Source organism: Kitasatospora sp. NPDC048298 (assembly GCF_043201465.1).
Classification (GTDB): Bacteria; Actinomycetota; Actinomycetes; order Streptomycetales; family Streptomycetaceae; genus Kitasatospora.
The window spans coordinates 55,679-103,669 of sequence record NZ_JBICYZ010000030.1 but is presented as its reverse complement, the minus strand read 5'-3'; the positions used below and the strand labels follow the sequence as shown (position 1 = coordinate 103,669).

General features: G+C 71.4%; 47 protein-coding genes and 2 pseudogenes (1 of these 49 running past the window's edge). 27 read left to right on the top strand and 22 right to left on the bottom strand.

Going from position 1 to position 47,991, the window contains the following annotated elements; genetic code table 11:
* Window positions 1-243: 243 nt before the first annotated feature.
* The 7 genes and pseudogenes from ACGF0D_RS22600 to ACGF0D_RS22570 all read right to left on the bottom strand — a co-directional run bounded on the left by ACGF0D_RS22600 (window position 244) and on the right by ACGF0D_RS22570 (window position 5,433).
* On the bottom strand, window positions 244-1,422 hold the full coding sequence (locus ACGF0D_RS22600) for a cytochrome P450 (protein WP_392918891.1): 1,179 nt from the start codon (window positions 1,420-1,422) through the stop codon (window positions 244-246).
* A gap of 120 nt (window positions 1,423-1,542) precedes the next feature.
* On the bottom strand, window positions 1,543-2,826 hold the full coding sequence (locus ACGF0D_RS22595) for a YcaO-like family protein (RefSeq protein ID WP_392918880.1): 1,284 nt from the start codon (window positions 2,824-2,826) through the stop codon (window positions 1,543-1,545).
* A gap of 110 nt (window positions 2,827-2,936) precedes the next feature.
* Entirely contained in the window at window positions 2,937-3,059 is a 123-nt protein-coding gene (locus tag ACGF0D_RS22590; RefSeq protein ID WP_392918877.1) for a hypothetical protein, read from the bottom strand.
* Window positions 3,060-3,185: 126 nt separating this feature from the next.
* On the bottom strand, window positions 3,186-3,569 hold the full coding sequence (locus ACGF0D_RS22585; protein WP_392918875.1) for a 3-hydroxyacyl-CoA dehydrogenase family protein: 384 nt from the start codon (window positions 3,567-3,569) through the stop codon (window positions 3,186-3,188).
* Between the two features lie 79 nt (window positions 3,570-3,648).
* Window positions 3,649-3,873: pseudogene (locus tag ACGF0D_RS22580) on the bottom strand (3-hydroxyacyl-CoA dehydrogenase NAD-binding domain-containing protein); the annotation flags it as partial.
* Between the two features lie 30 nt (window positions 3,874-3,903).
* Window positions 3,904-4,641, bottom strand: a complete 738-nt coding sequence (locus ACGF0D_RS22575; protein WP_392918872.1) for an acetoacetate decarboxylase — start codon at window positions 4,639-4,641, stop codon at window positions 3,904-3,906.
* 96 nt (window positions 4,642-4,737) lie between these two features.
* Entirely contained in the window at window positions 4,738-5,433 is a 696-nt protein-coding gene (locus ACGF0D_RS22570) for a crotonase/enoyl-CoA hydratase family protein (RefSeq protein WP_392918870.1), read from the bottom strand.
* Between the two features lie 199 nt (window positions 5,434-5,632).
* Here ACGF0D_RS22570 and ACGF0D_RS22565 point away from each other — a divergent pair, with 199 nt between their 5' ends.
* The 5 genes from ACGF0D_RS22565 (at window position 5,633) to ACGF0D_RS22545 (ending at window position 10,381) form a co-directional block, all read left to right on the top strand.
* Window positions 5,633-6,823, top strand: a complete 1,191-nt coding sequence (locus ACGF0D_RS22565; protein ID WP_392918868.1) for an NAD(P)/FAD-dependent oxidoreductase — start codon at window positions 5,633-5,635, stop codon at window positions 6,821-6,823.
* Window positions 6,824-6,889: 66 nt separating this feature from the next.
* Window positions 6,890-7,840 carry an RNA polymerase sigma-70 factor gene (locus ACGF0D_RS22560; protein ID WP_392918865.1) on the top strand — a complete coding sequence of 317 codons (951 nt, stop codon included), beginning with the start codon at window positions 6,890-6,892 and terminating at the stop codon, window positions 7,838-7,840.
* A gap of 94 nt (window positions 7,841-7,934) precedes the next feature.
* On the top strand, window positions 7,935-8,936 hold the full coding sequence (locus ACGF0D_RS22555; protein WP_392918862.1) for an ABC transporter permease: 1,002 nt from the start codon (window positions 7,935-7,937) through the stop codon (window positions 8,934-8,936).
* Window positions 8,933-10,111 carry an NAD(P)/FAD-dependent oxidoreductase gene (locus tag ACGF0D_RS22550; protein WP_392918859.1) on the top strand — a complete coding sequence of 393 codons (1,179 nt, stop codon included), beginning with the start codon at window positions 8,933-8,935 and terminating at the stop codon, window positions 10,109-10,111. Before ACGF0D_RS22555 ends, ACGF0D_RS22550 begins: the two co-directional genes overlap by 4 nt.
* A gap of 123 nt (window positions 10,112-10,234) precedes the next feature.
* The gene (locus ACGF0D_RS22545; protein WP_392918856.1) at window positions 10,235-10,381 is read left to right on the top strand and encodes a hypothetical protein; all 147 of its coding nucleotides are present in this window, start codon (window positions 10,235-10,237) and stop codon (window positions 10,379-10,381) included.
* A gap of 148 nt (window positions 10,382-10,529) precedes the next feature.
* On the opposite strand, the gene ACGF0D_RS22540 is transcribed toward ACGF0D_RS22545, so the two are convergent.
* The 3 genes from ACGF0D_RS22540 to ACGF0D_RS22530 form a co-directional block, all read right to left on the bottom strand.
* Complete coding sequence (locus tag ACGF0D_RS22540; RefSeq protein ID WP_392918853.1) at window positions 10,530-10,904, bottom strand: hypothetical protein; 375 nt, start codon at window positions 10,902-10,904, stop codon at window positions 10,530-10,532.
* A gap of 30 nt (window positions 10,905-10,934) precedes the next feature.
* Window positions 10,935-11,648: an SDR family NAD(P)-dependent oxidoreductase gene (locus ACGF0D_RS22535; protein WP_392918850.1), complete on the bottom strand. Its 714-nt coding sequence runs from the start codon at window positions 11,646-11,648 to the stop codon at window positions 10,935-10,937.
* A gap of 221 nt (window positions 11,649-11,869) precedes the next feature.
* Window positions 11,870-12,799, bottom strand: coding sequence for a LysR family transcriptional regulator (locus tag ACGF0D_RS22530; protein WP_392918848.1), 930 nt, complete (start codon window positions 12,797-12,799; stop codon window positions 11,870-11,872).
* 209 nt (window positions 12,800-13,008) lie between these two features.
* Between ACGF0D_RS22530 and ACGF0D_RS22525 the strand changes: the two are divergent.
* From ACGF0D_RS22525 to ACGF0D_RS22515, 3 genes and pseudogenes are all read left to right on the top strand, one after another.
* Window positions 13,009-13,206: pseudogene (locus ACGF0D_RS22525) on the top strand (muconolactone Delta-isomerase family protein); the annotation flags it as partial.
* A gap of 188 nt (window positions 13,207-13,394) precedes the next feature.
* Window positions 13,395-14,084, top strand: coding sequence for a type 1 glutamine amidotransferase domain-containing protein (locus ACGF0D_RS22520; RefSeq protein WP_392918845.1), 690 nt, complete (start codon window positions 13,395-13,397; stop codon window positions 14,082-14,084).
* A gap of 866 nt (window positions 14,085-14,950) precedes the next feature.
* Window positions 14,951-15,970 carry an NAD(P)H-dependent flavin oxidoreductase gene (locus ACGF0D_RS22515; protein ID WP_392918842.1) on the top strand — a complete coding sequence of 340 codons (1,020 nt, stop codon included), beginning with the start codon at window positions 14,951-14,953 and terminating at the stop codon, window positions 15,968-15,970.
* A gap of 107 nt (window positions 15,971-16,077) precedes the next feature.
* On the opposite strand, the gene ACGF0D_RS22510 is transcribed toward ACGF0D_RS22515, so the two are convergent.
* Complete coding sequence (locus ACGF0D_RS22510) at window positions 16,078-16,674, bottom strand: TetR/AcrR family transcriptional regulator (RefSeq protein WP_392918839.1); 597 nt, start codon at window positions 16,672-16,674, stop codon at window positions 16,078-16,080.
* A gap of 126 nt (window positions 16,675-16,800) precedes the next feature.
* On the opposite strand from ACGF0D_RS22510, the gene ACGF0D_RS22505 reads away from it, so the two are divergent.
* Window positions 16,801-17,319, top strand: a complete 519-nt coding sequence (locus ACGF0D_RS22505; protein ID WP_392918836.1) for a cupin domain-containing protein — start codon at window positions 16,801-16,803, stop codon at window positions 17,317-17,319.
* 630 nt (window positions 17,320-17,949) lie between these two features.
* Window positions 17,950-19,722 carry an RICIN domain-containing protein gene (locus ACGF0D_RS22500; RefSeq protein WP_392918833.1) on the top strand — a complete coding sequence of 591 codons (1,773 nt, stop codon included), beginning with the start codon at window positions 17,950-17,952 and terminating at the stop codon, window positions 19,720-19,722.
* A 27-nt stretch (window positions 19,723-19,749) separates the two neighbouring features.
* Here the strand turns inward: ACGF0D_RS22500 and ACGF0D_RS22495 are convergent, their stop codons facing one another.
* The gene (locus ACGF0D_RS22495; RefSeq protein ID WP_392918831.1) at window positions 19,750-20,160 is read right to left on the bottom strand and encodes a nuclear transport factor 2 family protein; all 411 of its coding nucleotides are present in this window, start codon (window positions 20,158-20,160) and stop codon (window positions 19,750-19,752) included.
* A 741-nt stretch (window positions 20,161-20,901) separates the two neighbouring features.
* Between ACGF0D_RS22495 and ACGF0D_RS22490 the strand changes: the two genes are divergently transcribed.
* The gene (locus ACGF0D_RS22490) at window positions 20,902-21,891 is read left to right on the top strand and encodes an alpha/beta fold hydrolase (protein WP_392918828.1); all 990 of its coding nucleotides are present in this window, start codon (window positions 20,902-20,904) and stop codon (window positions 21,889-21,891) included.
* Between the two features lie 33 nt (window positions 21,892-21,924).
* Here ACGF0D_RS22490 and ACGF0D_RS22485 read toward each other — a convergent pair whose 3' ends face one another.
* Window positions 21,925-22,617: an alpha/beta fold hydrolase gene (locus tag ACGF0D_RS22485; RefSeq protein WP_392918826.1), complete on the bottom strand. Its 693-nt coding sequence runs from the start codon at window positions 22,615-22,617 to the stop codon at window positions 21,925-21,927.
* Window positions 22,618-22,785: 168 nt separating this feature from the next.
* Here ACGF0D_RS22485 and ACGF0D_RS22480 point away from each other — a divergent pair, with 168 nt between their 5' ends.
* On the top strand, window positions 22,786-25,554 hold the full coding sequence (locus tag ACGF0D_RS22480) for an AAA family ATPase (protein WP_392918823.1): 2,769 nt from the start codon (window positions 22,786-22,788) through the stop codon (window positions 25,552-25,554).
* A gap of 22 nt (window positions 25,555-25,576) precedes the next feature.
* Here the strand turns inward: ACGF0D_RS22480 and ACGF0D_RS22475 are convergent, their stop codons facing one another.
* A complete protein-coding gene (locus ACGF0D_RS22475) occupies window positions 25,577-27,022 on the bottom strand; it encodes a carboxylesterase/lipase family protein (protein ID WP_392918820.1) in 1,446 nt (481 codons plus the stop codon).
* A 120-nt stretch (window positions 27,023-27,142) separates the two neighbouring features.
* On the opposite strand from ACGF0D_RS22475, the gene ACGF0D_RS22470 reads away from it, so the two are divergent.
* Window positions 27,143-28,120 (top strand): Lrp/AsnC family transcriptional regulator, encoded by a 978-nt coding sequence (locus ACGF0D_RS22470; protein WP_392918817.1) that lies wholly within the window; start codon window positions 27,143-27,145, stop codon window positions 28,118-28,120.
* A gap of 111 nt (window positions 28,121-28,231) precedes the next feature.
* Here ACGF0D_RS22470 and ACGF0D_RS22465 read toward each other — a convergent pair whose 3' ends face one another.
* From ACGF0D_RS22465 to ACGF0D_RS22455, 3 genes are all read right to left on the bottom strand, one after another.
* Window positions 28,232-28,528 carry a cytochrome P450 gene (locus ACGF0D_RS22465; RefSeq protein ID WP_392918814.1) on the bottom strand — a complete coding sequence of 99 codons (297 nt, stop codon included), beginning with the start codon at window positions 28,526-28,528 and terminating at the stop codon, window positions 28,232-28,234.
* Window positions 28,529-28,669: 141 nt separating this feature from the next.
* Window positions 28,670-29,176 (bottom strand): DUF302 domain-containing protein, encoded by a 507-nt coding sequence (locus ACGF0D_RS22460; RefSeq protein WP_392918811.1) that lies wholly within the window; start codon window positions 29,174-29,176, stop codon window positions 28,670-28,672.
* Window positions 29,173-29,931 carry a hypothetical protein gene (locus ACGF0D_RS22455; protein ID WP_392918809.1) on the bottom strand — a complete coding sequence of 253 codons (759 nt, stop codon included), beginning with the start codon at window positions 29,929-29,931 and terminating at the stop codon, window positions 29,173-29,175. The genes ACGF0D_RS22460 and ACGF0D_RS22455 overlap by 4 nt, the downstream gene beginning before the upstream one ends.
* A gap of 542 nt (window positions 29,932-30,473) precedes the next feature.
* Between ACGF0D_RS22455 and ACGF0D_RS22450 the strand changes: the two genes are divergently transcribed.
* Window positions 30,474-31,460 (top strand): LLM class flavin-dependent oxidoreductase, encoded by a 987-nt coding sequence (locus tag ACGF0D_RS22450; RefSeq protein WP_392918806.1) that lies wholly within the window; start codon window positions 30,474-30,476, stop codon window positions 31,458-31,460.
* A gap of 83 nt (window positions 31,461-31,543) precedes the next feature.
* On the top strand, window positions 31,544-31,951 hold the full coding sequence (locus tag ACGF0D_RS22445) for a nuclear transport factor 2 family protein (protein ID WP_392918803.1): 408 nt from the start codon (window positions 31,544-31,546) through the stop codon (window positions 31,949-31,951).
* A 106-nt stretch (window positions 31,952-32,057) separates the two neighbouring features.
* Here the strand turns inward: ACGF0D_RS22445 and ACGF0D_RS22440 are convergent, their stop codons facing one another.
* Window positions 32,058-32,633, bottom strand: coding sequence for an isochorismatase family protein (locus ACGF0D_RS22440; protein ID WP_392918800.1), 576 nt, complete (start codon window positions 32,631-32,633; stop codon window positions 32,058-32,060).
* 182 nt (window positions 32,634-32,815) lie between these two features.
* Complete coding sequence (locus tag ACGF0D_RS22435; protein WP_392918798.1) at window positions 32,816-33,583, bottom strand: SDR family NAD(P)-dependent oxidoreductase; 768 nt, start codon at window positions 33,581-33,583, stop codon at window positions 32,816-32,818.
* Between the two features lie 321 nt (window positions 33,584-33,904).
* Between ACGF0D_RS22435 and ACGF0D_RS22430 the strand changes: the two genes are divergently transcribed.
* Window positions 33,905-34,810: an NAD(P)H-binding protein gene (locus ACGF0D_RS22430; protein ID WP_392918795.1), complete on the top strand. Its 906-nt coding sequence runs from the start codon at window positions 33,905-33,907 to the stop codon at window positions 34,808-34,810.
* A gap of 162 nt (window positions 34,811-34,972) precedes the next feature.
* Here ACGF0D_RS22430 and ACGF0D_RS22425 read toward each other — a convergent pair whose 3' ends face one another.
* Window positions 34,973-36,049 (bottom strand): AAA family ATPase, encoded by a 1,077-nt coding sequence (locus ACGF0D_RS22425; RefSeq protein WP_392918792.1) that lies wholly within the window; start codon window positions 36,047-36,049, stop codon window positions 34,973-34,975.
* A 98-nt stretch (window positions 36,050-36,147) separates the two neighbouring features.
* Here ACGF0D_RS22425 and ACGF0D_RS22420 point away from each other — a divergent pair, with 98 nt between their 5' ends.
* The gene (locus tag ACGF0D_RS22420; RefSeq protein ID WP_392918889.1) at window positions 36,148-36,417 is read left to right on the top strand and encodes a PhzF family phenazine biosynthesis protein; all 270 of its coding nucleotides are present in this window, start codon (window positions 36,148-36,150) and stop codon (window positions 36,415-36,417) included.
* Window positions 36,418-36,468: 51 nt separating this feature from the next.
* Here the strand turns inward: ACGF0D_RS22420 and ACGF0D_RS22415 are convergent, their stop codons facing one another.
* The gene (locus ACGF0D_RS22415; protein ID WP_392918789.1) at window positions 36,469-36,906 is read right to left on the bottom strand and encodes an Lrp/AsnC family transcriptional regulator; all 438 of its coding nucleotides are present in this window, start codon (window positions 36,904-36,906) and stop codon (window positions 36,469-36,471) included.
* A gap of 156 nt (window positions 36,907-37,062) precedes the next feature.
* On the opposite strand from ACGF0D_RS22415, the gene ACGF0D_RS22410 reads away from it, so the two are divergent.
* Both ACGF0D_RS22410 and ACGF0D_RS22405 read left to right on the top strand, forming a co-directional pair.
* A complete protein-coding gene (locus ACGF0D_RS22410; protein ID WP_392918786.1) occupies window positions 37,063-38,241 on the top strand; it encodes a trans-sulfuration enzyme family protein in 1,179 nt (392 codons plus the stop codon).
* Between the two features lie 53 nt (window positions 38,242-38,294).
* Window positions 38,295-39,575, top strand: coding sequence for an amidohydrolase family protein (locus ACGF0D_RS22405; RefSeq protein WP_392918784.1), 1,281 nt, complete (start codon window positions 38,295-38,297; stop codon window positions 39,573-39,575).
* Window positions 39,576-39,698: 123 nt separating this feature from the next.
* Here the strand turns inward: ACGF0D_RS22405 and ACGF0D_RS22400 are convergent, their stop codons facing one another.
* Entirely contained in the window at window positions 39,699-39,911 is a 213-nt protein-coding gene (locus ACGF0D_RS22400) for a hypothetical protein (RefSeq protein ID WP_392918781.1), read from the bottom strand.
* Between ACGF0D_RS22400 and ACGF0D_RS22395 the strand changes: the two genes are divergently transcribed.
* The 8 genes from ACGF0D_RS22395 to ACGF0D_RS22360 form a co-directional block, all read left to right on the top strand.
* On the top strand, window positions 39,910-41,292 hold the full coding sequence (locus ACGF0D_RS22395) for a thiopeptide-type bacteriocin biosynthesis protein (protein WP_392918779.1): 1,383 nt from the start codon (window positions 39,910-39,912) through the stop codon (window positions 41,290-41,292). The two genes, ACGF0D_RS22400 and ACGF0D_RS22395, sit on opposite strands and share 2 nt — an antisense overlap.
* The gene (locus ACGF0D_RS22390) at window positions 41,289-42,551 is read left to right on the top strand and encodes a lanthionine synthetase LanC family protein (RefSeq protein ID WP_392918776.1); all 1,263 of its coding nucleotides are present in this window, start codon (window positions 41,289-41,291) and stop codon (window positions 42,549-42,551) included. The genes ACGF0D_RS22395 and ACGF0D_RS22390 overlap by 4 nt, the downstream gene beginning before the upstream one ends.
* 15 nt (window positions 42,552-42,566) lie before the next feature.
* Entirely contained in the window at window positions 42,567-44,645 is a 2,079-nt protein-coding gene (gene fxlM, locus ACGF0D_RS22385; RefSeq protein WP_392918773.1) for a methyltransferase, FxLD system, read from the top strand.
* Window positions 44,646-44,709: 64 nt separating this feature from the next.
* Window positions 44,710-45,702, top strand: a complete 993-nt coding sequence (locus ACGF0D_RS22380; RefSeq protein ID WP_392918770.1) for a hypothetical protein — start codon at window positions 44,710-44,712, stop codon at window positions 45,700-45,702.
* 158 nt (window positions 45,703-45,860) lie between these two features.
* On the top strand, window positions 45,861-46,427 hold the full coding sequence (locus ACGF0D_RS22375) for a hypothetical protein (RefSeq protein WP_392918768.1): 567 nt from the start codon (window positions 45,861-45,863) through the stop codon (window positions 46,425-46,427).
* Complete coding sequence (locus ACGF0D_RS22370) at window positions 46,382-47,029, top strand: hypothetical protein (protein ID WP_392918766.1); 648 nt, start codon at window positions 46,382-46,384, stop codon at window positions 47,027-47,029. Before ACGF0D_RS22375 ends, ACGF0D_RS22370 begins: the two co-directional genes overlap by 46 nt.
* Window positions 47,030-47,170: 141 nt before the next feature.
* Window positions 47,171-47,926, top strand: a complete 756-nt coding sequence (locus ACGF0D_RS22365) for a DUF5131 family protein (protein WP_392918763.1) — start codon at window positions 47,171-47,173, stop codon at window positions 47,924-47,926.
* 11 nt (window positions 47,927-47,937) lie between these two features.
* Window positions 47,938-47,991, top strand: the 5' end (the start) of a protein-coding gene (locus ACGF0D_RS22360) for a three-Cys-motif partner protein TcmP (RefSeq protein WP_392918760.1). Its footprint extends 1,116 nt past the window's final position; the window shows 54 of its 1,170 coding nt (coding positions 1-54); the start codon lies at window positions 47,938-47,940; its stop codon lies beyond the right edge, outside the window.

The following is a 47,991-nucleotide window of genomic DNA, read 5'->3' as shown; positions in this document are numbered from 1 at the left end:
CAACGGAAGCCTAACCGCCGCCTGGCGAACTACTGGCACAAGCAGGTCGATCAAACTTCGATGGCAAACGGTGAAACTTCGCTGTCACAGGACAGAAACGTCGGGGCCGCAGGCAAGATACCGGTCCGGCCGGCCGTCCTGAACGCCGCCGGATGACCCGCCTTCCCATGAACGACACGTCGGCCGGGGTCCTCGACGGGGTCATCACCGCCGGGCAACCTCCCGCCGCACGGGTCACGGTCGTCACCATGTGACGGGCAGTGCGAGCAGCCCTCCGGTCAGTTGGCTTTCGTGCCAGCGGAGTTCCTCCTCGGGTACGGCCAGGCGCAGTTCGGGGAAGCGGCGGAAGAGCAGGTCGAGGACGACCTGGAGTTCCAGCCGGGCGAGGGCGGCTCCGACGCACAAGTGGGGTCCGGCGCCGAAGGCGGTGTGCGGGAGCTGGGCGCGGTGGACGTCGAAGCGGTCGGGTTCGGGGTAGGCCGTGGGGTCGAGGCAGGCCGGACCGTTGGCGAACAGGACCAGGTCGCCTGCGTTGATCCGTGCGCGCCCGGTGTCGACGTCGGTGACGGCCCAGCGCCACACCAGGCCCAGGTCCGGCTGGCTGACCCTGAGGAGTTCCTCCACGGTCGCCGCGAGCAGCTGGGGGCTGCTCAGCATCGCCCGGCGCTGGTCGGGGTGGGTAAGCAGGTGGAGCGCGCCGGTGCCGATCCGGGTGACGGTGGTGACGTGCCCGGCGAACAGCAACGCGACGGACCACAGGACGGCGAGGTCCTCGGTGACGGTCCCCTCCGCCTGGGCGCGGACCAGGTCGGTGAGGGCGTCCTTGGCCGGCTCGGCGCGTTTGCGGTCCATCAGTGCGCGCATGTAGTCGTTCAGGTGGACCAGGGCCTCGCCGACGCGCTCGGGTTCGGAGAGGTAGACGACGTCCGCGGTCCAGCGCTGGAAGTCCTCGCGGTCGGCGAGCGGCACGCCGAGCAGTTCGCAGACCACTTCGACGGGGAGGGGCTCGGCGAGCAGGGCGTGCAGGTCCGCCGGCGCGCCGGTGGCGGCCAGGTGGTCGAGCCGCCGGTCGACGAGGGCCTCGACCCGGGGCTTGAGCTCACGGACCCTGCGTACGGACAGGGAGTTGGCGGTGACGTGCCGCAGCGTGCGGAACTCCGCTTCCAGACGTTCGTGGTCGGTCCCCTGCGGCCCGTAGAACTGCCCGGTCGCGGACAGCACCGGGGCGGAGAGCGGATCGGGGTGGACCCGGCCGAACCGGTCGTCCGACAGCATGCGGATGACGTCCTCGCGCCGGGTCACCAGCCAGGCGGGGTGTCCGGCGAAGGTGCGCATCCGCGCGATCTCGCCGGACGCCTGGAGCTCCTGGAACTCCGGTGCCACGGTCGTCGGGGTGGGTCGGTCGAACGGCAGCTGCATCATCAGGGTCACCGGCTCCAGTCGCGCGAGTGCTGTCCCCCGCAGCCGTACCCAGCGCAACGCGGTCCGATCCGCGGCGTGGGGGTGCACGGGTGGCGCAGCGGAACTCGCTGTGGCAGGTGGTTACTTCGGCGCCGTTGCGGTGCGCCGTTGCCGGTGGCGGTCCAGGCCGCGTCGTCCCGGCAGGACGATCTGGTCGTCGGTGACGAGCACGAAGCGTTCCAGGCCGGGGACGATCACGTTGACGACGGCCAGGTGTTCGCTGACGTGGCGGTGGCGGGCGTAGGCCGTGAAACCCCGGTGGGACAGTGTCCGGAGCAGCGCCTCCAGGTGGGCTTGTGGGGTTGCCGGGCTGGGGCGGTCGGTGAAGGGGACGGTGGTGGCGCGGGGCAGGACGGTGGAGAAGTCGGCCAGGTGGCAGCGGTGGAGCGCCGGATGGCGCCGGGTGTGCCCTTGCGAGGGTTGTGCGGCGAGGGGGAGCGTGGTGGCGGCGCTGTGGGTCTGGACGAGCTCGGTCAGGGCGCGCTCGGCGGCGTAGTGGGGTGAGAGGGAGGCGCCCGCGCCCCGGATGCGTGCCGGTGCTCCGGCGGGGGCTGGGGTGTAGGCCCAGTAGGCGGGAACGCCCAGGTCCGTGGTTGCCTCCAGGAGCGAGACCGGCTGTCCGACGCGGGTCTCGGCCGCGCGGTGGCAGGCGCGAAGGTCGGCGGGGAGGATGCGGGGGTCCACCACCCGCAGTGTCCCGGGAGTGCGGGTGATGAACTGGTCGACGAGCAGCAGGGACATGGCGTCCCGTTCGATGATCTCGTTGACGGCGTGGACCAGGGCTTCGGTGGGCGTGGTGCCCGCGGCCCAGCCGTTGTTCATCGAGTACCGGCACACCGAGTCGTAGGGGTAGGTGTCCCCGTAGCCGGCGCGTGCCCGGCCCTGGTCGGTGAGGTAGTCGGGGGTGTTCCAGAACAGCGGGACGGCGAGCTCGCCGTCGCCGTTCAGGCTCTGGTACGGCAGGCAGGCCATCGGCAGGTCCGGGCCCTCGGCGAGCAGTGTCGCCGCCGCCTCGCAGCCCAGCGGCCCGGCGGCGATCTCATGGGCACCGAGGAGGAACGCCTCACCCTCAGTCGGCAGTTCGGCGGTGAGGTGGTGCTCCAGAGCCTCGAACAGTGCCCCCACCCGGGCGGCTGGTTCAGCCCCCTTGCCGGAGCCGCGTCCGCCGGGCACCTCCCGGCCGTCCCGGTGCAGGGTGCAGCACCACGCCCCGGGGTCCTCGGCAGGCATGGGGGTGAGGGAGTAGGTCAGGCCCAGCTCGCGTGCGGCGGTCGTTCCGTGCCGCCAGGCGTCCTCCAGCAGGACGTCGCGCTCGCCGTACTGCGACGGCGCCGCCGGGGAGTACGGAGAAACGGACGGGGACATCGCGATCGATACCTTCCCGGGCGGATCGGCAACGGCAGGGAACGGTCGTCGCGCTCTGCTCGCCAGGACACGCGACGACCGTACTCACTCGGCGGAGCACCGAACCGGCGTCAGCCCGGCTGCTCGTCGTTCTCCTGCTGCTCGGCGAGTTCGGCGAGCACCTCCTGCTCGCCGCGGCCGAGCTTCGGGTCGGTCCGGGGCGGGGCGTTGTAGTAGTCCCAGAGGCTTCCCATGATCGTTGCCTTTCTCTCCTGGGTGTACGGATGCGGACGGTGTGGAGTCGATCCACTCCGTACCGTAGGCGGAATATCAGGGCGGTGTCCGAAGCGGTGCTTCCGACACTCGCTCCGCGAAGGGGCTCATTCGCCGAGGGCGCGCATGACCTTGATCTGTGCCCTGTCCCGCGCGGCCTGCAACTCCGCGAAGCTCGCGCCGAAGTCGGCCTGCTCGGAGAGCAACTTCACGGTGGGATCGTCGAGTCGGGGGGAGCCGAGGTCGCTCCACTGGGTCTCCAGGGCGGGGCCGAGGTGCCGCAGGAAGGCGGGCAGGCCGCCGGGGCCGCCGCCGAGGTGGAAGCTGCGGAACGGGCCGGCGACCGCCCACCGCAGGCCGATGGAGGACGTGACGATCTCGTCGAGTTCGTCCTCGGTCACCACGCCCTGGACGACGAGGTTGATCGCCTCGCGGAAGAGTGCGGCCTGCAGCCGGTTGGCGACGAATCCCGGTACCTCCTTGCGCAGCACGCGCGGCTTCTTGCCGATGGACGGCGTCCGTGTCGGCGACCGCCCGCTCCAGGTCGGACTCGAAGCGCAACCTGTGGTCGAGGTTGTCGGTCGGCAGACCGAGTGCGCGCAGGGTGGGGGCGGCCTCGTCCAGTTGGGCGCGCACCTGCTTCTCCACGTCGGGGGCCGGGTCACTGATGGTGACGGTCATCCCCTTGGCGAGGAAGAGAGCGGCCCACGAGGCGCCGATGACCCCTACCCCGACGACCGTGATGTTCTGCCAGGGCCCCTCAGCGCGGCTGGGGGCGGCGGACGTGTCGTTCACGATGGCTCCTTCAGTGGTGCGCCGCGGAGTTCACCGGGCGAGGTAGTCGTGCACGACCTCGGGGTGCGGAAGGGTGAGGTCGGTCAGGACGTGGTTGGCGGAGAGGACTTCGAGGACCGGAAGGTCCGCCATCGGCGCCAGGGCGTGCTGGAAGAGCCGCAGCCGGGCGGGACCGGTCCAGGAGCCCTTGACGGTGATGTTCTCGATCTGGAACCGGACCAGTTCGCAGATGCGCGGCTCGCCGGTGTATCCCGGAAGCTTCTTCAGCATGAAGGTGGGACCGCACAGCTCCTCGCGCGCCCGGTCCGGGTCGAGCGGGGCGTGCTTGTAGCCCATGGTGGCGGTGGCGACCCGCAGCGATCCGTAGTCGAGGGTGCCGACCAGGGTGTCGGAGTCGACGGTCAGTCGCGGAGCGCCGAGCTTCTTGGGGAAGGCGCTGATCTCACGGCCGCTGGCGATGGCCGGCAGGCTGTCCACGTACATCGCGAGGACGTACTCGCCGCGTTCGCCCTCGTACTCCACCGAGAGCACCTGGCCGGACTCGGCGTAGTCGCCCAGCCCCGTGGTGTCGGGCATCCGCATGACCTCGAAGCGCACGGTCGGCTCGGCGACCCGCAGGGGCTCCGGGACGAGGCGTTCCAGCACCTGCGGGTCGGTGCGGTAGGTGATGGTGAAGTACTCGCGATCGGTGAAGCGGTACGGGCCGTCGGGGTAGGCCGGAGCGTCCAGGGGCGTGGTGAGCCGTTGCGTCACATCCTGGGAGCGCACGTGACGGGGTCCTCTCGTGTCGGGACAGGAGCGCTGAGCCCGTACGCCGTCGGCGGATTCGCCGGGGATCCTTCGGGGCCGTGGGCCGGGGACCGGTCAGCGGCCCTGCCAGTGGGGTGGGCGCTTCTCGGCGAAGGCGCGGGCGCCCTCCTTCGCGTCCATGGAGGCGAGCACGGGGGTGACGAACCGGTCCTGGTCGCGCAGGGCGTCCGTGTCACGGAAGGCCGTGCACTCGTTGACGACGCGCTTCACGGCCGTGACGGCGAGCGGGGCGTTGCGAGCGACGCGTTGGGCGAGCTCCAGGGCCCGGGTGAGGGCCTCCCCGGGTTCGGTGAGGTGGTTGACGAGGCCGAGCCGCTCGGCGCGGTCGGCGGGCAGCGGGTCACCGGTGAGCAGGAGCTCCAGGGCGATGTTGCGGGGGATCCGCTCGGGCAGCCGCACCATGCCGCCCTCGGGGGGCACGATGCCGTAGTGGACCTCGGTCTGGCCGAAGGTGGCGTCCCGGGAGGCGACGATCATGTCGCAGGCGAGGGCCATCTCAGTGCCGCCGCCCAGCGCGTGGCCCTCGACGGCGGCGATGAGCGGGGTCTTGATGTCGGTGCGGGTGATGCCCCCGAAACCCCGTCCTTCGAGGACGGGTGTGTCGCCCTTCGCGAAGGCCTTGAGGTCCATGCCGGCGCTGAAGACGCCGTTCGAGCCGGTGAGGACGCCGACCAACAGGTCGTCTCGCGCCTCGAGTTCGTCGATGGCGGCGGCCAGCGCCCGAGCGGTACGCCGGCATCCGTCGGGCACGCAGGTTCTGGAGCGACGTCCGGGCCTACGGGGAGGACCCCGGCCCCGAGAAGCAGCTTCGACCTCCACCCTCAGGACCGGCTATGCGATCAAGCCATGAGGTGAAGGTCGCGCGGATCGAGTGATCTGCTTCACATCGTGTCAGGAATTCCGTCCATGCGGTGTCTTGTGCTCGACCCCTTGGAGCGAAGGAGACATCGTGAGCGAGAACACCGATGTGGTCGTGATCGGTGGCGGATACGCCGGAGTGATGGCGGCCAACCGTCTGACGCAGCGGGACGACGTGACGGTGACCGTGATCAACCCGCGCCCCGTCTTCGTCCCACGGCTGCGTCTGCACCAGCTGGTGGGCGGGACCCACGACGGGGTCGTCGAGTACCGGGAAGTCCTGGCCGAGGGCGTCCGGCTGGTCGTCGACAGCACGACCCGCATCGACGCGGCCGGGCGCAGCGTGACGCTGGCCGAGGGCGGCGAGATCGGCTGGGACTACCTGATATACGCGGTGGGTAGCGGCAGCCCCGGCCCGCGGGTGCCGGGCGCGGCCGAGTTCGCCTACCCGGTCGCGACCCTGGAGGCGGCGCAGCGGCTGCGGTCGGTGCTCGACGCCACACCGTCGATGGCCGCGGTGACGGTCGTGGGGGCCGGTCCGACCGGCATCGAGACCGCCGCGGAACTGGCGGAGCAGGGTCGCACCGTCACGTTGGTCTGTGGAGGTGTCCTGGGGCCGTACCTGCACCCCCGGGCTCGACGCACAGCCCGCACGTACCTCGCCAGGCTGGGGGTCGGCGTTCTCGAAGGCCCCGGCGCGTCGGTCACCGCGGTGGCACGTGAGGCCGTGGACCTCGCCGACGGCCGCACGGTGGCGAGTCGGGTCACCATCTGGACCGCTGGCTTCGGTGTGCCCGATCTGGCCGACCGCAGTGGGTTGCGCACCGACGCCGCGGGGCGTCTGCTCACCGACGAGACGCTGACCAGCGTCGACGACGAGCGCATCGTCGCGGCGGGTGACTCGTCGGCACCGTCCGACCTGCCGTTCCGGATGAGCGCCTACACCGCCGGATGCCTGGGCGCCCATGCGGCCGACACCGTGCTGCACCGGATCGCGGGTGACCGGCCGGGCCCGATCGACCTGTCGTTCCCCGCCATGTGCATCGGCTTCGGCCGCCGCACCGGAATCTTCCAGTTCGCCCACAAGGACGACACCGCGAGGCCGCTCTACCTCGCCGGGCGCGCCGGCAGGAAGCTCAAGGAGCTGTCCTGCGACTTCAGCGTCAAACACCTGGTGACCGAAGCACACAAGCCCGGCTCGCACTCCTGGCCCAAGGACGGCAAGCACCGGCCGGCCCTGCTGCTCGCCCAGCGCGGCGACGTGGCGGCACCGGCCGCGTAGGACACATCGTGGGCGACTCGGTGGGCCGGCTCGAACGGCCACCGACTGGAGACAGGAGAGGACTTGATGGACACAACACGTGAACCCGCCGGGCAGCGGCAGGCCGACGGCGACGCGGCGGAGCGCGACAGCGGCACCCTCGAGGCGACGGAAACGTTCGTCGCCCACCGCAGCCTGCTGTTCACCGTCGCCTACGAGATGCTCGGATCGGCGGCCGACGCCGACGACGTCCTGCAGGAGACCTGGTTGCGCTGGGTCAGGGTCGACGCGGCGCACGTCAACGACCCCCGCGCCTACCTGGTCCGGATCACCACCCGCCAGGCGCTCAACCGGCTGCGGTCGATGAAACGCCGCCGGGAGGCGTACCTGGGCCCGTGGTTGCCGGAGCCGCTGCTCACCACCCCGGACGTGGCCGCCGACGTCGAGCTCGCCGAAAGCGTGTCGATGGCGCTGATGCTCGTGCTCGAAACGCTGACCCCGGCCGAACGGGCGGTGTTCGTGCTGCGCGAAGCGTTCGCGATCGGCTACGACGAGATCGCGGCCGCGCTCGACAAGACCCCCGCCGCCGTGTACCAGATCGCCCACCGCGCCCGCCGCCACGTCGAAGCCCGACGTCCGCGCCGCTCGGTCACCGCCCGTCAGGCCGAGGCGGCCGCGGACGCATTTCGGCGCGCGCTCGAGACCCGGGACCTGCAGGGACTGCTCGACGTGCTCGCCCCCGACGTCGTGGCCATCAGCGACGGAGGCGGCATCAAGCAGGCCTCACCTCGGCCGATCATCGGCGCCGACAAGGTGGCCCGTTTCATCGTCGGCGGCCTCACCAGGAACGACGTCGCGCTCACGGTCGAGGCGACCATCGTCAACGGCAGTCCCGCGCTGGCCCTGCACGTGGACGGGGAACTCGACGGCGTCCTCGCGATGCGCGTCGAGGACACCCGCATCACCGGCCTCTACTTCGTCCGCAACCCGCAGAAGCTGACCCACCTCGGCTCCGAGACCCCACTCACCCTGCGATGAACACCGGTCATCACCCATCTGTTCGAGGAGAGGAGTGGACGTGACCACGCAGAGACCGCCCGCGATAGGCACGCCTGCGTCACGATGGTCGACCGTGGCCGGCGCAGTCGTCCTGCTGACGGTGATCACCGGCGTGCTGCTCACCGCCTTCGCCTGGCCGTCGGTGCGCTCGTCGGTGCACGGTGTGCCGATCGCCGTCGCCGGGCCGCACACCGCGATCACCGAGATCCGTACCGCGCTCGATCAACGTCTGCCCGGCGGCTTCGACATCACCGAGGTCGCCGACACCGCCGCGGCCGAGCACCTCATCCGCGACCGGCAGGTGTACGGGGCGATCGACCTCAGCTCCGGCACCCCCCAGGTCGTCGTCGCCTCCGCCGCCGGCACCGCGATCGACCAGACCCTGCGGACCATGGCAGCGAACCTTGCCCAGGCAGACAGGCCGGGCGGGTCGGTCGTCGTCCGCGACCTCGCCGCCCTGCCCGCCGACGACCCGCGCGGCGCCGGCCTGGCCGCGGGCGCCCTGCCCCTGGTCATGGGCGGCCTGCTGGCCGCAGTGCTGCTGACCAGGCTCGTTCACGGCACCGCCCGCCGGGTCACCGGTGCGCTCGCCTTCGCGGCCACCGGCAGCCTCGCCGTGGCGGCGGTCCTGCAGTTCTGGCTCGGTTCGCTGAGCGGGTCCTACCCCGCCAACGCCGGCGCCGTCGCGCTGACCATCGCGGCCACCGCCCTGACCGTGCTCGGGCTGGAGTCCCTGCTCGGGCCCGTCGGCATCGGCATCGGCGCAGCCGTCATGGTGCTCGTCGGCAACCCCCTGTCGGGTACCGCGACCGCACCCGAGATGCTGCCCGGCCGGTCCGGCACGCTCGGCCAGCTGCTGCCCCCCGGGGCCGGAGGCCGGCTGCTGCGATCGACCGCCTTCTTCGACGGCCACGGCGCCGTCCACGCCGTCACCGTCCTGGTCGCCTGGATCGCCCTCGGCGCGGTCCTCTGCCTGGCCGGCGGTCCGCCCGCACACCACCTGCGGTTCGCCCGACCGGGGCGCCGTTCCACCCCACTCACCACACACGAGCGAACCACTGGGAGCGAGACATGAAACACCGCATCGTCGTCCTCGGCGCCGGCTACGCCGGGGCGTACACCGCCGGGAACCTGGCCCGTCGGCTGTCCCCGGCGGACGTCGAGATCACCGTGGTCAACGCCGCGCCGGAATTCGTCCAGCGGGTGCGGCTGCACCAGTTGGCGGCCGGTCGGGAAGTCGAGGCCCCGAAGCTCACCGACGTGTTCGCGGGTACGGGGATCCGGCTGCGCCTGGCCCGGGTCACCGCCGTCGATCCCGAGCGCCGACTCGTCGCCGTGGCCGACGCCGACGGCAGCGGCGAGCTCGGCTACGACACGCTGGTCTACGCGCTCGGCAGCCATGGCGCGGTCGACGCCGTCCGCGGCGCGGCCGAGCACGCCTTCGATGTCGCCGGCCGGCCCTCGGCGCTGCGCCTGCGCGAACGCCTGGACAGCCTGGGCCGACGGGGCGAAGGCGGGAACGTGGTGGTCGTCGGCGACGGATTGACCGGCATCGAGACCGCCACCGAGATCGCCGAGTCCCGGCCCGGCCTGTCGGTGACGCTGGTCGCCCGCGGCGAGCTCGGCGCTCCGCTCTCCGCAGGAGCCCGCGGCCGCCTGCGCCGGGCCTGCGACCGGCTGGGCGTCACCGTCCTGGAACACACCAGCGTCGAGGCCGTAGAAGCGGCACGGGTCCGGTGCGCAGACGGCACCGCCCTGGCGTCCGACGCGACCGTGTGGACGGCCGGGTTCGCGGTCAGCCCCATCGCCGCCGCCGGCGGGCTGGAGGTCACCGACAACGGCCGGATCGTCGTCGACCGCACCATGCGGTCGGTCTCGCACCCGAACGTCTACGCCATCGGCGACAGCGCCCACGCCATCGGCGACAACGGAAGGCCGCTGCCGATGTCCTGCTCCTCGGCCGCATACACCAGCCAGCAGGGGATCGAGGCGATCGTGGGCCGTCTGACCGGCCGCGAGGTCGCGAACACCAAGCTGGTCTACACGTACAACCACATCAGCCTCGGACGGCGGGACGCGATCTGGCAGGGGATCGACGACGAAGGGCAGGCAAAGCCGACGCACATGGGCGGGCGGAAGTCCGCGCGGCTCAAGGTGGTCCTCGTCGAGATCTCCCGCTGGGCAACCTCGCACCCGACCCTCGGCATGCCCAAGCGCAGGCACCGCCTGGCCGCCCCGGTGGACGCGTAGCCGCCCGGAGTCGGTCCGCGTGGACGGCGCCTCGGCCTCCACGGTGCGCCGCCGCCTGGACGCTCTCGCCGCCACCAGCAGGTACGGTTCACCGCGGCGACCACCGGGGCGGCCAACCTGCTGGTGGCCGTCGCCGCCGCAGACCTCAGCGGGCTCCACGGCTTCCTGACCGAGACCGTCGGACCGATCGACGACATCCGCGGACCGGAGGCGGCCTGGATCCTCGGCACGGTCGAACGCGCCGGCCGGATCCGACCGCCCGAGAGCTGAACGGTAGCGGTTGCGCGCAGTCTCGGTTGTGGCGGTCTCGTCGTAGTGGTGTTGCGGGACGCAATGGCGGCGAGTCGACGCCGTGGCGGAGGCGGCCCGGTCGGGGCCGGTCGCCTCCGCCACGGTGGGTGCGGTTCGAGTGGTCGGGTCAGGGCAGTCGGGACACCTGGTAGTGGGCGATGGCCCAGTCGGTCCCGGTGCGGTGGAGCAGGATGCCGAGGTTGACGTCGAGGTCGGGGCGGTCGGTGAAGGCGAAGGTGGCGGCGAGGTAGCCGAGGACGAGGTGATCGGCCAGTCGGCGGGTCTCCAGGATGCGGTAGTCGGCGGTCATGCCGAGTGGCTGGGAGGCGTAGTAGGCGGTGATGCCGGGGCGTCCGACGCTGTAGGGGTGGAGGCCCTGGAAGATCGCGTCCTCGGTGAACTGTGCGGCCACCAGCTCCGGCTGGTACCGGTCGACGGCGTCCTTCCAGCGGTCGAGGACGGCGCGCAGGGTGTCGGTGTCGCGAGTGACGGTTCCGTCCATGGCGGTCTCTCCTGGGATGGTGGCGGGGTTTCAGTGGCCGGCGCTGACGCCGCCGTCGACGTGCAGGATCTCGCCGGTGACGAAGGAAGCGTTCTCCAGATAGAGCACGGCGTCGACGATGTCGACGATCTCTCCGAGGCGCCCGACGGGCTGGAGGGCGGCCAGGTACTCGTGGGTCTCGGGCGCGTGCATGGGGGTGCGGACGGTGCCCGGGGAGACCGCGTTCACCCGGATGCCGCGGGTCGCGTACTCGATGGCGAGGGACTTGGTGGCGGACTGCAGCCCGCCCTTGGTGAGCGAGGCGAGCACGGACGGGACGCGGGCGTCGGCGTTGTCGACGAGGCTGGTGGTGATGTTGACGACGTGTCCGCCGCCCTGGCCGAGCATCTGGCCGACGGCGAGCTGGGTGAGGCGGAAGAAGCCGGTCAGGTTGACGCCGGTGACGACGGCGTAGTCGGCGGCGGTGTAGTCGGTGAAGGGCTTGGCGACGAACAGGCCGGCGTTGTTGACGAGGGTGTCGATCCGCCCGAAGCGTTCGACGGCGGCGGCGACCAGGCGTTCGGCGGTGGCCGGGTCGGCGATGTCGCCGGGGACGGTGAGGATGCCCGCGTCCTCGGACGGCGCGATGGTGCGCGAGGTGGCGACGACGGCGTGGCCGAGCTTGCGGTAGGCGTCGACGAGGGCGGCGCCGATGCCCTGGGAGGCTCCGGTGACGACGGCGACCTTCTGATCAGAAATGGACATGACATACCTCCGGGGGGACCGGCACCTGCGCGGTCGGGTGGGTGTGGGACGGCGGCGTCACCGGTTGCGGACGGGCCCCGTTCCGGTTCCCGGCCGCCGGCTCCTGCCGACATCTCGAAGGTAGGCCGCGCGCCACACGGCCGGCAACGCCGAACCGCCCTCCAGCCGGGACCGGTCCCCTCCCTGCTGGAAGGCCGCGCCTCCCAGCCCAGGTCAGCGCCTCAGGACCGGACGGGGCCCGGATCGCCACCGGGCAGCCAGGCGTCCGGACGGGGCAGTCCGAGCCCGCCCGCCCCGTCGCCGAGGGCGTCGACCACCGCCAGCACGGCAGCCCGGGTCTCGTCGGCGCGCCGTACCAGCAGCCACAGCCAGTGCACCTCGGGCGAGGCGATCGGGCGACGCCCCAGGTCCGGGGGCAGCGCGGCGGTCTGGCCCTTCGGCGAGTTGAGAACGGGCCGACCGAGTCGACGGACGTGGTCGAAGAACGCCGGGCCGGTCACCCCGCTGTCGGAGATCCGCTCCACCGGGGCGCCCGTGGCGCGGACCAGCTCCTCCGCGTACACGTTCCAGGACGCCCACGAGATGACGTCCTCGTCCAGCAGAACCACCACGTCCCGGGCCCTTACCGGCTCGACGGTGCTCCCGGCGGAGACCGCGTACAGGCGGTCCGCGCCGATCCTGCGGGCGACCAGGCCGAGCCGTTCCAAGTCGGCGTCGGGCACCCAGCACACGGCGAGGTCGAGGCTGCCGTCGGCCACCCGGGCGGCCTGGGTGTGCGAGGGCGCCACCCACGCGTCCACGTGCACGGTGGCCACCGCCGACGTCCGCGCGGAGAAATCCGGCGGCCACCAGTTGACGTACCCGACCCGCACGGGCTGCGCGGAGGACAGGCGGCCCGCCCGTCGGCGCAGGTCGTCGGCCCGGTCCAGGAGTGCCCGCGCGTGCGGCAGCAATGCGGTGCCGGCCGGGGTCAATGCCACCGAACGGCGGTCCCGGTCGAACAGCACCACTCCGAGGTCACGCTCCAGCGACTTGATCTGCTGGGACAACGAGGGGCCGGCGATCAGCAGCCGGGCCGCGGCCCGCCCGAAGTTCAGCTCCTCGGCGACCGCGACGAAGTACCGCAGTTGGCGCAGTTCCACGGCCCACATGGTACGACTCGTGGGAGCCTGCGACTCCCAGACCGGAGGATGCCCGTCCTGGCGTCCGCCCCGCCCCGGGCGATCGGGCGACCGGCCGCCGCCATCCGAGCGAAGGAGCAGCTCCATGCAGAGATTCCTGGTCGAGATCACCACCGTCGCCCCCGGACGTCCCCGCCGAGGAAGTCGACCAGCGGCGCCTCGCGGAGCGCGAACGCGCCCGCGAACTCGCCTCCGCCGGACGGCTCTTCAGGCTATGGCGGTCGGTCGGCGAGAAGCGCAGCATCGGCGTCTGGCGGGCCGAGGACGTGGCCCGGCTGCGGACGGAGGTGCTGGGCACCCTGCCGATGTGGCCGTGGATGACCGCCGCCGTCACCCCGTTGAAGCCACACCCGAACGGCCCGGGTACGACCGCCTGACGGAGGGGCCGGCAGGCCGGTTCCGCCTGGATCCGGCCTGCGCGGCGGCAGGGCCGGCGGTCGCCGCCGCACGCACAGCGCCTGGCCGAACGGGTGCAAGCGACCTCTCCGTGCGGGATCGTGGCAAGGAAGCAGCGGCTGCGCGAAACGGACGCGGGCTGCGAACCTGCGCGCAGGAGTGATCAACGATGGCGAAACTGCTCTTCGTGCTGACCGGATCCCCCTACTGGACCCTCAAGGACGGCACCCGGCACGCCACCGGCTACTGGGCCGAGGAGTTCACGGCCCCGTACAAGGCGCTCACGGAAGCCGGCCACCAGGTCGTGGTGGCCACGCCCAACGGCGTAGTCCCGAGCGTCGACATGATGAGCCTGCGCCCCGACATGGCGGGCAGTGCCCAGGTCGCCCTGGACCTGGAGGGCATCATCCGTTCCGCGGAGGAGATCCGACGGCCGATCCAGCTGTCCGACGCCCGCCTGGAGGACTACGACGCCGTCTACTTCCCCGGCGGCCACGGCCCCATGGAGGACCTGTCGCTCGACGCCGACGCGGGCCGCCTGCTGACCGCGGCGCTCGCCTCGGACAAGCCGCTCGCAGTGGTCTGCCACGCCCCCGCCGCGATGCTGGCCACCAGGGTGCGCGGGGTCTCTCCCTTTGCCGGCTACCGGGTCACGGCCTTCACCAACGACGAGGAGTACGCCGTCGGCCTGGCCTCCAAGGCCCGCTGGCTACTGGAGGACGAACTGAAGGAGCTCGGGGTCAAGTTCGAGCACGGCGAGATGTGGAAGCCGTACACGGTGGTCGACCGCAATCTGTACACAGGTCAGAACCCGGCTTCTGCCGCGGCCTTGGCGCAGCGGCTACTCAAGGTTCTGTAGTAGCCTGCGGACTCCCAACCACCCTGTGGATGGTGCCAACATTGCCGCGGTCCGCGCGGGTGGAGGTGACGGAAGCCACCAGGGCGGCACTCGATGACAAGCAGCGCTGGTGCCCCGCCGGGGAAACGTGATACCTCCATCACAGGTTCCGCATGCCGTCCGACGACCGCTGAGCGCAGTTGTAGCTGGACACCCCCGTGTAGTCGCCTGTCACACGGCAGCCGTCCCGGAGCCGCTCCGCTCGGCGTGGTCGCGGAACATCAAGGGACGTCCGCCGGAGCCTTCCGACACTCCGCCCGTTCGCCGCAGGATCCCGCCCGAAGGTGACACAGTGCCAGGCCGGTCCGGCCGTACCGGTGGCGGCATGCGGCATGCGGCGCTGCTTGCCGCGTCGACCTGGGCGCCCTCGCGGAGATCATTGCCATGGGCCTGCCCACCAGCACCGGGCTGCCCGCGCTGTTCGTCTGCGCCCTGTGGCTGCTCAACCCCCTCGGCCCGGCCTCCGGACCGCCCTCCAGTCCGACCCGCCGCGCTCTGGCCGGGCTGGTCTTCGCGTCTTCGCACTGGTACTCGCGGCGATCGGCTGGGGCGTCTCCGTCATCGTCGACCAGCGCTGACCGGCCGGCGGATCGCGCGACTTCACCGCCCGGAGTGCCGCCTGCCTGTTTCTGCGTCGGCCCGGCGCTCCGTTCTGGCATCCTGTGGGCAGCCACGGCATGGGCCGCCAGCCACGGCGTTCAGACCGAGGTGACGGAGGCTCAGCGCTTTGGCCTTCCCGGTGCCCCGCCGACCGGTACCCGCGTCACCTGCCGGATCCACGGTCGGCCCGGCCCGAGGCCTCGGAAGGCGATCGGAAGGAAGCCGATATGAGCATGCTATCCACCAGGCTTACCGAGAGGTTCGCAGTCCAGCACCCGTTCGTCTGCGCCGGGATGGCCTTCGCGGGTGGCACCGCGGATCTCGCGGTGGCCGTCTCCGGGGCAGGGGGCATCGGCGGGGTGGGGGCCGCATTGCTGCCGCTGGAGACGCTCCGGCGGACCATCTGCGAGATCCGGGACCGCGTGGGCGGGGCCCCGTTCCACATCAACCTGATCACGTACTTCGACAACAGCGACGCGGTGCGGGTTTGCGTCGAGGAGCAGGTGCCGATCGTCTCCTTCCACTGGGGGCATCCGCCGGCGGACCAGCTCCGGCGGCTGCGCGACGCCGGGATCTCGGTGTGGGAGCAAGTGGGCTCCGCCGACGCGGCACGGCGCGCCGTCGACGACGGCGTGGAGGTGGTCGTCGCCCAGGGCTGGGAGGCCGGCGGGCACAACTACGGCGGACTGCCCACGATGGTCGGCGTCCCCGCCGTGGTGGACGCCGTCGGGGAGCGCGCGCTCGTCCTCGCCGCGGGCGGCATCACCGACGGACGCCAGGTCGCCGCGGCGCTGTGCCTGGGCGCCGACGGCGTTTGGGTGGGCACTCGCCTGGTCGCCTCCCGCGAGGCACAGGTCCACGCCGAGCACCACCGCCGGCTGGTCTCCTCGGCGGGCGAGGACACGGTACTCAGCCGGATCTTCGGCCCGGAGTGGCCCGACTTCAACCCGATGCGGGTCCAGCGCGACCGTGTGGTCGCCCAGTGGAACGACCGGCCGGCCGAGGTGCCGACCGACCGTGCCGGGCTCGAACAGATCGGCACCACGGACTTCCAGGGCGAGCGGACCGTGCTGCGCAAGTTCAACCCGTTCCCGCCCGGGCCCTCGACCGAGGCGGACTGGGAGGAGATGCCCTGGCTGATGGGGCAGGGCGTCGGCCTCGTCCACGACATCCGGCCCGCCGGAGAGATCGTCGGAGAAATGATGGAACAGGCCGGCCGCGTCCTCTCGTCCCGCCGGGGCCGGTGAGTGCAGCAGCCCCGTCACGAACGGCCGGCCGTCGAGCAGCTGCTCTACTTTCGCAACAGACCCTGCGCCGGGGGCCGCGCTCCGCTTCGTCGGGGTGCGGCCCCGGTTCAGCTCGTGCGGCGCGGCCAGCAGGTCATCATCTGGTCGGCGACGGTGTGCAGCGCCTCGCGCGGCACGCCCGAGGCGGCCTGGACGGCGAGCCCCTGGGCGATCGCGACCAACAGCCGGGCGAGGGCCGTGGCATCGGCGCCGGGCGGCAGGCCGTCGCTGCCGGAGAAGCCCCGGAGCCGCTCGGCCAGGTTCGTCACCCCGGCCTCCCGGAGCCCGGTGAGGTAGTCTCGCACCTCGGCCGAACGGGGGTTCACGGCGAGCGCGCTCTGCACAACCAGGCAGCCGTGCGGGGTGCGGTCGCCGGCGACGGCCTCCACGGCGGAGTGCAGGAACGTTTGGGCCAGCACTGCGGCGGTCGGCTGTCCGAGGGCGGTTCCCAGGTAGGACCCGGGGCCCGCCATGTAATGCTCGACGACCTTCCGGAACAGGGCCTCCTTGTCCCCGAACGCCGCGTAGATGCTGGGGGCGCTCATGCCCATGGCCGCCGTGAGGTCGGACATGGCGGTGCCCTCGTAGCCCCGGGTCCAGAAGGCCGTCATGGCCGCGTCCAGCGCGCGCTCGGGGTCGTAACTGCGAGGTCGACCACCCGGCATGAGCCTCTTCCCGCCTTTCTCCCGCCCGCAGCCTAGCGACGGCGCCGCGCTGTTGACACGTCCCCGAGGCGGCGGAATAGTTTACTAACGATCGTTAGGATACTCCGCTCGGCAACGAGGAGAGCCATGAGCCTGATCGATCCCCACGCGACGGACCCCCGGTACACCAGGCGCAACGCGGTCTACGTGCCCAGCGGAGAAGGGGAGACCGCCTGGGTCTACGCAGACACCTACACCCTCAAGGTCGGCGGCCAGGAGACCAACGGGGCGCTGACCTTCCTGGAGGCGACCGTCCCGCCCGAGGGCGGACCGGCACCGCACGTCCACAACGACCACGACGAGGCGTTCTACGTGATCTCCGGGGAACTGGAGTTCCTCAACGGCGACCAGACCGTGACCGCCGGCCCCGGCGGCTTCTTCTTCGTCCCGCGCGGCACCCGGCACCGCTTCCGCAACCGCGGCTACCACGCCGCCAAGATGGTCTTCTTCTTCACCCCCGGCGGCATCGAGGAACTCCTCCTCGCCGACGCCACCCCGGCCCGGCCCGGGACGGCCCCGCCCATCCGGGAGCTCAGCATCGCGGCGCCCCCGACGGAGCTGATGGAGCGCTACGGCACCGAGATCCTCCCCGACCCCAGCTCGTGATCGCGGAGAGTTCCCTCCTCGGCCACGTACGGGAGCACCCGGCCCACCTGCCCGGCTGAGCCTCCGGCGGCGTCGGAGCCAGCATCGCACTGTCCGGCCTGCTCGCCCTTGCCGCGGCGCTCGCCACCGGCCTCCTGCGCATCGGCTTCCCGGCCCGCACCCAGCTTCTGACGATGTCCGACGACGTCCGAGTTACTGACTTCGGCCTGCCAGGGTGAGGTGGGGGGTGTCGAGGGTCAGGCCGGTGCACGTCGCCCCGCGACAGCCCGGAAGGGGGGCGCGCGGTTCCCATGAGACGGCGCGAGAGGCCGCTCAAGCTCCCAGAGGTGCGTGAAGCGAGAGGGGCGACAACGGCCCGGCCACAGAGCCGTCGGCCGCCCCGTCCCACCCTGGCCTGCTTCGCAACGCCGAGGCGAACCTTAGCCAATTCTCCACATCAGCCGCCCAGTTGGAGTGAGCGATCCACCCATTGCCCGAACCAGCCCATCGCGCCGCGAGGGACCGATCCGGCTCCATGACGCCACAGCCATCACCCGAAGATTCGTATACGTCGGTGTGGCGCGCGATCGGTCGGGAAACGATGCGCCCTGTCGGGCCGCGATGCGGTGGCCCCACCGAACGGAGGACACGATGCGGTCATCCACCGGTCGGAGCCGTCCCCACCGGAAGGGCGGTGCGGCGAGGCCGCTGCAACTCCTCGCGGGCGTCGTGGCGATGGTCCTGACCATCGCCGGGCTGGTGTTCGCGGCGGCCGGGCCGGCGGCGGCGCAGCCCCCGCCGCCGAACAACCTGGAGGACGTCCAGGCCGTCACCTACAACCTGCAGGGGGCGGGAAGCGGCGACGACGCCGACAAGTGGGCGAAGGATCTGCCGCAGCTCATCGATCTGAACTACAACATGATCGCGATCCAGGAGGCCGGCCCGGCGCAGGCGGTGCCGGGGTCGTACCTCGGGACGATCCCGACCGCGCCCGGCCAGCAGCCGGTCCAGGTCTACCAGTGGAACGTGAACACCCAGAGCCGCCAGGAGGTCTTCTACATCTACTACCTGCGGACCGACTTCGGCGGGAACCGGGTCAACCTGGCCATCGTCACGCCGTGGTACACCAACCAGGTCCTGTACGCCCCCAACGCCGGGTCGCGTCCCGCCTTCGGGATCCGGATCAACAACGCGTCGTACTGGACGGCGCACGCGGACTCCAACGGCGGCCAGGCGAACAACGCGGAGTCCACCCTGGGCGCCATCGCGGCCGCCTCGCCCAACGCCAACTGGCTCGCCATGGGCGACTGGAACCGCGACCCCGACGAACTGCCGGTCACGGCGCCCGCCGGAGCCGTGCAGTACCGCAGCGGCCGCTACACCGTCGGCTTCTACACCGGCAACCTCGCCGAAGCGGACTACTTCTTCACCGGCCGCCCGCTGGCCGCCGGCGCACTGTACGAGGGGGAGCGGCTGAACGCGATGAGCAGCGACCACACCCCCGTCGGCCTACTGCCCCTCGCGCTGCGCGCCGGCGCCGAGGCGGTCGAGCTGCGCAGCCTCGGCGACGACGAGAACCGCCTGGCCGTCCCGGGCGACTCCACCGCCGACGGGACGACCCTGGTCACCGATCCCCCCTCCGCCCGCACCGGCGGCCAGGCCGCGGTCCCCGACGCCGGCCCCGAACAGACCTGGCGCCCGCAGCCCTTCCTTGGCCTGCCGGCCTTCATCCTGGTCAACGAGAAGACCGGCAAGTGCATGGACGTCCGCAACGGCACCGCCAACCAGCGGGACCTGGTCGTCCAGAACACCTGCTCGGGCCAGACGACCCAGGCCTGGTACTTCCACCCCGGCCCCAACGACTCGGCCACCGGCGTCCTCGTGAACGGCTACCACACCAACAGCTGCCTCGACGTCCTCGGCGCCCACAACAATGCAGGGGCAGCCGCCATCTCCCCCTGCGGCCCCCAGGACACCCAGCAGTGGGAGCTCACCACCAGGCAGTCCTCCGCCATCGCCAGCGTCAGCAACGACAGCCGGCTGCTCGACGTCGAGAACGCCTCGCTGGACAACACCGCCCACGTGGTCACCCAGAGCAACAACGGCGGATCCGACCAGTACTGGCACCTCGACTCCAGCGGCCCCGGCACCTTCACCATCGTCAACGAGAAGTCGGGCAAGTGCCTGGACGTCCACGACGGCCTCCAAGCGCGCGCGGGCGACTGGACCGACCAGTACGACTGCGCGGGCCAGCCCACCCAGAACTGGACGTTCACGACCGGCCCCAACGGGAGCGTGCACCTGGTGAACACCTACTACGGGTGGGACCTGGACGTGCTGCGCAACCTGACCGGCGACGACCGCTGGGTCGGCGTCTACCCGGACACCGGCGGCACGAACCAGCTCTGGACCTTCCTGAGCTGACCGCGCCCCCCAGCCCGGGCACCCGGATCAGTGGTGCTCGAGATGCTGTCCGTCGGGCCAGATGCCGTCTGCGGGCATGTCCAGCCGCTCCGTCAGTGGCAGGCGCCACTGCGGGGTGGTGGTCGGCTCGCCCCAGTAGTCGGTGACGCGGACCGCCTCGCCGTCCCGCAGCTCAGCGATGCTGACGTTGCGGTAGAGCCGACCGTCGCCGTAGTCGCAGGTCCATTCAACCACGATCACTTCATCGTTCAGGTGGAGGCGGCGGCCTACGGCGAGGGTCAGCTCGGGGAAGTTTCCCTCGACTTCGCCGACGAGCTCTCTGGTGCGCACCACCTCGCCCAGCTGCGGCCACTGGCGTTGGACGTCCTCGGCGAGGGGAACGCCGAGGATGTAGGCCAGTCGGGTCCGGCCGTTCGGCTGTGCTGCCGCCTCGTTCATGGCACTGGTTCCTTTCCGGATGCCACGGGTGCACTACGACGCCTGCCCCGGTCACGATGGCACAGGTCCTGGGGAGCTGGCGCGGACATTGAGGCGGGCGCGTCACCGACGGCACGTCACCGCAGAGCCTCGGCCCCTGGGCCGTAGGCCGCACCACACCCGCGCACCCCGGCGTGCGTCGTAGCGCGCTCCGCGCTGTCGGCGATCGAGTGCGCCCGGCACCGGCTCGCAGCCGTCGGCCGCACCGGCCCGGTCGGCACGAGGCCCAGCCACCACGCCCGGACCCGCCGGGCGAACGGCCGGCCCAGGTCACGCACCTCGTCCACGCGCTCCGCCCGCCGGCCGGGCAGGTACCTCGTCGGTCGTGGGCGAGGACGTGGTGAAGCCGGGCCCCGTACCGGACTTGGCGAATGACGACCCGAAGGGCAACGCCTGGGCTACCTTCGGACCTACGCCGACACGGTGCCGGCGCAGGCCGCCGTACCAGTGATCGCCAAGCACCGGCATCCTTTCCGAGGCCGGGGTGGTGGCGCTCAAGAACGCCGTCGCCGTGGTCGAATCGCTTCGGAACGACGCCGGGCACCTCAACCCGTTCAGCGCCGCCGCCGAAGACCGGTCCACCCCGCCCGCACCGCCCCCTCGATTCCCTTCCGAGAACGGGCTCGCGGCCATGACCTGCCCGGCCCGCCAGGGGCCGCCGGCCCCCTCACTCGTTGCCCAGCACCGACCTTGGAGTGCCGTATGAAACCCTCCCAGTCCGGAACCCGCAGCCGCCGTCGCCTGGTCGGCGCGGCCCTGGCACTGACCGTCGCGCTGGGCGCGACCACGATCACCGCCGGCGCTGCCCCCACCCCGTCCGCCGGCGAGCGGCTCCCCGCAGGCTTCAGCGAACACCGGGCCGTCGCCGGCGACATCGGCCTGCACTACGTCATCGGCGGCCACGGGCCGACCCTGGTGCTGCTGCACGGCTACCCGCAGACCTGGTACGAGTGGCACGGCATCATGCCGGCCCTCGCCGAGCACTACACCGTCGTCGCGCCCGACCTGCCCGGGGCAGGGCAGAGCGACGCCCCGCCGTCCGGCTACGACAAGAAGACGATGGCCGCCAAGATCCACACGCTGCTGGCCTCGCTCGGCAAGGACCAGGACGTACGGATCGTCGGCCACGACATCGGCACCATGGTCGCCTACTCCTACGCCGCGCAATTCTCCTCCACCGTAAGGAAGTTAGTACTCAGCGAGGCCCCGATCCCGGACGACGGCATCTACCAGTTCCCCGCCCTGACGAAGAAGGGGCCGGGGGTGTGGAACTTCGGGTTCTTCAACCTGACCGACGGCTTGCCGGAGAACATGATCCGCGGCCGGGAAACCACCTGGACCGCCGGCTTCATCGGCGGGTTCGAGGGCGTGAAGGGCGCGGTCACCCCGGAGGACATCCGGGTGTACGCCCACTACCTGCGCGACCCCGCGCATCTGCGGGCGAGCCTGGCCTGGTTCCGGGTGTTCCCGCAGGACATCCAGGACGACGCGGAGTTCCGGCGCACCCCACTGCCGATGCCGGTGCTCGCCATCGGCGCATCGGGCAGCCTCGGCCCGGCCGTCGGCGAGCAGGCCCAGGAGTACGCCACCGACGTCACCGCCGTGACCGTCCAGAACTCCGGCCACTGGATCTACGAGGAACGCCCGGCGGAGACGACCGCCCTGCTGCTCGACTTCCTCGGCCGACCCTGACCGGCTACCCGCCGTGAAGCTGCTCACCGACGGTCAGCCGCGGACGGCCCGCTCGATCAGGTCGGCCGTGGCCGCCGCCCGGGAGAGGTACACGGAGTGGCTGCCGGGCACCTCGACGGTGGTGGCACCGATCCGCTCGGCCATCGCGCGCTGAGCCGGCGGCGGGATCATGCGGTCGTCCTGGGCGACGAGGTACCAGGACGGCTTGGTGCGCCAGGCCGCGAGCGAGATCGCGCCGTTGAGGGCGTCCAATCCCCATGGGACCTGGGAGTCGGCCATGAACTCGGCCTGGGCGCGCGGCAGGTCACCGGCGAAGGACTCCGGAAACCTCTCGCGGTCGAGGAACAGGAACCCGTTGTCGGGCGCCAGGATCGGGGGCACCGGCGCTCCCGGCGGCGGGTCGGCGATCAGGGTGGCCACCGATTCGCCCTTGTCCGGGGCGAACGCGGCGATGTACACCAGCGAGGCCACGCTCGGGTGGCTGCCCGCCTCGGTGATCACCGCGCCGCCGTAGGAGTGGCCGACCAGGGTCACCGGCCCTGGCATCCCCTCGATCACCCGGTGGGTGACGGCCACGTCGCCCTCCAGGGAGAAGGTGGGGTTCTGCACGACGACCACGCGGTGGCCCCGGTCCTTCAGCGCGTCGTACACGCCCTGCCAGCCGGAGCCGTCCACGAACCCTCCGTGGACGAGGACGACGTTCCCGTGCGGTGCGTTGTCGCTCATGGTTCCTCCAAGCTCTCCCGGGCCCGCCGTTCGGCCCTCGCGCAGCACGGTAGGAACAGTGCCGGTCGCCCCGCTTCCGTCATGTGACGTAGTTGCCCGACCGGGCCCGCCGACCGAATCCGTCGCATCTGCTGACGGCGGCGGCGCACCGACGCTATGACTGGCGGCATGGCGATTCACGACCGCTCGGGCAGCGGTGCGGAGGGCCCTCTGGTCGGACGGCAGACCGATCTGGAGCGCTTGGACGCGTTCTTGAGCGACGTTCCGCGGATCGGCGGGTCGCTGCTGGTCCTCGGGGAGCCGGGGGTCGGCAAGACGGCGCTGCTGGACGCGCTGGCCCAGGGAGCCGAGGGTGTCGGGATGCGGGTCCTGCGAGCCGTGGGCGTGCAGTATCGGGCTCAGGTCGGCTATGGCTCGCTGCACCAGTTGGTGGCGTCCTCCCCCGGGGTCCGGTCGGAGGCGGCGGGCGTCCCCGCGCTCGCCGTCGCGCTCGGGTTCGAGCGGGGCCCGGTACCGAGTCAGGAAGCGGTCGCCGACGCGTTGGTGTCGCTGATCACGGACCTTTCGCGGGACGTGCCGACGCTGCTGGTGCTCGACGATGCGCACTGGCTGGACCCAGCGAGCGCCGTGGTGCTGGGGCGGGTGGCGCGTCGGCTGCCCGGCGCGGGCGCGGGACTGGTGTGCGCGATCAGGGCGGGCGAGGCGAGCTTCTTCGACGGTGCCGGCCTCCCGGTTCACGCGCTGGGCCCGCTCGCCGAGGAGGCGTCCGAGGTGCTGTTGTCCCGGCACTTCCCGGCGCTGGCCCCACGGGTGCGTCGCCGGCTGATGGCCGACGCCGAAGGCAATCCGCTGGCGCTGCTGGAGCTGCCCGCCGCCCTGACGGAGTCCCAGCGGACTGCGGCCCGGGCCCTGCCGGCGCGTCTTCCGCTGACGCGGCGTCTGCAGTCGGCGTTCGCCTCCCGCATTGAGGGCCTGCCGCCGATCACCCGTCATCTCCTGCTGGTGGCCGCCTTGGAGGGCAGCGGCAACCTGCAGGTCATCCGCCGGGCGGTGGCCGGGCGGTGCGACCTGAAGCACCTGGCGCCGGCCGAGCGGGTTCAGTTGGTCTCCGTCGACGAGGCGACCGGCCGACTGGGGTTCCGCCACTCGCTGATGCGTTCGGCCGTGGTGGAGCTGTCGACCAGCGACCAGCGGCGCGGCGTGCACCGTGCCCTCGCCGCGGCCTGGTCCGGGGTTCCCGAGCAGCGGGCGTGGCACCTCGCGCGGGCCGCCGTCGACCCGGACGAACGGATCGCGGCGCTGCTGGAGGAGGCCGCCGCGCTCGTCGCCATCCGGGGCGACGGGCCGAGCGCGGTGGCGGCGCTGGTGCGGGCCGCCGATCTGAGTCCGGCCGGCTCCGAGCGGGCGCGTCGCCTCGCCAAAGCCGCGTACGTCGGCGCGAACCTCACGGGCGACCTGCGCGACGTGCCGCACCTGCTGGACGACGCACGCCGGGCCGCACCGGACGCGGACTCGCCGGCCGCCGCGGTGGCCGCAGCCCTGTACCTGCTCAACAGCTACGGGGACGTCGACACCGCCCACCGCCTGCTGTGCGGCGCAATCGCCCTGCAGCCCGCGCCGTACGACTTGACGGACCTCACCCTTGTCGAGGCGTTGTACACCCTGCTGATGGTGTGCGTCTACGGCGGCCGGCCCGAACTCTGGGCGGACTTCGACGAGGCACTGTCGAAGTGCGTCACTGTCCCCGACACACTTGCCCTGCTCCGCGCCACCTTCGCCGACCCGGCCGGCGCCCGCCCGTCCGACTGGGCCCGGCTCGACGCCGCCGTCGCCGCACTGCCCCGCAGTTCGGACCCGGTCCTGATCGTACGAATCGGCACCGCCTGCGCGTACGCGGATCGTCTCGGCGCCATGGACGAGCCGCTGCGGCGCACCGCGCTCGGCGGGCCGGCCGGGGAGAACCACTTCCCGGCCATCCAGGCCTCGTTCCTGTGGGGCAGCCATGCCTGGTTCACCGGGCAGTGGTCGGAGCTGCGTCATGTGGTCGGCCACGGGCTGGAGTTGTGTGAGGAGTTCGACTACCCGCTGCGTTCCTGGACGGGAAAGTTCGTCCTGGCATGCGTGTCCGCTGCCTGCGGCGACTTCGCGGCGGCACGTGCACTCGCCGACCGGATGGACCAGTGGGCGGGCTCCCGCCGCGCCAACGCGGTGCGCTGCTACGCGGCCCATGCCAGAGCGCTGATCGCTCTGTCGCAGGGCGAGTTCGAGGACGCCTACCTGCACGCGTGCGCCGTCTCACCCGCCGGGGAGCTGGCCCCGTTCACCGGGCACGCGCTCTGGGCAATCCTCGACACGGTGGAGGCGGCGGCGCGAACCGGTCGCCGGGACAAGGCAGTTGCGCATGTCGCGGCGGCCCGGGCGGCCGGGCTCGACGCGGTGTCGGCGCGTCTGCGCATGGTGCTGCTGGCCGCCGGCGCACTGGCAGCCGAGGGCGGGCCGGGGGCGGTGCGGGAGTTCGACCGGGCGCTCGCCGTGGAAGGAGCCGAGCGGTGGCCCTTCGACCACGCCCGCATCCACCTCTACTTCGGCGAGCACCTGCGCCGCGACCGGGCCCGGAGCCGGGCCCGCCACCATCTGGCCACCGCCGCCGAGACGTTCGAACGGCTCGGCGCCGCGCCTTGGGCGGCCCGGGCCGCCGCGGAACTCCGCGCGTGCGGCGGCCCGGTGCACTCCGCGCCGCTCCGGCCGAACGGCCTGCCGCTGACGCCGCAGCAGTGGGAGATCGTCCGGCTGGCCGCAGCGGGCCTGACGAACAAGCAGATCGCGGAACGGCTCTTCCTGTCCCCGCGCACCGTCTCCACCCATCTCTACCAGGCGTTCCCGAAACTGGGCGTCACCTCCCGGGCGTTCCTGCGCGAGGCACTGGAGCAGCTGTGAGCGGCCCGGCACGCGGCCTGCGTCAGGCGAAGTGCCGGATGCTCGCCGGGCGGCCGGGTTCGTACGGGTGCCACCGGTCGGTGGCGGGTCGGCCGGAGGCCACGAAGCCCGCCACCGCACGGGAGAAGGCTGCGCCGAGGGCGCGGACGGCCGCGGTGGCCTCGCCGAGCATGGGGCTGTCGGGGTAGGCGTCGAAGGTGCCGAAGAGGAAGGGGAGTTCGGCGCAGTGCGTGGCGCCGAGGCGGGCCGGGTCGTCGACGGGGGCACGGTCGAAGCGGTAGACGTAGGCGGGGTTCCCGGCCGTGGCGTGGTGGTCGGCGAGAGTGACGGTGCCGTCGCGGAAGACGAGGTCGGTGGCGAGCTCGGTGAGGATGTCGCCGGGCGCGGCCTGCGGCAGTCGGGCGGCGGCGCGGTCGTACCGCTCGCCGCCGTCGGCGACCTGGCCGGCCACGATCGCGCGGGCCTCGTCGGCCGCGAGGGCCCGGATCCGCGGGTCGAACGCGAAGAACGCGGTCATCTCGTCCCTGGTGGTGCCGGTCAGCAGCTGCTTGCCGCCCAATCGGCCGGCCGCCACGGCCTGTTGCCAGGGCGCCGGCATTCCGAAGGCGCCGAGAACGGGGTACATCGGCGGGGCAACGTTGCCCGGGCGGGCCACGTCCTGCGCCAACTGCCCGTAGGCGGAGAGGAGTTCGCTCACAGGAACGATGCGCAGGGCGGTGCGGGGGTCCGGTCCGCCGATGCCGAGCAGGTCGAGGTAGCGGCGGGTGTGGTCGGCGGCTTCGGCCGGGTCCTGCGGGGCGAGGCCGTACGGGCCGCTCTGGGTGATCAGGCGGGTGATGTGCGGGCCGGTCGCCGGGGACAGGGCGAGGTAGAGGGCGGAGAACGCGCCGGCGGACTGGCCGCCGACGGTGACGTTGTCGGGGTCGCCGCCGAAGGGGGCGATGTTGCGGTGGACCCAGGCGAGGGCGGCGGTCTGGTCCTGCACGCCGAGGTTGTCGATGCCGAACTCCGGCAGGTGGAGGTAACCGAGCGGTCCGAGGCGGTAGTTGGCGGTGACGACGACGATGTCGCCGGCGGCGGCCAGGTGGCGGCCGTCGTACCAGTCCCAGCCGCCGGATCCGCTGGTGAACCCGCCGCCGTGGAACCACAGCAGCACCGGCAGGGCGCCGTCGCCCGACGGGCGCGGGGTCCAGACGTTGAGGGTGAGCGAACCGTCCTCGTCCCAGTCGGGCGTGCGCCGTCCCATCACCGCCTCCAGCCGGGACGGGCTCTGCGGGACGGACGGGCCGGGGCGGGCGGCGTCGCGCACCCTCGACCAGGCGGGGTGCCGCGCGGGGGCCGCGAAGCGCCGCTCCCCCACCGGCGACGCCGCGTAGGGGATGCCGCGGAAGGCGGCGACGCCGTCGACGGAGGCGCCTCGCACGCGGCCCGACTCGGTGGCCACGACGGGGCGGTCGATCAGGTTCATGGGTTTCGCCTTCCGGATCGGATCGGTGACGAGTCCGGTCTATCGCTGCCTGGCGGAAAGCCAGCAGAACTTCCGCACCGCTGCGGGATGTACGCCATGAACCATGGGATTCTGGCGAATGTGGGACAGCAGAGAGCTGAGCTGGACGAGACGGAGCGGCGGATCGCCGCAGTGCTGATGGCCTCGCCGCGGGCGTCCTGGCGGACGGTCGCCGACGCACTCGGCCTCTCCGAGCGCACGGTCGTGCGCCGCGCGACGCCGCTGCTGCACGACGGCACGCTGCGGCCCACCGCGGTGCGCAATCCCGCCCGTTTTCCGCGGCTGATCCCGATGGCGCTGCGGATCCGGTGCCGTCCCGGCCGTACCTGGGCGATCGCTGCGGGCCTGGCCCGGCGGCCGGACACCGTGTGGGTCGACGTCCTGGGCGGCGGCGACGAGATCTGCAGCGTACTGTTCCTCGACGGCGCGCAGGCCCGTACCGCGCTCCTGCTGCGCGATCTGCCCGCCACCGCCGACGTCCGGTCCTGGGACGCCTACGATCTGATGAAGGTCTTTCCCGCCGGTTTCTCCTGGAGCGCCGGCCTGTTGACGGCCGATCAGTTCGCGGCCCTCACCCCGACCCGACTCGAGCCCGCCCCCGTACCCGCGATCCAGCCCCTGGACGAGGCCCTCGTCGACCTGCTGGCCGCCAACGCCCGCACCACGTACGACGACCTGGCCGCCCGGCTGGGCACCTCCGCCTCGACGGTGCGCCGCCGCTTGGACGCGCTCATCTCCGGGCACTCGGTGCGACTGGCGTGCGAGCTGGACCTGCGGCTGCTGGGCATCGACGCCGAGGCGCTGCTGTGGATCACCACCGGCCCCGGCCGCCTGGAAGCCGTCGGACAGCAGTTGAGCCGCCACCCGCAGGCACGGTTCACCGCGGCGACGACCGGGGCGGCCAACCTGCTGGTGGCCGTCGCCGCCGAAGACCTCGGCGGGCTCTACACCTTCCTGACCAGCACCGTCGGCTCGATCGACGACGTCCGCGGCCTGGAGGTGACCCGGATCCTCAGCACGGTCAAACGCACCGGCCGCATCCGACCACCCGAGAGCTGACGCCCACCGCGCTCTTCCCGGAAAGGCCTGCTCCCGCAAGGACCTGCACGAGCTAAGCAGCGCCGCGGCACTTCGCACGGTGAGCCTGCGAGAGGCAGCCGCAACGGCCCCTCAACGCGGGTCGGCAATCAGCTGCGGGCCCCGTGGGCGAAGCGTGGCCGAGGTGGCGCGCTCCCGAACGGGGCCGGGCGCGGCCGGCCTGAGGCGCTTGCGAGCGAGGACGGCGGCGGTGATGACGAGCATCTCGGTCCGGGCGAAGGATTCGCGGACGCACTTGTGCGTGCCCGCACCGAACGGCAGGAACAGCTTGCGCGAAGCGGTGCCCCAAGTCTGCCGCCGGCGGTCGGGGTCGAAGCGCAGGGGGTCGGGGCAGAAGCGCGGGGATCGGTGAAGGGCGGTCCCGACCACTCATCGCATGCCGGGACGGCTATCCGGCCCACAAACCGTTCCTCCCGGTCGCCGCATCGAGGCGGCCTCCCGAGTAGCCCTGATCGGGAGACGAGTGGTGTCGAGGTCGGTGCCGTGGCCGAACTCCTGGGCGCCCGGGGGTCACAGTTGGGGAGGTGCGTCGCCACCGAGGAGGGTGATCAACTGGGCGATGAGGGCGTCGAGTTCGCGGCCGACCTCGGCGATCCACGGGTCGCCGTAGCTGGCGAACAGCAGGCTGGGCTGGTCGACTGCGAGTTTGGTGTCGCCGTCGGGATCCGCGTACAGCAGGGTCCGCAGCGGTGCGTGCAGCATGACCGACGGGTCGTGGCGGAACATGCGCTCGGCGATCGTGTGGTTGCCCATCAGGTACTGCGTGGCCTTCCAGGAGGACGGCGAGCCGGCCATGACGGCGGTGATGTCGCTGCGGTAGTAACGCATGAACCCGTGCGGGGCGTTGATCTCGGCGAGTTCGAGCGTGGCCTGCCAGGAGGCCATCTGGAAGAAGCGGTGGACATCGACCTCGGGGACGAGGGCTTCGTAGTGCTCGCGCGCTTCGTCGTACGGGCGGGGCAGCGCCACGACGAGCCGCCGGGCGGAGTGGTCGATGACGGCGGTGTTCGTGGTCATGGCTGTGCCTGTTCGTCGTCGGAGTGGACGAGCTCGACATCGTGGATGTCGAGCGTGATGGAGGGCAGGTTGAGATTGACGCTGTTGTCGGGGTTCCGGCGGAAGACCCGCCGGCGCGTCGCCACGAGCAGCCCGTCGAAGCTCCGGTGGCGGCTGGTGTAGTGGCCCACCAGAGTGCTGCCGTTGACTTCGGCGACGTAGTCCATGCGCCGCTGCCTGCCGAAGGCATCGAAGTAGAACACCTGGTCGGGACTGTGCGTGGCGATCTCGGGTGGGAAGCGCACCTGGAGGCGGCGCCAGGTCTGCCCGGCCTCGCACCACGGTTCGATCTCGCGGGCGCGCACGCCCGGATGAGTGAAGAGGAACGGGGTGGTGAAGTAGTTCCAGCACGCATAGCCCAGGAAGTAGCCGAGGTGTAGGGCGTCCCAGGTGCTGCTGCGCAGCATTCCCTTGAAGCCGGCCCGCGCGGGGGCGAGGGTCTCGACCGGATCGCCGTCGAGGGTCTGCATGGTGACGCTGTCGGCGGTGGCGTCGAAGACCATCCGCCGGTCGGGGCGGGTGAACGGGCTGAACACGATGTGCTCCCTGACCGTGTCGAGCGTCAGGATCTGGTCGAAGGTCTTTTCCGGCGGCCAGCCCTTCACCGCCCAGATCGGGCCGCCGATGGAGATGTCGACCTTCAGGCCGCGCAGGGTGTCCCAGAGCTCTCGACCACCGACGGTGGCGATGGCCAGATCGAGGAGTTCGTCACTCATGGGCCTGTCCATGCCAGCAGCCTGCGGGGCCCGCAGCCAGGGTGCAACTGGAGCCCGACGAGCTGTTGGCACTGCAAAAACAGTCGGCTCGGTGCTGGGATCGGCATGCTCAACCGGCCAACTCACGCCCTACGGGCGAGCCGAGCAAAGTGCCCAGCGGACCGAGCAGGCCCGCGCCCGCCCATGAAGCCGCCGTCGACCAGGAGGATGGAGGGCTCACCAATTCGTTTAGCTATGGGTAGCGATGACGTGGCACACTGTCACCTCGGCCCGGCGTCCAGGCGACGTTGGGTGCCCTCCGTGGTCACAGCGAGTTGCTCGGTGGCGTCAGCGTCCGAGGGGAGGCACCACGAAGGCCTTCTGTCGTTCGACGCCTTCGTGGAGCCAGCCACGACACAGCATGATGGACTTCTCACCCGGCTATGTGAGTGAGGGGCGCCTGCCGGTCCGAGAAGATCCCTGCTGACGGCACACCGATCACAGTCCCCGGACAGCGATGACAGCTCGCACCCGATGCCGATGACGTCCAGCAGAGGAGAACCATGAAGATCTCCAGCGCATTCGCCTCCTCCTTGGAGGCACCCGCCCACATCGCTGCCGCCGAGCGCCTCGGCTACGCACGTGCGTGGCTCTACGACACCCCGCACCAGAGTCCCGACGTGTGGATGCTGCTGGCACTCGCGGCGCAGCGCACCGAGCGCATCGGGCTCGGGCCGGGTGTGCTGGTGCCGAGTCTGCGCCACCCCATGGTCAATGCCGCCGGAGCGGCGGGTCTGGCCGCACTTGCCCCAGGGCGGGTCGCCGTCGCTTTCGGGTCCGGTTTCACCAGCGCACGCGCCATGGGAACCAAGCCTTCCACCTGGGCGTTCCTCCGTGAGTACATCGCCGCGTTCCGAGGTCTGCTGGCCGGGGAGACAGTGGAGTGGCAGGGCGCCCGCATCAGGATGATGCACCCGTCCGGGCATGCTCCCCACCGTCCGATCCGCATCCCGATCGCCGTTTCGGCGACCGGGCCCAAGGGGCTCGGGGTCGCCCGTGAGCTGGGGGACGGGCTGTTCTCCGTCAACGAGGAAACGGCGGGCGCGCGGGATTTCCCGTGGGCGGCACTGACCGTTCACGGCACGGTGCTGGCCGAGGGTGAAGCGTTGGACTCTCCACACGTCATGGCCGCCGCGGGCCCCGGGAACGCGCTCGCGTACCACTTCCTCCACGAAGCCGGCGCTGACGTACGCGAGCTGCCCGGTGGCGAACAGTGGCTGGCCGTGATCGAGCGCACCGATCCGCAGCAGCGCCACCTGGCCATTCACGAACAGCATCTGGTGGGGTTGAACGAAGCGGATCGGGCCGCGTGGGACGCGGGCAGCTGGGAGTCGGTTCCCCGTACGACGTTCACGGGCACCCCAGAACAGCTCCGGACCCGCCTCGCCGAGCTCGTCAAAGCAGGCGTGACCGAGCTGATCTACCAGCCCACCGGACCCGACATCCCCGCCGAACTCAAGGCGTTCCTGAAGGTGGCCGCCACGGTGTGACGCGGTACGACCGGTGTGGTTCTTCGCCCCTTCCGGGTGCTCGCACTCGTCTCCGCAGACCCGAGAGAGAAGGTGATTACCCCGTGAGCACCGTCGAGGACAGGAACAAGGCCATCGTCGGGGAAGCTTTCGACACGCTGTTCAACCAGCGGGACTACGCCGCCGCCGAGCGGTTCTGGTCCCCCGGCTACATCCAGCACAGCGCCCACATCGCGCCCGGCCGGGACGGGCTCTTCGAGCTGGTCAGGAGCCTCCCGTCGGAGCTGAAGCACGAGTGCGGGCTGATCATGGCGGAGGGGAACATGGTCATGGTGCACGGGCGTTTCTCGGGGCACGGGCAACCCGCACCGTGGATCGCCGCCGACCTCCTCCGCATGGAAGACGGCATCCTGGCGGAGCACTGGGACGTGATCGAGGAGGAGGCTTCCCGGAACCAGTCCCTGAGCGGCCTGCCGATGTTCGGCGACCGCTTCCCCGAGGACCCGGGCTGACCGCCGAGACGCCTCCTTCACCCCCCGGCAACGGGTAGTCGGTGCAGTCCCGGCTCCCCCGCCGCCAGCTGGCAGGCATGTGGTTGATGCGGCGGCCGGCGGGCCGCTACGCGCGGTAGGCCACGGAGATCTGGCCGACCAGCACGGCGAACGGCATGTCGAGCGCGGCGTAGAGGTCTCCGGCCTCGGCGGCTGCGTTGTCGGCCAGAGCCTCGACCATGAGGGTGGCGTAGTCGGAGACGATCACGCCCGCCTGCTGCATGCGCAGCAGTCCGGCCTCACGCTTGGCCTGACTGAACGTACCGGAGGCGTCCACGGCGACGTACGCGTCGTGGCCGGCAGCCGTTGCGGAGATCGCGGGCAGCGCCGCGCACACCTCGAGCGACACCCCAGCGAAGATCAGCTTCTGTCGGCCGGTGGCCCGGACGGCCTCGCGGACCCGGTCGTCGTGCCAGGCGTTGACCGTGCTGCGGTCGATGATCTCCTGGCCGGCGGGCAGTGCCGCGACCAGCTCGGGAACGGTCGGCCCCCACATGCTGGCGGCCGCGGTGGTGGTGACCACCAGCGGGATGCCCAACACGGTCGCCGCCCGCGCCAGCGCCACCACGTTGTGCTTCAACTCGCCGAGCGGGATGTCCCGGACCCCGGACAGCAGGCCCACCTGGTGGTCCACCAGAACCACGGCCGCGTTCTCGCGGGTGATCGGACAGTCCGGACGCCTACCGCGCGATGGCGGAGAAGAAGGTGCGCGGCCGGGTCGTCACCCGTCCCTGAGCCTCTGTGAAGGGACTCCCCACCACGGGGCCGCTGACGGTTGTGCCGGCCTCCGCGGAGGTCGGCACAACCGTCAGCGGCCTCGCCGGTTCACTCGCTCGGGAACAGGGGCCAGCCGGCCATGAGGGCGCCGTCGACGAGGAGGACGTGCCCGGAGACATAGCTCGCCCCATCCGAGCCCAGGAACCGGATGGTCTCGGCGATCTCCTCCGGGGTGCCTGCCCGGTGCATGGGCAGCACCGAATCGACCGCGGTACGCACCGCGTCGTCGCCGGTGAACCGCTCGTACATGCCGGTCCGGGTGAAGCCGGGCGCGACCGCGTTGACGCGGACACCGCGAGGGGCGCCTTCGAGTGCGGCGGCCTTGGTGATGCCGGCGACGGCGTGCTTGCTGCCGACGTACAGGGCCGCCTCGGGGTAACCCATCAGGCCGAAGCAGGAGCTGACGTTGACGATGCTGCCGCCGCCCTGTTCCGTCATGACCCGGAACTCGTGCTTCAGGCAGAACAGCGCCCCCTTGACGTTGGTGTCGAAGATGCCCTGGTAGCGCTCGTCGGTCACCTCGGTGACCGGTGTGGGCGTTCCCTCGGTACCGGCGTTGTTTACGGCGACGTCGAGCCGCCCGAACCGCGCGACCGCGCGGTCGACAAGCTCCTCCACCTCGGCGTCGAAGCGGACGTCGGCCCGCACGAACTCGGCCTTGGCGCCGAGGTCGGCCAGTTCCCTGGCGAGTTGCTCACCCACGTCCTCATGGCGGCCGGAGACCACCAGGTTCGCGCCTTGACGGGCGTAAGCGACGGCGGTGGCGCGACCGATACCGGTGAGCGCGCCCGTGATGAGGACGACAGGAGCAGACAACTCAGGGGTCCTTTCTCCAACCACACGGATGAACGACGGGCAACCGGTGCGGAACCCGCACGACACCGGGCTCCTCTTCGGACGGTGCCATCCCCCGGTACCCGTGCAAGGAAGGTGTCCCGCCCGGACGGCAGCCGCATCGGACCAACCGCCGCATCCGTCGAACGGCGGCACTCAACGCCCCTCATGGCCCCACGGCGGCCGGGACGCCGGACTGCTCCCGGGAAGGCCACGGTGGACTCCTCCGGTCGCGCCGTGGCCACACGGTCGGTCACCCTTGTTTCCAGTGTTTCCAGCCGTGGACACCCTGTGGAGGGCATCATGCACCCGATTCTGGTGACCGGGGCCGCCGGTCGCGTGGGCGCGGTCGGACGGTCCGTGGTCGAGGACCTGCGGCAGCGAGGCCTCCCGGTCCGCGCCATGGTGCGCCGTGACGACGAGCGGGCCGAGGCGCTGCGCGCGACGGGCGCCGAGGTCGTCGTCGGGGACCTGACCCGCGTCGACGACGTGGTCGGGGCGCTGGTGGGCTGTGGGCGGGTGTACTTCGGCATGGGCGTCTCCGCCCAGTACCTGCAAGCCGCCGTCACCGTGGCGGCCGTCGCCCGGGAGACGCAGAGGCTGGAGGTGTTCGTGAACATGTCGCAGCTGACCGTCTCCGAGCTGGGCCTGACCGACGCGGGCGAGTCGCACCAGCACCGGCAGCAGTGGCTGGTCGAACAGGTCCTCACCTGGTCCGGGCTGCCCGTGGTCGAGATCAGACCCACCGTGTTCCTGGAGAACCCGCTCTTCCAAGTCGGTTTCTCCTCGATCACGAAGGACGGCACCATCAGGCTGCCCCTCGGACGGGCGCGGACCTCCCCCGTCGCCGCCGCGGACGTCGCCGCGGTCGTGGCGCAGATCCTGGCCGAGCCGGACCCGCACCTCGGCCGCATCTACGAGTTGACCGGCCCGCGCTCCCAGGACGGCCCGGCCATCGCCGCGGAGGTCTCCGGGGCCCTCGGTCGGCCGGTCGAGTACGCCGACGTGCCGTTGGAGGAGTGGATCGACCGCGACCTCAAGCCGCTGGAGCTGCCGGAACACGTCTTCCAGCACATCTCCACCATGGCCCGGCTCCACGCCGAGAACCGCTACGACCGCCAGGCCGACGGCGTCCAACAGGTCACCGGGCGGCCCGCCACCGGAGTGGGCGAGTTCATCCGGCAGAACGCCAGCCGGTTCGCCAGGTGAAGCCGTGTCCCCCGCCACCGGAACGGAGGTTCACCATGAGCGTTCAGGCTGGGGCGTCCCAGGTGGCCGGCGAGCGCACCCTGACGGCGCACATGATCGTGCTGCCCGGCGGTGGCTACGCGACCCACGCGGAGCACGAGGCGGAGCCGATCGTCGCCTGGCTCACCGGACTGGGCGTACCGGCGACTGTCTTCCGGTACCCGCTGAACGTGCGACACCCCGCTCCGCTCCAGGCGCTGCGGAGCGAGATCCGGCGCCGCCGTGAGCAGGGCGCCGAGCGCATCGGGCTGATCGGTCGAGAACGGCCAGGCCGTCCGCCTCGATCCGCTCCAGGGTCTCCCCCATGGTCTCGTCCTCGACCGCCCGCAGCCACAGCCAGCTACTGAACTCCTCGCCCGTGGCCAGGGCCCCCAGCAGAAGGAGGCGGCTCTCCTCTCGCGGCATCTCCCCCAGCCGCTCGGCGAAGAGCCGTTCCAGCTTCCGCCCCAGCGGCAAGCGCTCCGGAAGCGGGGCGAGCCCTCGCCGTTGGGCGGCCGCCAACTGCCGGGGCAGTTCCACCAGGGCCAAGGGGTTGCCGGCCGCCTCCGCCAGAACCCGGTCCCTGGTGGTCGCGGCGAGTTCGGGGTGACAGGTGTCCAACAGCAGGGACGCGTCCGCCCGGGGCAGGGCCCGGACCTCGACGGCTTCGGCCGACCAGGTCTGCGCGGCCGGTCCGTCCGGGCGGCTGGCACCGACGATCACCAACGGCAGGTCCGCACAACGGCGCTGGAGGAAGGCGAAGACGGTGGCGCTCGACGAATCGGTCCAGTGCAGGTCGTCCAGGACCAGCAGCACCGGCGCGGTCCGCACCGCCTCCTCCAGCAGCGCCAGAGCCGCGGCACCGACGGCGAACCCGCTCGGGGTGCCGGACCGGACACCGAATGCGCTCTCCAGGGCGTCGCGCTGATGGGCGGACAGCGACCCGGACCGCTGGAGCAGTGGCCAGAAGGCCTGATGGAGGGCTCCGAACGCGAAGTCCGTTTCCGCCTCCGCCCCCACCGTGCGCAGGACGGTGAACCCGCGCTCCCGCGCCTTGCGCTCCACCCAGGCCAACAGCGTGCTCTTGCCGACGCCGGCTTCGCCGCGCAGCAGCACCGTAGAACCGCTCGCGTCCTCCTCGGCCTGGACCAGTGCCGCGGTCAGCAGCCCGGTCTCCCGCTGCCGCCCGACCAGGACCGGAATCCGCTCGTCGTCCGCCACTATTCGTTCCCCTCGGGTCGGCCTGCCCGCTCCCCCGGGCCCGACAGGGTACCGCCCGCCGGTCCTCACCGTAACCACGCTCAGTACGGTCCCGGGCACTGAGCAGGACACGGTTTGACCGTCGACTGCAGTGGTCCCCGTGCCGTGCCCCCGCCGTCGGTGTCCCCGAGGACCCGGCCTGCGGCAGCATGAACGCCGCCGTCGCCCAGTGGCTGACCGAAACCGGCGCCACCCCGGCCGCCTACCGCGTCTCCCAGGGCACCCGGGTGGGCCGGGACGCCGGCATCGCCGTCACCGCCGACACCGACGGCACCGTGTGGATCGGAGGGGAGAGCACCGTCCTGATCACCGGTACCGTCACCCCCTGACAGCCCCCGCCGCCGGCCGGAGGCTCGCTTCCCGGCAGGCCTGGTGGGCGGTCAGGTGTTGTCGAGGGTCTTCATGATGACGAAGCTGTTGACGGTCGCCACCGCCGGCAGGGACGCCAGCTGGGTGGCGTGGAAGTCCTCGTAGGCCTCCAGGTCGGCAACCTCCACGTGCAGCAGGTAGTCGAAGCTGCCGGTGATGTGGTGGCACGCCCGCACCTCGGCAAGCTTCATCACCTCCTTCTCGAACGCGGCCACGTCCGCGCGCGCGTGCCGCACCAGGCGCACCCCCGCGAACACGCGCAGGCCCCGCCCCACCGTCTTGGGGTCCACCACCGCCCGGTAGCCGCGGATCGCCCCGCTCTCCTCCAACTGCCGCACCCGGCGCAGGCACGGCGACGGCGACAACCCCACCCGCGCGGCCAGCTCGCTGTTGCTGATCCGCCCCTCGCGCTCCAGCACGGCCAGGATCGCCCGGTCCATCTCATCCATGAGAAGCAGATTATTGCGACAAGACACCCTGTCGCACCATGCACTGCCCGTGAGCTGCGCAATTGTGTGCCGAAATTGCCGACACCCGGGCCTCGGCAGCGTCACCACCACCCATGCTGGACACCGACAACCCGTTGGATCACGGAAGGGCCAGCCATGCCGGGCCGCAGTACCGTCACCGTTCACGCCGATCGCCGCGTCCACCCCGATCCCGCGGTGGTGCCCCCGATCTACCAGACCGCCGCGTTCTCCGCGGACGACGGCGACACGTTCGCCCGTGGGGCGACCGAGCCGCGCGGCAAGGCCTTCTACACCCGGTTCGGCAACCCCAACCACGCCCAGGTCGCCGCGGTTCTCGCGGAGTTGGAGGGCACCGAGGCGGCGATGGTCACCGCCTCCGGCATGGCCGCCCTCACCACCGCCGTGCTCGCGCTGGTCTCGGCCGGCGACCACGTCATCGGCCAGAAGTCCACCTACGGCGGCACCGCCTCGGTCCTGCTGAACCTCCTGCCGCGCCTGGGGGTCTCCACCACCCTGGTCGACCAGCGCGACACCGAGGCCTTCGAGCGGGCCGTCACCCCCAAGACGCGGCTGATCCTGCTGGAGACGCCCAGCAACCCGCTCCTGCACATCACCGACCTGCGCGCCGTCGCCGACCTCGCCCGAGCCCACGGCATCACCACCCTGGCCGACAACACCTTCGCCACCCCGCTCAACCAGCGCCCCACCGAGTTCGGCATCGACGTGGTGTGGCACAGCGCCACCAAGTACCTCAACGGGCACACCGACGTCTCCGCCGGCGCCCTCGCCGGTCCCGCCGACATCCTCGACCACATCTGGGACACCAGCCTGCTCACCGGCGCCACCCTCGGCCCCATCGACGCCTGGCTGCTGCTGCGTGGCATCCGCACCCTGCCGCTGCGCATGCCCCGGCACAACGACAACGGCCTGGCCCTCGCCCAAGCCCTCACCGAGCACCCGGCCGTCGCCCGCGTCCACTACCCCGGCCTGGACTCCCACCCCCAGCACAAGCTCGCCGCCGACCAGATGAGCGGCTTCGGCGGCGTCCTCAGCGTCGAGTTCACCGCCGGCTTCGAGGCGGCAGACACCTTCCTCGGCCACCTGCGCTACTCCCAGCGCTCCGCCAGCCTGGGCGGCGTCGAGTCCCTGGCCGTCCACCCCGCCTCCATGTGGCGCGGCATGCTCAGCGACGAGCAGATCACCGCCGCCGTCCCGCCCGGCCTGGTGCGCCTGGCCGCCGGCACCGAAGACACCGAAGACCTCGTCACCGACGCCCTCGCCGCGGCCGACGCCGTCCACACCGCCCGGCCCTGACCCCGGACCGACCGCACCACCCTTTCGAGCCCGCACGTGCAAGGAGCAACACCATGAAAACCCTCATCACCGGTGGCACCGTCGTCACCATGGACCCAGCCCTGGGCGACCTGCCCCGCGGCGACGTCCTCATCGAGGACGGGAAGATCACCGAGGTCGCCCCGCACATCGCCGCCCCCGACGCCACCGTCATCGACGCGAGCGAGCGCATCGTCATGCCCGGCTTCGTCGACAACCACCGCCACACCTGGCAGACCGCCTTCCGCGGCGCCGGATCCGACTGGACCTTCCCCCAGTGGGCCCAGGCCATGCACCACACCGTCAAGCCCCACTACACCCCCGAAGACGTCTACATCGCCACCCTGCTGGGCCGCCTGGAAGCCCTCCACTCCGGCGTCACCACCATGCTCGACTGGTACCACGTCGCCCAGAGCCACCAGCACGAGGACGCCGCCATCACCGCCCTCACCGACGCCCCCGGCCGCTCCGTCTTCTGCCTCGGCGCCGGCTGGGGCAGCGACCGGCCGATCGAGGACGACATCCGCCGCGTACGCGCCACCCTGACCAGCGGCGGCCGCACCGACCTCGCCCTCGGCATGCGCGGACCCACCGCCACCGGCATCGACACCGCCGCCCGCGAGATCAAACTCGCCGACGAGCTCGGCCTGCGCATCAGCCTCCACCTCGAAGCCCCCGGCACCATCACCGAACTGCACCAGCACGGCCTGCTGCGCGACACCCTCACCGGCGTCCACGCCAACGGCATCGACGTGGACGAACTGCGCCTGCTCGCCGACGCCGGCGCCTCCCTCTCCATCAGCCCCGACGTCGAACTCAAGATGGGCTTCGGCGCCCCCATGACCGGCCTCGCTCTCGACGCGGGCCTGCGCCCCACCCTGTCCATCGACGACGTCCCCTCCGCCGGCGGCGACATGTTCTCCACCCTGCGCACCGCCTTCGCCGCCCAACGCGGCATCGACGGACGCCTGCGCTCACGCGACCTGCTCGCCTTCGCCACCACCGACGCCGCCGCCTCCATGGGCCTCGCCCACCGCACCGGCACCCTCACCCCTGGCAAGGACGCCGACATCATCCTGCTGCGCACCGACGACCTGACGATCTTCCCCGTCACCGATCCCGCCGGAAGCATCGTCAGCCAGGGCCACCCCGGCCTCGTCGACACCGTCCTGGCCGCCGGACACGTCGTCAAGCGCGACGGCGCACTCGTGGGCGTGGACCTGCCCACCCTGCGGGAACGCCTGTTGGCCTCCCGCGACCGGATCGCCGCCGCCGCCGGCGTCCCGCTCGACGGCACCTGGCAGCCCCTCGACTGAGCCGACGATCCGTCCGTGCCTCCTCGAAAGTCCAGCCCCGGCCGATTGGAGAACACCTTCGGATCCGAACCGGCCACCCGGCCCGCCAGCTGTCGTCTCACCAGTGGCGCCCACCCACTTCCTCTACCGGTTCGAGGGTGGGTCCAGGCGAAACCATCCGAGCATCGCGTAGTCGGGGACGACGACGCCCGCCTGCTGCATGCGCAGCAGTCCGGTCTCGCGCTTGACCTGGCTGAAGGTGCCGGAGGCGTCCACGGCGACGTACGCGTCGTGACCGGCGGCGATCGCGGGCAGGGCCCCGCAGGACCTGGCGGTGGGCTGCGACGGGCGGCGCATGTACCTGGCGGCACCGGCACTCGGTGTGAGGATCGAGGCCGCCGCCACCCACGCCCTCAACCTCCGCCACCACACCCCGCCACTCGCCCGGCTGATCACCGAGCTGTCCCGCGCCCAGGCCGCACAGGTCACCCGATTCGACTGGGGTTCGCTCCACGCACTGCCCTTCCGGCCTCGGCTGCGACACCGGCGGGTCATCCTCTCCCCCGCCATCTGGCGCCTCACCGCCGCCGAACTTCCCTCCGGCGACGCCTCGCAGCGACGGTGGGATGAGGCCCTCACGTCGTGGGCAGAGCGGCGCCGAGCTCTGCGGCACGTGATGCTGGCCGCCGCCAGCCAGGGCCTGCCGCTCGACCTCGACCATCCCGGCCACCGGGTCCTGCTACGCGACCACCTCCGCTCCGCCCCGCACGCCGTCCTGGTCGAGGAGCCCGAACTCGCCGACCTCGGCTGGGCAGGCGGTAGAGCCCACGAGATCGTCGTCACCGTCACCGTCACCCGGGCGCCGGCGTGGCCGCGCCTGCCCAAGCCCACCCCGAGCCGAATCCTGCGACGGCGCCACGGCGAAGCGCCGGGCACCTCCCGCGTGCTGCTCGCCTCCCTCTACGGCGACCTGGAACGCCAGGACACCGTCCTCGCCCGCCACCTACCCGCCCTCCTGGAGCGGCTCGGCAACCCGAAATGGTGGTTCGTCCGCTTCCGCGACCCGCGCCACCACCTGCGGTTGCGCATCGCCCTACCCGATCCGGCCGCCTTCGGCCCCACAGCCACCGTGATCAGCACCTGGACCGCCGAGCTCCATCAAGCCGGGCTGCTCGCGGAGGTCGTGTACCCGACCTCGTACCCGGAGACCGGGCGGTGGGGTGAAGGACCCGCTTGGACCGCAGCAGAGGAGGTGTTCCGCACGGACTCCGCCGCCGTCCTCACTCAGCTCTCCCAGCCCACGCTGCCCGACCGGCAGGCGCTGCTCGCCGCCCACGCCATCGCCATCACAGCAGGGTTCGCAGGCTCGGCCACTGCCGGGCTGCACTGGCTCGTCGACAACGTCCCCTCCCAAGCACCGGCCGCCGTCCCACGCCCCGTGTTCCGCAGGGCCGTACGCCTGGCCGATCCGGCACACAACTGGGCAGCCCTTCGTGCCGAGCCCACCGGTGCCGCAATCCTGGGCGCCTGGCCCGCACGCCATCAGGCGCTCGACGCCTACCGCCGTTTCTTCCCCAGCCCGCACACCGAAGGCGTGCAGGTGGACGACGTCCTCGGGTCCCTCCTCCAGTGCTCCTTCGTCCGGGCGCACCGCATCGACTTCGACGACGAAGCCCAGGTCCTCTACCTGGCGCGCGCTGCTGCCCTCGCCCGCCTCGCCCGGGACGGTGACCGGTGACCACCCCACACCCCGCTCTCCGTCTGTCCGACCGGATCGCCGAACTGCTCAGCGACCCCGAGGCCGTGCCGCCCGCCTGGTCGTCCCGTCCGCAGTGGCGCCAGTCCCTCGCGCATGGCGCCCCCGGTATCGCCCTGCTCCACATCGAACGCGCCGCCACCGGCCGGGGCCCGTGGGAACCGGTCCGAGCCTGGCTGGCCGTCGCCGCCGCGACCCCGGTGACGAGCGGCGCCGAGAGTTACCTGTACTACGGTGCGCCGGCGCTCGCGCACGCCCTCGCCTGCGCCGCGCAGGCCCGGCCAGGCTCCTACCAGCGTGCGCTCGTCCACCTCGACCAGGTCGTGGCGAACGACGCGATGCGGCGCTGCGACGCAGCCCTCGCCCGGTTCGACCACGGCGACCTGCCGGCGCTCGCGGAGTTCGATGCCATCCGGGGCCTGGCGGGCCTCGGCTCCGTACTTCTGGGTCGGTCGCCCGGCGGCGAGGCCATCCATCGGGTCCTGGACTGCTTGATCCGCCTCACCGACGACGTCGAGCACGACAGCCGAACGCTGCCGGGCTGGTGGACGTTGGTCGGGCCCTCCGGCAGGCCGGATGAGCGGTTCCCGGGCGGGCACGCCAACACCGGCGTGGCGCACGGCATCGCAGGCCCCCTGGCGCTGCTCGCCCTGGCCCTGCGCCTCGGCATCGAGGTTGACGGCCAGCGCGAAGCGATCCGCACCATCCTGGCCTGGCTGGAGCGCTGGCGCGAAAACCACGCCTGGCCGTACTGGATCACCCGCGCCCATCTGGTCGGCGCCGGGCACAGGCGGCCGCTGCCGCCCCAGCGGCCGAGCTGGTGCTACGGCACCGCCGGAATCGCGCGCGCCCAGCAGCTCGCCGCCCTCGCCCTCGGCGACGACCACCTGCGCAACGACGCCGAGCGCGCTCTTGCCGCAGCACTGGCCGATCCGAAGGCACTCGCGGCGATCACCGACCTGTCGGTCTGTCACGGCTACGCCGGTCTCGCCCACATCGCCCACCGCGCCGCCACCGACGCTCTCCCCCACAACGCGGACCGCCTGCACTCCGCCACATCCCTGCTCCTCGACACCACCCACCAGCCCCGCACCGACCCCGACACGCAAGCCCACCACGTCCTCGCCACGGCGGGGCCCGCGTTCCTGGAGGGCGCGGCCGGCACCGCCCTCGCCCTGCTCGCCCCCGCAACTGGCACCACGCCGGTGACCCGCTGGGACGCCTGTCTCCTGACCGCCTGACCAAGGACCCCCTTGATGACCACTGGCTGGATCCAGCACGACCTCACCTTCAACGACTCCTGCATCGTCGAACAGGTCGCCGCTCACCACCTGGCCCCCGTCCTCGACCACGCCCAGAACTCCGGCGTGCTGGAGGACTGGTGGTACATGCGCAAGAAGGGGCTGCGGCTGCGCTACCGTGCCACTGCCCCCGTCACCGTCGTCACCGCGCTCCTCGACACCCTCGTCGACGTCGGACTCGTCAAGGGCTGGGCCACCGCGGTCTACGAGCCGGAGACCGAGGCGTTCGGCGGCCCCGAGGCCATGGAGATCACCCACCGGCTCTTCCACACCGACAGCCGGAACCTGATGGCCCGTGCCGCCAAGCCCGACCCTCCTGCACTCCGCAGCACCGAGACCTTCGTCGTCCTCGTCTCCGCCATGCTCCGCTCCGCCGGCCTCGACTGGTACGAACAGGGCGACGTCTGGGCCAAGTTCGCTGCCGAACGCCCCGCGCCGCCCGCCCTCGCACCCGAACGGGCCGCCGCCCTGACCACCGCGATGCGCCGCCTCATGACCGTGGACGCCCGCCGACTCTCCCGCCCCGGTGAACCGCTCGCCGGGCACGCCGGCTGGGTCGACGCCTTCGAGGAGACCGGACAGGACCTCGTCCGTCTCGCACGGGACGGCCTTCTCACCCGCGGACTGCGCACCGTCCTCGCCCACCTGATGATCTTCCACGCCAACCGAGCCGGGTTGTCGGTCGAGCACCAATCCGCAGCCGCCGCACGCGCGTTGGACACCGTCTTCCATTCCGACGAGGGCCCCGCGCCCTCGCAGCCCACCATCCGTACAACCACTAGGGTCGCCCACGTGACTACTCTCAGCAACAATGCTCCCGTTCCCGTCGAGCAACTGCGCGACAGCCTCACCGACCGGCTGCTCGACCAGGGAGCCATCCGCTCCGACGCGGTCGAGGCCGCCTTCCGCACCGTCGCCCGCGAGCACTTCCTGCCCGGCTTCCCCCTGGAGGCCGCCTACGCGGACAACCCCACCTACACCAAGACCGACGGCTCCGGCACCCAGATCAGCGCCGCCTCCCAGCCCGCCATCGTCGCCCTGATGCTGGAGCAGCTCGGCGCCCGGCCCGGCCAGCGCGTCTTCGAGGCCGGAGCCGGGACCGGAGTCAACGCCGCCTACCTGGGACACCTCGTCGGGCCCGACGGGCACGTGGTGACCGTGGATGTGGACGAGGACCTTGTCGACGGCGCCCGCAAGCACCTCACGGACGCCGGGATCACCAACGTCGACGTGGTCCTCGGCGACGGCGCGCTCGGCCACCCCGACGCCGCCCCGTTCGACCGCGTGATCGCCACGGTGAGCACCAGCGAGATGCCCACCGCCTGGCTCCAGCAGGTCAAGCCCACCGGGCGGATCGTCCTGCCGCTGCGCCTGCGCGGCACCGCCTCGCGCACCATCGCCTTCGAGCGCGGCGAGAACGGCTGGGTTTCGGTCGACGACCAGCTCGCCGTCTTCATGCCGTTGCGCGGCAGCATGGACGACGCCCGCCGCACCGTCGCCCTCACCCACGAGGGCGACGTCACCCTCCAGGTCCACAAGGACCAGCACGACGCCGTCGACTCCAACGTCCTGCTCGGCGTGCTCGACACCGAGCGTCACGACGTCTGGACCGGCGTCACCATCCCGGCCGGCACCACCTACGAGTACCAGGACCTGTGGCTGGCCCTCACCCTCCCCAACTCCCTGATGAGGATGAGTGTGGCCGGCACTGCCCGTGAACGTGGCATTACCCCCATGTTCGGCTGGGGTGCCATGGCCACCGTGGACGCGGGCTCCCTCGCCTACCTCACCCTCCGCCCCGGAGAACCCGACAACGACGGCCGCAAGACCTACGAGACCGGCGTCATCGGCCACGGCCCGGCAGGCGCCGCCCTCGCCGACCTCGCCGCCGAGCAGATCCGCACCTGGAACACCGGCTACCGCAGCCGGACCCTGCGCATCGAACTCCCCGACACCCCCGCCACCGCCGAACCGACTGCCGGCCGCTTCGTTCTGGACCGCCCCCACCACCCGATCACCGTCACCTGGGAGTAGCCCCCGTGCACCCGACCGGACCGATCGCCCAGCGCTTCCCGCTGATCGCCCGCCCCCGGCCCGCGTGCCTGCCCCTGACCGCCCGTGTCGGCAGACCGACCCGCGCCTCGCCTCCACCGTCTTCAACCAGGCCGCCCTCCTCGCCTCCGACCTCGCCCTCCCCGCCTACGCCCGCGAGCTCTGCCACCGCCACGCCGCCCTCTACCTCACCCGCGGCCCGCTCCCCGCGATGAGCGCCATCCTCGGCCTGGAGCCGGTCGTCAACCTCGCCCGCCTCCATATCCGCGCCGGCCACCACCAACGCGGCCACCAACTCCTCCTCAACCTCTACCGCGCAGTCACCACCAGCACCGAGGCAACGCTCGACGGCATCACCGTCCCCGCCCACCTCACCGACACCAGCGAGCAGCGCGCCGAGGTCCGCCAGTGGCTATGGCGGGTCGTCATCGCCGACGGCACCCGCGCGCTCACCACCACCGGCCGCTGGACAGAGGCCCTGCACCACATCGAGCAACACCACGGCATCGGCCAACGCATCCTCGACGGCCGCCAAGTCGCCATCCTCGCAGCAGCCACCACCGGCAACCTGCCCGGCGCACTCGCCCTCCTGGCCGCCACCGAACCGGGTGACCCATGGGAGAACGCCGTCACCGCCGTCCTCACCGCCCCATGCCGCCCCGGCGACCGGCACGGCGCCGAGACCGCGATCGCTCACTGCCTCGCGTTCGAACCGGGTAAGGGCTTGGCCGTCTTCACCACGCGCCTCGTCCTGTCCGCCAGCGACGCCGCAGCGGGCATGCCCGCTGCCCTCAACCTGATCAAGCAGTTCTCCAGCCAAGCAGCCGAGCTGGGCGACGGCTACGCGCTGCGCGACCTTCTCACACACCGTCGCGTCCGCAGCCTCCTCGCCCCCAACCTGACAGCCGAGTTCGAACGGGTTCTCGCCACATGCGCACTTGGCGCCGCCAATCTGCCCGAGCCTCTCCGCATCGGACTGGAAGCCACCCTTGCCACTGCCCAGAGTGTGCTCGACAAGTCACCACTCGGCACGGGCTGACCCAAAGGTGACCGTCTGGATGCCGTACCTCAAAGCATCACGCGGCTGAGCTACGCCCGACGCGCCCGAGCTCGCTGCACGCGCACGTTGTCCTACTACTTGGCGCACGCCCCAGGACGAAGCCGTCTACTTCCTTCTCAAGGTGGACCCGGCGTCGCGTGCTCCGTCTTCTCGCACCGCGGGGCGAGAAGCCAGATGTCATCACGCTTCAGCGACAGCTGGACGACATGGCGAAAACGGTCGATGGGTTCTACGCGATACTTGGGCCGCGAAACTGGATCTTCCACGAATCACTCTCCCTCGACTTCACAGCCGAGTTGGTTGCCGCTTCCACAGATCCGGCCGACGCCGAGGAACGACTGATCACCTACTACAACGATGCCGATCGACTGTCATTCCAGACGGCACGGCTCCGCAAGCTCCCCGCCATGCGCAAGCGGATGGACCTAGTGGCCAAGGCTAGCGCGGACTACTTCGCAGGACGCTATTACGCAACCGTTCACGTTCTACTGAGTATGATGGACGGCTTCGTCAATGAGTTCGAGACTGTACGCCGGGGCTGCATGCCAGGCAAGCGGAGGAGCTTAAGGCCTGGGACAGCGTTGTCGGCCACCATATTGGGCTTGCGCACGCCCATCGAACATTCACGAAGGGAAGAAGTGCGACGAACGAAGAACCCGTGTACGAGCTTTATAGAAACGGCATCGTGCATGGCAGCATTCTGAATTTTGACAACATCGTCGTGGCAACCAAGGCCTGGAACCGACTCTTCGCCGTCGCCGACTGGGCTCGCGCGCGGGAGAAGGAGCAGCAGCCCCCGCCGCCGAAGCCGTCCTTGCGCGACCTCTTCAGCACCTTAACTCAGAACCAGCAGGTTCGAAAAGCCGTAGAGGCCTTCCAGCCCTATCAGTTGTCGCCCGGCAACGACGGTTTCGCCTCTCATCCGGTACACAGCGGCACGGTCGCATTCCTCAAAGCATGGAAACAGCGGAACTTCGGTGCGATGACGGACTTCGCCACCCTCGAACTACATCAGCGACAAGGAAAGGCCGCCCCGCGTGAAGTGCGACTCGTGTACGACGGTCACCGGCTGAATACCTTCAAGGTTCAAAGCATCTCCTTCACCGCAGCGGCGGTTTGCACCGTCCAGATCGAGATCGAGGAGACAGACTCCCATCCTCGCCAAGTCGGCCTGCGCTGGATTCGCGAGGACACGTCCGGCAGCCCGATTCCTGTGCCACTGGACGGCGGAACCTGGCGGTTGTACACCTGGGATCCAGCACGCTTCGTCAAGTTCGAGGAGGCCGGCTCCCCCGACAGCACGTGACACGGAAGACCTCGATCCTCCGTCGCGGCCCTGGCCTGCCGGTTCGACATCGATGGTCCTGGCGGAGGAAGGTAGGGGGTCGGTGGCGCCCGCCGGTAGAGAGGGCTGCGCGGCATGCGACCTGGCGGGTGAGGAGCAGCGGTGAGCGATCGAAGCGGGATCGAGTGGACGGAAGCGACCTGGAATCCGACCACCGGGTGTGACCGGGTCTCCGCCGGTTGCGACAACTGCTACGCCCTGACCCTGGCCAAGCGGCTGAAGGCCATGGGCGCCGCCAAGTACCAGACGGACGGCGATCCGCGAACGTCGGGGCCTGGCTTCGGACTTGCGCTCCATCCGGACGCCCTTGGCGTACCGAGGCGCTGGCACAGCCCACGGGTGGTGTTCGTGAACTCCATGAGCGACCTCTTCCACGCCCGGGTACCGCTCTCGTTCGTCCGAGATGTGTTCCAGGTCATCGCCGACACCCCACAGCACACCTACCAGGTGCTGACCAAGCGATCCGTGCGGCTGCGCAGGGTCGCGGAACGATTGGAGTGGCCGGACAACCTCTGGATGGGGGTATCGGTCGAGGACGAGACCCAGTTGGTGCGGATCGACGACCTACGGGCCGTTCCGGCCGCGGTCCGGTTCCTCTCGCTGGAGCCGCTGCTCGGACCACTGCCGGGCCTCAGCCTCGACGGCATCGGTTGGGTGATTGCCGGCGGCGAGTCCGGGGCCGGGCACCGGCCCATGGACGCCATGTGGGTTGCGGCGATCCGCGATGCCTGCCAGGCGGCGGGTGTTCCCTTCTTCTTCAAGCAGTGGGGCGGCCGCAATCCAAAGGCCCGCGGCCGCGACCTCAACGGCCGCACCTGGGACGAGATGCCCGTACGTGACTCGCTTGCCCTCCCCTGAACCAGTACGCCGTGTACGCCCCCTGGTCGTTCCGTGATGACTATGTGATCCTTCGTGCTGCAGCG

Bases quoted from the DNA above. Each gene is read 5' to 3' on its own strand.
- ACGF0D_RS22405 (WP_392918784.1), top strand. From the start codon at position 38,295: ATGAAAACCCTCATCACCGGTGGCACCGTCGTCACCATGGACCCAGCC.
- ACGF0D_RS22395 (WP_392918779.1), top strand. From the start codon at position 39,910: ATGTACCTGGCGGCACCGGCACTCGGTGTGAGGATCGAGGCCGCCGCC.
- ACGF0D_RS22520 (WP_392918845.1), top strand. From the start codon at position 13,395: ATGGCGAAACTGCTCTTCGTGCTGACCGGATCCCCCTACTGGACCCTC.
- ACGF0D_RS22550 (WP_392918859.1), top strand. From the start codon at position 8,933: ATGAAACACCGCATCGTCGTCCTCGGCGCCGGCTACGCCGGGGCGTAC.
- ACGF0D_RS22410 (WP_392918786.1), top strand. From the start codon at position 37,063: ATGCCGGGCCGCAGTACCGTCACCGTTCACGCCGATCGCCGCGTCCAC.
- ACGF0D_RS22515 (WP_392918842.1), top strand. From the start codon at position 14,951: ATGAGCATGCTATCCACCAGGCTTACCGAGAGGTTCGCAGTCCAGCAC.
- ACGF0D_RS22505 (WP_392918836.1), top strand. From the start codon at position 16,801: ATGAGCCTGATCGATCCCCACGCGACGGACCCCCGGTACACCAGGCGC.
- ACGF0D_RS22540 (WP_392918853.1), bottom strand. From the start codon at position 10,904: ATGGACGGAACCGTCACTCGCGACACCGACACCCTGCGCGCCGTCCTC.
- ACGF0D_RS22485 (WP_392918826.1), bottom strand. From the start codon at position 22,617: ATGAGCGACAACGCACCGCACGGGAACGTCGTCCTCGTCCACGGAGGG.
- ACGF0D_RS22455 (WP_392918809.1), bottom strand. From the start codon at position 29,931: ATGAGTGACGAACTCCTCGATCTGGCCATCGCCACCGTCGGTGGTCGA.
- fxlM (WP_392918773.1), top strand. From the start codon at position 42,567: ATGACCACTGGCTGGATCCAGCACGACCTCACCTTCAACGACTCCTGC.
- ACGF0D_RS22535 (WP_392918850.1), bottom strand. From the start codon at position 11,648: ATGTCCATTTCTGATCAGAAGGTCGCCGTCGTCACCGGAGCCTCCCAG.
- ACGF0D_RS22590 (WP_392918877.1), bottom strand. From the start codon at position 3,059: ATGGGAAGCCTCTGGGACTACTACAACGCCCCGCCCCGGACCGACCCG.
- ACGF0D_RS22510 (WP_392918839.1), bottom strand. From the start codon at position 16,674: ATGCCGGGTGGTCGACCTCGCAGTTACGACCCCGAGCGCGCGCTGGAC.
- ACGF0D_RS22430 (WP_392918795.1), top strand. From the start codon at position 33,905: ATGCACCCGATTCTGGTGACCGGGGCCGCCGGTCGCGTGGGCGCGGTC.
- ACGF0D_RS22450 (WP_392918806.1), top strand. From the start codon at position 30,474: ATGAAGATCTCCAGCGCATTCGCCTCCTCCTTGGAGGCACCCGCCCAC.
- ACGF0D_RS22415 (WP_392918789.1), bottom strand. From the start codon at position 36,906: ATGGATGAGATGGACCGGGCGATCCTGGCCGTGCTGGAGCGCGAGGGG.
- ACGF0D_RS22475 (WP_392918820.1), bottom strand. From the start codon at position 27,022: ATGAACCTGATCGACCGCCCCGTCGTGGCCACCGAGTCGGGCCGCGTG.
- ACGF0D_RS22490 (WP_392918828.1), top strand. From the start codon at position 20,902: ATGAAACCCTCCCAGTCCGGAACCCGCAGCCGCCGTCGCCTGGTCGGC.
- ACGF0D_RS22480 (WP_392918823.1), top strand. From the start codon at position 22,786: ATGGCGATTCACGACCGCTCGGGCAGCGGTGCGGAGGGCCCTCTGGTC.
- ACGF0D_RS22400 (WP_392918781.1), bottom strand. From the start codon at position 39,911: ATGCGCCGCCCGTCGCAGCCCACCGCCAGGTCCTGCGGGGCCCTGCCC.
- ACGF0D_RS22600 (WP_392918891.1), bottom strand. From the start codon at position 1,422: ATGATGCAGCTGCCGTTCGACCGACCCACCCCGACGACCGTGGCACCG.
- ACGF0D_RS22460 (WP_392918811.1), bottom strand. From the start codon at position 29,176: ATGACCACGAACACCGCCGTCATCGACCACTCCGCCCGGCGGCTCGTC.
- ACGF0D_RS22530 (WP_392918848.1), bottom strand. From the start codon at position 12,799: ATGTGGGCCGTGGAACTGCGCCAACTGCGGTACTTCGTCGCGGTCGCC.
- ACGF0D_RS22495 (WP_392918831.1), bottom strand. From the start codon at position 20,160: ATGAACGAGGCGGCAGCACAGCCGAACGGCCGGACCCGACTGGCCTAC.
- ACGF0D_RS22500 (WP_392918833.1), top strand. From the start codon at position 17,950: ATGCGGTCATCCACCGGTCGGAGCCGTCCCCACCGGAAGGGCGGTGCG.
- ACGF0D_RS22560 (WP_392918865.1), top strand. From the start codon at position 6,890: ATGGACACAACACGTGAACCCGCCGGGCAGCGGCAGGCCGACGGCGAC.
- ACGF0D_RS22595 (WP_392918880.1), bottom strand. From the start codon at position 2,826: ATGTCCCCGTCCGTTTCTCCGTACTCCCCGGCGGCGCCGTCGCAGTAC.